Origin of the sequence: Pseudomonas sp. IT-P171, from assembly GCF_949767765.1 — a bacterium.
GTDB lineage: Bacteria > Pseudomonadota > Gammaproteobacteria > Pseudomonadales > Pseudomonadaceae > Aquipseudomonas > Aquipseudomonas fluorescens_B.
This window is the reverse complement of the sequence record NZ_CATKQN010000057.1, coordinates 171,011-227,957: the sequence shown is the minus strand read 5'-3', so window position 1 is coordinate 227,957 and position 56,947 is coordinate 171,011. Positions and strand designations below refer to the sequence as shown.

The 56,947-nt window shown below is 60.5% G+C and carries 52 protein-coding genes (2 of these 52 cut by a window edge); 27 read left to right on the top strand and 25 right to left on the bottom strand.

Translation table 11 applies throughout. The annotated features are described in order from the left end of the window. From pcaH to pcaR, 6 genes are all read right to left on the bottom strand, one after another. On the bottom strand, positions 1-440 hold the 5' portion of the coding sequence (pcaH, locus tag ACM6I5_RS25345) for a protocatechuate 3,4-dioxygenase subunit beta (protein ID WP_414879559.1). The gene continues 265 nt to the left of window position 1, outside the view; the window shows 440 of its 705 coding nt (coding positions 1-440); the start codon lies at positions 438-440; its stop codon lies off the left edge, out of view. Between the two features lie 36 nt (positions 441-476). Next, positions 477-1,682, bottom strand: coding sequence for a 3-oxoadipyl-CoA thiolase (gene pcaF / locus ACM6I5_RS25340; RefSeq protein ID WP_193393005.1), 1,206 nt, complete (start codon positions 1,680-1,682; stop codon positions 477-479). After that, entirely contained in the window at positions 1,679-2,458 is a 780-nt protein-coding gene (locus ACM6I5_RS25335) for a CoA-transferase subunit beta (RefSeq protein WP_017336838.1), read from the bottom strand. The genes pcaF and ACM6I5_RS25335 overlap by 4 nt, the downstream gene beginning before the upstream one ends. Beyond that, positions 2,458-3,315, bottom strand: coding sequence for a CoA transferase subunit A (locus ACM6I5_RS25330; protein ID WP_414879558.1), 858 nt, complete (start codon positions 3,313-3,315; stop codon positions 2,458-2,460). Before ACM6I5_RS25330 ends, ACM6I5_RS25335 begins: the two co-directional genes overlap by 1 nt. A 193-nt stretch (positions 3,316-3,508) precedes the next feature. Next, positions 3,509-4,855: an MFS transporter gene (locus tag ACM6I5_RS25325; RefSeq protein ID WP_017336836.1), complete on the bottom strand. Its 1,347-nt coding sequence runs from the start codon at positions 4,853-4,855 to the stop codon at positions 3,509-3,511. A gap of 127 nt (positions 4,856-4,982) precedes the next feature. Then, on the bottom strand, positions 4,983-5,825 hold the full coding sequence (gene pcaR / locus ACM6I5_RS25320; RefSeq protein WP_008025635.1) for a pca regulon transcriptional regulator PcaR: 843 nt from the start codon (positions 5,823-5,825) through the stop codon (positions 4,983-4,985). A 671-nt stretch (positions 5,826-6,496) separates the two neighbouring features. Here pcaR and ACM6I5_RS25315 point away from each other — a divergent pair. Together ACM6I5_RS25315 and ACM6I5_RS25310 are read left to right on the top strand one after the other, a co-directional pair. Then, complete coding sequence (locus tag ACM6I5_RS25315) at positions 6,497-6,697, top strand: hypothetical protein (protein ID WP_007935837.1); 201 nt, start codon at positions 6,497-6,499, stop codon at positions 6,695-6,697. A gap of 377 nt (positions 6,698-7,074) precedes the next feature. Continuing rightward, positions 7,075-8,550 carry an inorganic phosphate transporter gene (locus ACM6I5_RS25310; RefSeq protein ID WP_414884911.1) on the top strand — a complete coding sequence of 492 codons (1,476 nt, stop codon included), beginning with the start codon at positions 7,075-7,077 and terminating at the stop codon, positions 8,548-8,550. Positions 8,551-8,726: 176 nt separating this feature from the next. On the opposite strand, the gene ccoM is transcribed toward ACM6I5_RS25310, so the two are convergent. Beyond that, complete coding sequence (gene ccoM, locus ACM6I5_RS25305; RefSeq protein ID WP_007906619.1) at positions 8,727-8,843, bottom strand: cytochrome c oxidase subunit CcoM; 117 nt, start codon at positions 8,841-8,843, stop codon at positions 8,727-8,729. 142 nt (positions 8,844-8,985) lie between these two features. Beyond that, positions 8,986-9,147 carry a hypothetical protein gene (locus tag ACM6I5_RS25300; protein WP_007998358.1) on the bottom strand — a complete coding sequence of 54 codons (162 nt, stop codon included), beginning with the start codon at positions 9,145-9,147 and terminating at the stop codon, positions 8,986-8,988. Positions 9,148-9,333: 186 nt separating this feature from the next. On the opposite strand from ACM6I5_RS25300, the gene ACM6I5_RS25295 reads away from it, so the two are divergent. The 3 genes from ACM6I5_RS25295 (at position 9,334) to ACM6I5_RS25285 (ending at position 11,943) form a co-directional block, all read left to right on the top strand. After that, positions 9,334-10,206, top strand: a complete 873-nt coding sequence (locus ACM6I5_RS25295; protein ID WP_017336834.1) for a LysR substrate-binding domain-containing protein — start codon at positions 9,334-9,336, stop codon at positions 10,204-10,206. 88 nt (positions 10,207-10,294) lie between these two features. Next, positions 10,295-10,765: a RidA family protein gene (locus ACM6I5_RS25290; protein WP_414884910.1), complete on the top strand. Its 471-nt coding sequence runs from the start codon at positions 10,295-10,297 to the stop codon at positions 10,763-10,765. Further along, entirely contained in the window at positions 10,762-11,943 is a 1,182-nt protein-coding gene (locus ACM6I5_RS25285; RefSeq protein WP_414884909.1) for an aminotransferase class V-fold PLP-dependent enzyme, read from the top strand. Before ACM6I5_RS25290 ends, ACM6I5_RS25285 begins: the two co-directional genes overlap by 4 nt. Here the strand turns inward: ACM6I5_RS25285 and ACM6I5_RS25280 are convergent. Next, a complete protein-coding gene (locus ACM6I5_RS25280; protein ID WP_017336831.1) occupies positions 11,940-12,281 on the bottom strand; it encodes a hypothetical protein in 342 nt (113 codons plus the stop codon). The genes ACM6I5_RS25285 and ACM6I5_RS25280 overlap by 4 nt on opposite strands. A gap of 252 nt (positions 12,282-12,533) precedes the next feature. On the opposite strand from ACM6I5_RS25280, the gene rapA reads away from it, so the two are divergent. After that, complete coding sequence (rapA, locus tag ACM6I5_RS25275) at positions 12,534-15,380, top strand: RNA polymerase-associated protein RapA (protein WP_017336830.1); 2,847 nt, start codon at positions 12,534-12,536, stop codon at positions 15,378-15,380. A 190-nt stretch (positions 15,381-15,570) separates the two neighbouring features. Here rapA and ACM6I5_RS25270 read toward each other — a convergent pair whose 3' ends face one another. Beyond that, a complete protein-coding gene (locus ACM6I5_RS25270) occupies positions 15,571-16,920 on the bottom strand; it encodes a spinster family MFS transporter (protein WP_017336829.1) in 1,350 nt (449 codons plus the stop codon). A gap of 287 nt (positions 16,921-17,207) precedes the next feature. Between ACM6I5_RS25270 and ACM6I5_RS25265 the strand changes: the two genes are divergently transcribed. Continuing rightward, the gene (locus ACM6I5_RS25265; RefSeq protein ID WP_414884908.1) at positions 17,208-19,490 is read left to right on the top strand and encodes a putative bifunctional diguanylate cyclase/phosphodiesterase; all 2,283 of its coding nucleotides are present in this window, start codon (positions 17,208-17,210) and stop codon (positions 19,488-19,490) included. Here the strand turns inward: ACM6I5_RS25265 and ACM6I5_RS25260 are convergent. Beyond that, positions 19,381-20,277 (bottom strand): NAD(P)-dependent oxidoreductase, encoded by an 897-nt coding sequence (locus tag ACM6I5_RS25260; protein ID WP_414884907.1) that lies wholly within the window; start codon positions 20,275-20,277, stop codon positions 19,381-19,383. The genes ACM6I5_RS25265 and ACM6I5_RS25260 overlap by 110 nt on opposite strands. 197 nt (positions 20,278-20,474) lie before the next feature. On the opposite strand from ACM6I5_RS25260, the gene ACM6I5_RS25255 reads away from it, so the two are divergent. Next, positions 20,475-22,670, top strand: a complete 2,196-nt coding sequence (locus ACM6I5_RS25255; RefSeq protein ID WP_017336826.1) for a hypothetical protein — start codon at positions 20,475-20,477, stop codon at positions 22,668-22,670. Positions 22,671-22,969: 299 nt separating this feature from the next. On the opposite strand, the gene ACM6I5_RS25250 is transcribed toward ACM6I5_RS25255, so the two are convergent. Further along, the gene (locus tag ACM6I5_RS25250) at positions 22,970-23,275 is read right to left on the bottom strand and encodes a DUF2288 domain-containing protein (RefSeq protein ID WP_017336825.1); all 306 of its coding nucleotides are present in this window, start codon (positions 23,273-23,275) and stop codon (positions 22,970-22,972) included. A gap of 339 nt (positions 23,276-23,614) precedes the next feature. Between ACM6I5_RS25250 and ACM6I5_RS25245 the strand changes: the two genes are divergently transcribed. The 5 genes from ACM6I5_RS25245 (at position 23,615) to ACM6I5_RS25225 (ending at position 28,617) form a co-directional block, all read left to right on the top strand. Continuing rightward, positions 23,615-24,742 (top strand): branched-chain amino acid ABC transporter substrate-binding protein, encoded by a 1,128-nt coding sequence (locus ACM6I5_RS25245; RefSeq protein WP_414884906.1) that lies wholly within the window; start codon positions 23,615-23,617, stop codon positions 24,740-24,742. 232 nt (positions 24,743-24,974) lie between these two features. Next, positions 24,975-25,898: a high-affinity branched-chain amino acid ABC transporter permease LivH gene (livH, locus tag ACM6I5_RS25240; protein ID WP_017336822.1), complete on the top strand. Its 924-nt coding sequence runs from the start codon at positions 24,975-24,977 to the stop codon at positions 25,896-25,898. After that, positions 25,895-27,151 carry a high-affinity branched-chain amino acid ABC transporter permease LivM gene (locus ACM6I5_RS25235; RefSeq protein WP_017336821.1) on the top strand — a complete coding sequence of 419 codons (1,257 nt, stop codon included), beginning with the start codon at positions 25,895-25,897 and terminating at the stop codon, positions 27,149-27,151. The genes livH and ACM6I5_RS25235 overlap by 4 nt, the downstream gene beginning before the upstream one ends. Further along, positions 27,148-27,915, top strand: coding sequence for a high-affinity branched-chain amino acid ABC transporter ATP-binding protein LivG (gene livG / locus ACM6I5_RS25230; RefSeq protein WP_017336820.1), 768 nt, complete (start codon positions 27,148-27,150; stop codon positions 27,913-27,915). Before ACM6I5_RS25235 ends, livG begins: the two co-directional genes overlap by 4 nt. Then, positions 27,916-28,617: an ABC transporter ATP-binding protein gene (locus tag ACM6I5_RS25225; RefSeq protein ID WP_017336819.1), complete on the top strand. Its 702-nt coding sequence runs from the start codon at positions 27,916-27,918 to the stop codon at positions 28,615-28,617. 98 nt (positions 28,618-28,715) lie between these two features. Here the strand turns inward: ACM6I5_RS25225 and ACM6I5_RS25220 are convergent, their stop codons facing one another. Continuing rightward, on the bottom strand, positions 28,716-29,624 hold the full coding sequence (locus ACM6I5_RS25220; protein WP_414879550.1) for a LysR family transcriptional regulator: 909 nt from the start codon (positions 29,622-29,624) through the stop codon (positions 28,716-28,718). Positions 29,625-29,729: 105 nt separating this feature from the next. Here ACM6I5_RS25220 and ACM6I5_RS25215 point away from each other — a divergent pair, with 105 nt between their 5' ends. The 3 genes from ACM6I5_RS25215 to ACM6I5_RS25205 all read left to right on the top strand — a co-directional run bounded on the left by ACM6I5_RS25215 (position 29,730) and on the right by ACM6I5_RS25205 (position 32,751). After that, entirely contained in the window at positions 29,730-30,329 is a 600-nt protein-coding gene (locus ACM6I5_RS25215) for a short chain dehydrogenase (RefSeq protein ID WP_414884905.1), read from the top strand. Between the two features lie 59 nt (positions 30,330-30,388). After that, the gene (locus ACM6I5_RS25210) at positions 30,389-31,042 is read left to right on the top strand and encodes a COG3650 family protein (RefSeq protein WP_017336816.1); all 654 of its coding nucleotides are present in this window, start codon (positions 30,389-30,391) and stop codon (positions 31,040-31,042) included. A gap of 95 nt (positions 31,043-31,137) precedes the next feature. Beyond that, complete coding sequence (locus ACM6I5_RS25205; protein ID WP_414879549.1) at positions 31,138-32,751, top strand: NAD(P)/FAD-dependent oxidoreductase; 1,614 nt, start codon at positions 31,138-31,140, stop codon at positions 32,749-32,751. Positions 32,752-32,839: 88 nt separating this feature from the next. On the opposite strand, the gene ACM6I5_RS25200 is transcribed toward ACM6I5_RS25205, so the two are convergent. After that, positions 32,840-33,934, bottom strand: a complete 1,095-nt coding sequence (locus tag ACM6I5_RS25200) for a PLP-dependent cysteine synthase family protein (RefSeq protein WP_414884904.1) — start codon at positions 33,932-33,934, stop codon at positions 32,840-32,842. A 238-nt stretch (positions 33,935-34,172) separates the two neighbouring features. Between ACM6I5_RS25200 and nhaA the strand changes: the two genes are divergently transcribed. Then, complete coding sequence (gene nhaA, locus ACM6I5_RS25195) at positions 34,173-35,360, top strand: Na+/H+ antiporter NhaA (protein WP_414879547.1); 1,188 nt, start codon at positions 34,173-34,175, stop codon at positions 35,358-35,360. A 317-nt stretch (positions 35,361-35,677) separates the two neighbouring features. On the opposite strand, the gene ACM6I5_RS25190 is transcribed toward nhaA, so the two are convergent. Next, a complete protein-coding gene (locus ACM6I5_RS25190; RefSeq protein ID WP_017336812.1) occupies positions 35,678-36,142 on the bottom strand; it encodes a glycine zipper 2TM domain-containing protein in 465 nt (154 codons plus the stop codon). Between the two features lie 168 nt (positions 36,143-36,310). Between ACM6I5_RS25190 and ACM6I5_RS25185 the strand changes: the two genes are divergently transcribed. Continuing rightward, positions 36,311-36,547 carry a hypothetical protein gene (locus ACM6I5_RS25185; protein ID WP_017336811.1) on the top strand — a complete coding sequence of 79 codons (237 nt, stop codon included), beginning with the start codon at positions 36,311-36,313 and terminating at the stop codon, positions 36,545-36,547. A 5-nt stretch (positions 36,548-36,552) separates the two neighbouring features. Here ACM6I5_RS25185 and pdxH read toward each other — a convergent pair whose 3' ends face one another. The 5 genes from pdxH to dinG all read right to left on the bottom strand — a co-directional run bounded on the left by pdxH (position 36,553) and on the right by dinG (position 44,540). Continuing rightward, entirely contained in the window at positions 36,553-37,200 is a 648-nt protein-coding gene (gene pdxH / locus ACM6I5_RS25180) for a pyridoxamine 5'-phosphate oxidase (protein ID WP_017336810.1), read from the bottom strand. Positions 37,201-37,224: 24 nt separating this feature from the next. After that, a complete protein-coding gene (locus ACM6I5_RS25175; protein WP_017336809.1) occupies positions 37,225-38,316 on the bottom strand; it encodes an OmpA family protein in 1,092 nt (363 codons plus the stop codon). Between the two features lie 114 nt (positions 38,317-38,430). Continuing rightward, positions 38,431-39,576, bottom strand: a complete 1,146-nt coding sequence (locus tag ACM6I5_RS25170) for an EstA family serine hydrolase (RefSeq protein ID WP_017336808.1) — start codon at positions 39,574-39,576, stop codon at positions 38,431-38,433. Positions 39,577-39,789: 213 nt separating this feature from the next. Further along, positions 39,790-42,300, bottom strand: coding sequence for a beta-galactosidase (locus ACM6I5_RS25165; RefSeq protein ID WP_414884903.1), 2,511 nt, complete (start codon positions 42,298-42,300; stop codon positions 39,790-39,792). A 95-nt stretch (positions 42,301-42,395) separates the two neighbouring features. Continuing rightward, positions 42,396-44,540 (bottom strand): ATP-dependent DNA helicase DinG, encoded by a 2,145-nt coding sequence (dinG, locus tag ACM6I5_RS25160; RefSeq protein WP_017336806.1) that lies wholly within the window; start codon positions 44,538-44,540, stop codon positions 42,396-42,398. A gap of 99 nt (positions 44,541-44,639) precedes the next feature. Between dinG and ACM6I5_RS25155 the strand changes: the two genes are divergently transcribed. Next, positions 44,640-45,104: a CopD family protein gene (locus tag ACM6I5_RS25155; protein ID WP_414884902.1), complete on the top strand. Its 465-nt coding sequence runs from the start codon at positions 44,640-44,642 to the stop codon at positions 45,102-45,104. Between the two features lie 175 nt (positions 45,105-45,279). On the opposite strand, the gene ACM6I5_RS25150 is transcribed toward ACM6I5_RS25155, so the two are convergent. From ACM6I5_RS25150 to ACM6I5_RS25135, 4 genes are all read right to left on the bottom strand, one after another. Further along, positions 45,280-46,038 (bottom strand): collagen-like protein, encoded by a 759-nt coding sequence (locus ACM6I5_RS25150; RefSeq protein ID WP_017336804.1) that lies wholly within the window; start codon positions 46,036-46,038, stop codon positions 45,280-45,282. Then, positions 46,031-46,309: a DUF1145 domain-containing protein gene (locus ACM6I5_RS25145; protein WP_017336803.1), complete on the bottom strand. Its 279-nt coding sequence runs from the start codon at positions 46,307-46,309 to the stop codon at positions 46,031-46,033. Before ACM6I5_RS25145 ends, ACM6I5_RS25150 begins: the two co-directional genes overlap by 8 nt. Positions 46,310-46,457: 148 nt before the next feature. Further along, positions 46,458-47,168, bottom strand: coding sequence for an OmpA family protein (locus ACM6I5_RS25140; RefSeq protein WP_414884901.1), 711 nt, complete (start codon positions 47,166-47,168; stop codon positions 46,458-46,460). 91 nt (positions 47,169-47,259) lie between these two features. Beyond that, the gene (locus ACM6I5_RS25135) at positions 47,260-47,955 is read right to left on the bottom strand and encodes an OmpA family protein (protein WP_414879542.1); all 696 of its coding nucleotides are present in this window, start codon (positions 47,953-47,955) and stop codon (positions 47,260-47,262) included. 189 nt (positions 47,956-48,144) lie between these two features. Between ACM6I5_RS25135 and ACM6I5_RS25130 the strand changes: the two genes are divergently transcribed. Genes ACM6I5_RS25130 through ACM6I5_RS25115 form a run of 4 tightly spaced genes read left to right on the top strand, consistent with a single transcriptional unit; the run spans position 48,145 to position 49,870 of the window. After that, on the top strand, positions 48,145-48,642 hold the full coding sequence (locus tag ACM6I5_RS25130) for a DUF6231 family protein (RefSeq protein WP_017336800.1): 498 nt from the start codon (positions 48,145-48,147) through the stop codon (positions 48,640-48,642). A 4-nt stretch (positions 48,643-48,646) separates the two neighbouring features. After that, positions 48,647-49,123: a YchJ family protein gene (locus ACM6I5_RS25125; protein WP_017336799.1), complete on the top strand. Its 477-nt coding sequence runs from the start codon at positions 48,647-48,649 to the stop codon at positions 49,121-49,123. A 46-nt stretch (positions 49,124-49,169) separates the two neighbouring features. Further along, positions 49,170-49,664: an LEA type 2 family protein gene (locus tag ACM6I5_RS25120; RefSeq protein ID WP_017336798.1), complete on the top strand. Its 495-nt coding sequence runs from the start codon at positions 49,170-49,172 to the stop codon at positions 49,662-49,664. Continuing rightward, entirely contained in the window at positions 49,661-49,870 is a 210-nt protein-coding gene (locus ACM6I5_RS25115) for an SEC-C metal-binding domain-containing protein (protein WP_007906737.1), read from the top strand. The genes ACM6I5_RS25120 and ACM6I5_RS25115 overlap by 4 nt, the downstream gene beginning before the upstream one ends. A gap of 106 nt (positions 49,871-49,976) precedes the next feature. Here the strand turns inward: ACM6I5_RS25115 and ACM6I5_RS25110 are convergent, their stop codons facing one another. Further along, positions 49,977-50,534 carry a cysteine hydrolase family protein gene (locus tag ACM6I5_RS25110; protein ID WP_414884900.1) on the bottom strand — a complete coding sequence of 186 codons (558 nt, stop codon included), beginning with the start codon at positions 50,532-50,534 and terminating at the stop codon, positions 49,977-49,979. Between the two features lie 146 nt (positions 50,535-50,680). On the opposite strand from ACM6I5_RS25110, the gene ACM6I5_RS25105 reads away from it, so the two are divergent. The 4 genes from ACM6I5_RS25105 to ACM6I5_RS25090 form a co-directional block, all read left to right on the top strand. Next, complete coding sequence (locus tag ACM6I5_RS25105; protein WP_414884899.1) at positions 50,681-51,325, top strand: glutathione binding-like protein; 645 nt, start codon at positions 50,681-50,683, stop codon at positions 51,323-51,325. Positions 51,326-51,607: 282 nt separating this feature from the next. Then, on the top strand, positions 51,608-54,058 hold the full coding sequence (locus ACM6I5_RS25100) for a penicillin acylase family protein (RefSeq protein WP_414884898.1): 2,451 nt from the start codon (positions 51,608-51,610) through the stop codon (positions 54,056-54,058). A gap of 177 nt (positions 54,059-54,235) precedes the next feature. Beyond that, a complete protein-coding gene (locus ACM6I5_RS25095) occupies positions 54,236-55,270 on the top strand; it encodes a ligase-associated DNA damage response exonuclease (RefSeq protein WP_017336793.1) in 1,035 nt (344 codons plus the stop codon). Further along, a protein-coding gene (locus ACM6I5_RS25090; protein ID WP_414884897.1) for an ATP-dependent DNA ligase crosses the window boundary here: on the top strand, positions 55,267-56,947 show its 5' portion. Its footprint extends 8 nt past the window's final position; the window shows 1,681 of its 1,689 coding nt (coding positions 1-1,681); its start codon is at positions 55,267-55,269; its stop codon lies off the right edge, out of view. Before ACM6I5_RS25095 ends, ACM6I5_RS25090 begins: the two co-directional genes overlap by 4 nt.

Here is a 56,947-nt window from a genome sequence, read left to right as displayed (position 1 = left end):
CCCCACGGGTAAGCGCCGGGCTTGATGGTCTGGAATTGATACCAGCCATCGGCGTCGGTCACCGTGCGGCCGGTGCCGGTGAAGTTCGGGTCCAGCGGTGCATCATGCAGGTCGCGGGCATGGTTGTAGCGCCCAGCGGCGTTGGCCTGCCAGATCTCCACCAGAATCCCCGGCACCGGCAGACCGTTTTCATCCAGCACGCGGCCGTGAATGATGATGCGTTCGCCCAATGGCTCGCCCGTGTGCTGCGCGGTCAGGTCGTTGTCCTTCTCGCTGACGCGCTCGGCACCGACCGTCGGGCCGGTAATTTCCGACAACGAATGGGGCAGAAACACCAACGGCTTGGACGGCGAGCGCAGGTTGGTCGATTGATAAGTCGGGTGCAGGTAGTCCGGCTGGGTGCCTTCCTGCGGGCGACGGTAACCAGGCTTGTCAGTCATTTCGCTTTCCTCAGTTCTTATTATCACAGCTGCGCGTCAGACGCGTTCGATCGCCAAGGCCAGCCCTTGGCCGACGCCGACACACATGGTCGCCAGACCTTTCTTGCCACCGGTTTTTTCCAGCTGATGCAGCGCCGTCAGCACCAGACGCGCACCGCTCATGCCCAACGGATGGCCCAAGGCAATGGCACCACCGTTCGGGTTGACCTGAGCCGCGTCGTCCGCCAGCCCCAGTTCTCGCAACACCGCCAAGCCTTGGCTGGCGAAGGCTTCGTTGAGTTCGATCACGTCGAAATCGCCGACGGCAAGGCCCAGGCGCTCAGTCAGTTTGCGCACCGCCGGGACCGGGCCGATGCCCATGACCCGCGGTGCAACGCCGGCACTCGCCATGCCCAGCACTTTGGCGCGAGCGGTCAGACCGTGTTTTTTCACCGCCTCGGCCGAGGCCAGGATCAGCGCTGCGGCACCGTCGTTCACACCCGACGCGTTGCCGGCGGTGACGGTTTTTTCGGGACCATTGACCGGTTTCAGTCTGGCCAGGGTTTCCAGCGTCGTGTCGGCGCGAGGATGCTCGTCCTGGCTGACGACGGTTTCACCCTTCTTGTGGGCAACGCGCACTTCGACGATTTCTTCAGCGAAAAATCCTGCCGCTTGCGCGGCGGCTGTCCGCTGCTGACTGCGCAGTGCGAAAGCGTCCTGATCCTCGCGGGACACTTCGTAATCGTCCGCCACGTTGTCGGCGGTCTGCGGCATCGCATCGACACCGTATTGGGCTTTCATCAACGGGTTGATGAAGCGCCAGCCGATGGTGGTGTCTTCCAGCTTCATGTTGCGCGAGAACGCCGCATCGGCCTTGCCCATCACGAACGGCGCGCGGGACATCGACTCGACGCCGCCGGCAATCGCCAGTTCCATTTCGCCGCTGGCGATGGCGCGGAACGCGGTGCCGATGGCATCCATGCCCGACGCACAGAGGCGATTGAGGGTCACGCCCGGAATCGTTTCCGGCAGGCCCGCCAGCAGCAGCGCCATGCGCGCCACGTTGCGGTTGTCTTCGCCGGCCTGGTTGGCGCAGCCGAGGAACACCTCGTCCACTGCATTCCAGTCCACCGAAGGGTTGCGTTCCATCAACGCCTTGATCGGCACGGCGGCCAGATCGTCGGCGCGAACCGTCGACAGGCCACCGCCGAAACGGCCGATGGGGGTGCGAATCGCGTCGCAGATATAAACGTCACGCATCACGCTTCTCCAGGTGCTTGGCCGTGGGCGGCAGCGGTGCGGGCTTCCAGATCCCTCAGCGCTTTCAGTTCGACCTCGGTGGGCTCGGCGGTGTTTTCAACCGTCTCGGCGAAACGAATGGCCCAACCTGTCGCGGCGGTCACTTGCTCACGGGTCACGCCAGGGTGCAACGCAGTGACCACGAATTCATGGGTACCCGCTTCCGGTTCCATGATGCACAGGTCGGTGATGATGCCAACCGGACCGGCGCCTGGCAGACCGAGACGCTTGCGCGAATCACCGCCCTCGCCATGGCCGACCGAGGTGATGAAGTCGAGCTTGTCGACGAAGGAACGCGCCGACTGTTTAAGAATGATCAAGACGCTTTTGGCCGAACCGGCAATCTCCGGCGCACCACCGGCACCCGGCAGACGGACTTTTGGTGCGTGGTAGTCACCCACCACCGTGGTGTTGATGTTGCCGAAACGGTCGACTTGCGCGGCGCCGAGGAAACCGACGTCGATGCGCCCGCCCTGCAGCCAGTAGCGAAAAATCTCACCGGTCGGCACGACGGTGTCAGCGGTTTCCGCCAGTTCACCGTCACCGATCGACAGCGGCAGTACGCTCGGCTTGGCACCAATCGGACCCGATTCGTAGATAAGGACTACATCCGGCGAGGACGTCAGCCGCGCCAGGTTGGCCGCTTTCGACGGCAGCCCGATACCGACGAAGCACACCGAACCGTTCTTCAATCGGCGAGCAGCGGCGACGGTCATCATTTCATTGGTGGTGTAAGTCATTACTTCGCCTCCGATGCAGCGGCCAGCTTGGCCTGGAACTCGCTGAAGTCAGCGCAGCCATGGATGTATTCGTTGATCCACGCGGTGAAGGTGTCACGGTCGCGGGCAATCGGGTCCCAGGCCTGATAGAAACGGTTATCGCGCTCGTTGTAACCGTGAGCGTAGGACGGATGCGCGCCGCCAGGAACGTGGCAAACCGCGCTCAAGGCCCACGTCGGCAGTACACACGAGTTCATCGGTGCGTTGAGGTCGTCGACGATTTCTTCGACGGTGACGATGCAACGCTTGGCGGCCAGTGCGGCTTCTTTCTGCACGCCGAGAATGCCCCACAGCAACACGTTGCCTTTACGGTCGGCTTTTTGCGCGTGGATCACGGTGATGTCCGGACGCACCGAAGGCACCGCCGCCAATACTTCACCGGTGAACGGGCAAGTGACGCTCTTGATCAGCGGGTTGACCTTCGGCAGGTCGGAGCCGGCGTAGGCACGCAACACCGCGAACGGCAGGCCGGAGGCGCCAGCGACGTAGGCATTTGCCAGGTCGGCGTGGCTGTGTTCTTCGATTTCCAGCGCGTGCGGCCACTGCTTCTCGACTGCGTCACGCAGACGGTGCAGCGAACCGACGCCCGGGTTGCCGCCCCAGGAGAAAATCAGCTTGCGAGCACAACCGGCGCCAATCAACTGGTCGTAGATCAGGTCAGGCGTCATCCGTACCAGCGTCAGATCTTTCTTGCCCTGACGAATGATTTCGTGACCCGCCGCCGTAGGGATCAGGTGAGTGAAGCCTTCGAGCGCGACGGTATCGCCGTCGTTGACGAATTGCTTCACCGCGTCGTGCAGCGAAAGGATTTCAGCCATGGGGCAGGCTCCCGTTTTGTTGTGAACCGACAGTGGTAGGAAACGACGCGATGCGCGCGCCGGAATGACTGAAGGTTAAGCCTGTGCAAAACGCCAAACAATCCGATAATCGACTAAGTGTTCGTTTATCGAACATATTGTTGTCTCGCTATCGTTCTCCATCGCCTGTCAAAAGATCAATTTCAATCCAGAATCAGGTCGCATCCGCATGACTGACCATGCCCTTGATCACCACCGCCGTCGTCGCCAAGGCCGCCGGAATCACCAATGCCGTCAGCACTTGTTCAAAGTTCCAGCCCAACCCCAGCAAGGTCGCGCCCATCCACGCCCCCAGAATTGCGCCGAACCGGCCAATCCCGAGCATCCACGACACACCGGTCGCCCGACCTTGAGTCGGGTAAAAACGCGCCGCCAAAGAAGGCATCGCCGATTGCGCGCCGTTGACGCACATCCCGGCCACCAGCACCAGGGTTGCCAATAGCGTGATGTTGCCCAGGCTCTGCCCTACCGCGTAGGCAAACACCCCGGCCAGCAAGTAGAAAGTACCGATGACCTTGTGCGGATTGAACCGGTCCATCGCCCAGCCCACGCCCACCGCGCTCAATACGCCGCCGAACTGGAACAGCGCGCCGATGAATGCCGCCTGTTCCATGCTCGCGCCACTGTCACGCATCAGCGTCGGCAGCCAACTGGTCAACAGGTAAACGATCACCAGGCCCATGAAGTAGGTCAGCCATAACAACAAGGTGCCGGTGCTGTAGGTGCCGGAGAAGATCACCGCAAACACGTTACGGGCCTTCACGGTTTTCTGTTCGGGCACGCTGAAGCTGGATGCTTGAGCGACGACCGTCGGATCGATTGGCGCCAGCGCCTGGCGCACTTTGTCGGTGCCGCGATTGCGCACGACCAGGTAACGCGCCGACTCCGGCAGCCAGAACAACAAGACGACGGCAAGGATCAGCGGCAGAATTCCGCCGATCAACAGCAGGCTGTGCCAGCCGAACGCCGGAATCAGCTTGGCCGAAATGAATCCGCCACCGGCCATGCCGAGGTTGAAGCCGCAGAACATGCTGGTCACCAGCAGGGATTTTTTGCGCTCCGGGGTGTATTCCGACAGCAATGTCGTAGCGTTCGGCATCCCGGCGCCAAGGCCCAGGCCGGTCAGAAAGCGCAACACCAGCAACTGATCGACGTTGCTGCTGTAGGCCGAGGCCAGGCTGAAGGCGCCGAATAACAGCACCGCGCCCACCAGTACGACTTTTCGTCCGAAGCGGTCAGCCAACGGCCCGGAGCCCAGTGCGCCGAAGACCATGCCGATCAACGCCGCACTCATCACCGGGCCAAGGCTGGCGCGATCGATGCCCCAGTCCTGGGAGAGTGCCGGCGCGATGAAGCCCATGGCCGCGGTGTCGAGGCCATCGAGGAAAACAATCAGGAAACACAGGATCACCACTCGCCATTGGTAGCGCGAGATGGGTTGAGCATTGATGAAGGACTGCACGTCGAGGCAGTTACCTACAGCAGACTGAGGCTGGTTCATTATTTTTATTCCACGCAAGAACGCAGTCGGACAGGTGCCAGCCTGAGCTGGCGCTGCCGCGACATTAGTGAGCCTGGGGAAAGTGCGTCAATTCGTTAAACGCGAGTCTGGGCGATTATCGAACAGCTTAGGCAAACAGCTGGGCGCTGAGGTTACGGCTGGCCGCCAGCAGACCCGGCAGGAACCGTTGCTCCAGCTCGTTGCGGCTGACCCGACCGGCGTGCGTGCTGACGTTGAGCGCCGCCACGACTTGCCCGGAAGCGTCGTACACCGGAACGGCAATCGAGCGCAGGCCTTGTTCCAGTTCCTGATCGACGATGCACCAGCCTTGCTGCCGCACTTCCTGCAGGCATTCGAGCAACGCTTCGGGAGTGTGCAAGGTGCGGCTGGTCTTGGCTTGCAGGTCTGCGTGGTCGAGGTACTCGCGCAGCGACGTGTCATCCAGTGCCGCGAGAAGAATCCTGCCCATTGAGGTGCAATAGGCCGGCAGGCGTCCGCCTACCGACAGGTCGACAGAAATCAGCCGCTGAGTCGTCGCCGAGCGAGCGATGTACAAAATGTCATCGCCTTCCAGCGTGGCCATGTTGCAGGCCTCGTGGAGTTGTTCGCTCATGCGGTCGAGGTAAGGTTGGGCAGAGACCGCCAGCGGGGTCGAGGACAGGTAGGCATGACCGAGGGTCAGTACTTTGGGCAGCAGCGAATAGGTGCGACCGTCGGTGGTGGCGTAGCCGAGTTTGATCAGGGTGTGCAGGCAACGTCGCACGGCGGCGCGGGGAATTTCCGTGCGGTGACTGATCTGGGCGATGGTCAGGTGCCGTTTGCGCTCCTGGAACGCTTGCACCACGGCCAGGCCTCGGGCCAGTGAAGTCATGAAATCCGGGTCGCCGGTCAGGGCCTGGATTCGCTTGGCGGGCGACGCGACGATAGGCGGCGCCACTGAAGCGAAGGAATTGCGCATTTGCTCGTTCATATCAGGTCCTTTTCCCACACGGATCAGCGACGGCTATTACAGGCGGCTCCGATTCGACACACAAGCCAAAGGCAGCCGAGACTGGGCGATTATCGAACCCTCGACCGATAATCGCAATCGGTTGCCGTTATAGAGCCTTGGTCGGACACGTGTGCGCCCTTCTCTATTACATGGTTTTACCCCGGGCTTGAACCCTGAGTTAAAGTCCCCCATGTAATGTCCTAACTTGTTCGACTTAATGACGCCAGAAAGACAGCGCGGCCAAGTGAAGGTAAAAACTTGCAAGTAATAAAACGATCACACATGAACATCCATTTTTAACTCTTTGGCGATAGTGTTCTTCAAATCGACCGCTATAATGCAATTCAGTGACGAACCGGTTTCTCTATTCGCCGGTTCCGTCATCCGGCAGCACGATGTTCCATCGTTGCTGCCCGCAGCAAGCGCCTGACGCTCATTTCAAATGCTCTGACAGCGCGCTCGCTGAAACAGGAAACTGATGCTACGTCAGCTGTTTTTCTCTGGTGCCGTGGCCGCCTGCAACATGGAAGTATTGATCGCCGTGCCGTAAAACGATGCCTTTGCGGGCATTGTCCTTTCGACGAGCGTGGTCAGTGCATTTGATGCAGCGCGATTTACCAGAATTAATCTCAACCTATACAGGTAGCACTGTGACGAAAGACGAACTGCGCGCGGAACTTGAGCGCCAGGAACAACGTTACAAGGAAGTTTACGGCGGGGAAGTCACCACCTACGCCGCTCAGCCCGAACCGGAACGCAAACCCTGGCGTAAACGCGCCACCGTTCAGGACCAGGCTTTCACGCAAGAACTGCAGAAGATGGAAAAGGAACTCAAAGCCGAAGAGCCATGATCGCCTCGGCCTGACTCCCTTCAAGGGCCTGCGTCTGCCCCCGTTAAAAGCGGGATGCATTGATGTTGCCATTCGCGCCCGCTACGAGCGGGCAGCGGTTACCTCATCTATCTGATGAGGCAATTGGCTCATGTCTGGCCCTCTTCTCAGAAATTTCATACAAGTCTTTGCTTCTCTTGCCGTTTCGAGAGAAACCCTTGTGCCTGCGGGCTTTTCAAGGCAATTCAACGACTTGCAAAACCCGCTAAACACCCGGAACTTGGGGCGTCGTCTCTTACTAATTCGTTGAAGAATGTTACCGATGAGCAGCTAGTGCATCGATTTACAGTCTTTTCTGGCATAATCGCGCCCCCTTACGACCGGGTCAGAAAACCTTCATGATCGATTTATTCAGCGGACTGGATGCTTGGGTGCTTGTGAGCCTCTTGCTCGCCCTCGCCTTTGTCCTCGCCTTCGAGTTCATCAACGGCTTTCATGACACTGCAAACGCGGTGGCCACTGTTATCTACACCAAAGCCATGCCGCCGCATCTGGCCGTGTTCTTTTCCGGTGTGTTCAACTTCCTCGGCGTGCTGCTGGGCGGTGTTGGCGTGGCGTATGCCATCGTCCACCTGCTGCCGGTAGAACTGCTGATCAATGTGAACACCGGTCACGGACTGGCCATGGTGTTCTCGTTGCTTGCCGCCGCCATCACCTGGAACCTGGGCACCTGGTACTTCGGTATCCCGGCCTCCAGCTCCCATACGCTGATCGGTTCGATCCTCGGGGTTGGCCTGGCCAACGCCCTGCTCAACGACATTCCATTGGCCGATGGCGTCAACTGGCAGAAGGCGATCGATATCGCGGCTTCGCTGGTGTTTTCGCCGATGGCCGGGTTCCTGATCGCTGCGCTGATCCTGATCGGCCTTAAATGGTGGCGTCCACTGTCGAAGATGCACAAGACGCCGGAACAGCGCCGCAAGATCGACGACAAGAAGCATCCGCCGTTCTGGAACCGCCTGGTGCTGGTGATTTCGGCCATGGCCGTGAGTTTCGTGCACGGCTCCAACGATGGTCAGAAAGGTATCGGCCTGATCATGCTGGTGCTGATCGGTATCGTTCCGGCACAGTTCGTACTCGACCTGGGCAGCACCACCTACCAGATCGAACGCACTCGCGATGCGACTTTGCACCTGAGCCAGTTCTACAAGCGCAATGCCGATACGCTGGGTGAATACCTGGCCCTGGGCAAAAGCGTGGATGGTGATCTGCCGGAGAAATTCCGTTGCAACCCGCAACAGACCGAACCGACCATCACCGCCCTGCTCGACACCCTTAAAGGCGTCGCGGACTACCATTCGCTGTCGGCGGAAAGCCGTATCGAAGTGCGCCGCTACCTGCTCTGCCTGGATGACACGGCGAAGAAAGTCGGCAAACTGCCCGGTCTCGCTGCCCGTGAAAAGGCTGACCTGGACAAACTGCGCAAAGACCTGACCACCACTACCGAATACGCCCCGTTCTGGGTGATTCTGGCGGTCGCACTGGCCCTGGGCCTGGGCACCATGGTGGGCTGGAAACGCGTGGTACTGACCATCGGCGAGAAGATCGGCAAGCAAGGCATGACTTACTCCCAAGGCATGTCGGCGCAGATCACGACCGCCAGCCTGATCGGCATGGCCAACATCTTCAGCCTGCCGGTTTCCACCACCCACGTCCTGTCTTCAGGTGTGGCCGGTACCATGGTCGCCAACAAAAGCGGCCTGCAGGGCGGCACCGTCAGAACCATCCTGCTGGCCTGGGTCCTGACCCTGCCAGCGACCGTGGCCCTGTCGGCCGGCCTGTTCTGGCTGGCGTCGAAGGCACTGGGCAGCTGATAGATCGCTGCTACGAAAAAGGCGCGTTCCGTGAGGTTCGCGCCTTTTTCATGCCTGCAATTCTCTAAACACCAAAAATCCCTGTGGGAGCGCACAACGGTCGTTTCCCGCACGCAAAAAAAAGGGCAACCGAAGTTGCCCAAAATGCCTTGCGTGCTCATTGCATCAAGAAAGACCTACGGTTTTTTCCGCTTGTGCGAGTCCTTCCAGATAAAAAATCCAAACCCTGCAAAAAACAGAACCATGAGGCCGACTGTCAGCACTCCGGCGATCACCACGTTGTCGAAAAACATGACTGGCCTCCTGGACTTGCCCTGTTGCGATGGGGCTAAGTTAACCAATCAGGCAGGAGAGAAAATTGATCGAGGTCAATATCGCCCGAGACAGGGCGCAAAGGAGGGGGAAAACTGATCTACATCAACAGATGCAGGGGGATTAACGCTTTTTCGGTTTGTTTTTCGGCTTTTTCTTCGCTTTACCCAAAGGCATCGCTTGCTCGAATGCCTGGCGCACTTCATTCAGGCGTTTGTCGTTGAGGTCGTGAATTCGCTTGGCGCGTTCGGCGTTAAGGTCGATCAGCTTGTCGTCTTGGCTCATGGTGTTCAGTGCATCGCGTGAAGGAAAATTACACTGCCGCATCGCTCGACAGGATTGCGCCAATAATGCGGTCTGGCGCCGGCGCTGACCAGTCACTCGCGTAACGACGACTTAACAAAATATGTACCGAAGCGGTTTTTTCACCGCACAATCGCGTTTTTGCGATGGACCCAAAGGACCCGCGCCGTGGAATTGCACCAGGATCTGCCGCCCTTGATGGCCCTGCGCGCCTTCGAGGCCGTGGCTCGCCATTTGAGCTTTATCAAGGCCGCCGATGAGTTGTCGGTGACCCAAAGTGCAATCAGCCATCAAGTGCAGAAACTGGAGCAGTATCTGAATCAGCGGCTGTTTATCCGCCGCACCCGGGCCATCGATCTGACGCCAGCCGGCGAAGCGTACTACCGGCAGATTCAGCCAGCCCTGGAATCCATTGCCCTGGCCACCCGCGGACTGCGCGGCAACGATCATCATGAAACCACCCTGCGCATCGGCCTCCTCGCGTCATTTGCCACGTTGTGGCTGGTGCCGCGTCTGGCCGACTTTAACGCGCGCTATCCACACATCCATGTCGAGCTGCTGCCTTCGGTAGAACTGTCCGACGTTGGCGGTGGCGAAGTTGACCTGGCGATTCGTTATGGCAAGGGCGGCTGGCCGAAAGTCCGGGCTCGCCGCTTCATGGCAGAAACACTGGCACCGGTTTGCAGTCCCGCATTCAAAACCCAGGGCACCGGCATCGGCCCGTTACTGATGGCCAAATCCCTTCAACCGTTCGAGTGGACTGACTGGAGCGCGCGCAATGGCATCGACCTCAGCCACTACCCCAGCGTGATGCTCCACGACTACAACATCGTCGTCGAAGCCGCCGTGGCCGGTCAGGGCATTGCCATGGGTCGTGGTCATTTGATCGAACGCCGACTGAAGGAAGGTGCGCTGGTAGATGCTTTCGACACCCCGCCCTTCATCAGCGAAATCGGTTATTGGCTGGTCACTCCCGATCGGCCTGCCAGCGACGCAGCGGAATGTTTCGGTGAATGGCTGTATGAAATGGCCCATGCATGAGTTATTTGAATACGTCGAATTAGATCTATCCGTTTGTCGCGCTCCCCGGACGCAAACATGCTGAAGCCTTCATTCAGGAGGACTCACCATGACCGATTCACTCGCCCACCGCGTCCAGCAACTGGGCCTGTGCCTGCCAACGCCGAGCCAGCCCATTGCCAACTACGTCAATCATGTGGTCAGCCAGAACCAGCTGTTCATTTCCGGCCAGATTCCTTTGCAGGACGGCAAACCGGCGTTCATCGGGCGACTTGGCGAATCGATCTCCGATGAAGAGGGGGCTAACGCCGCCGAACTCGCTGCCTTGGGGCTGCTGGCACAACTCAGCAATGCGCTGAACGATGACCTCTCGAAACTGGTGCGCATCATCCGCCTGGGCGTGTTTATCGCCAGCGCTCCTGACTTCCAGAAACACGGCGCGGTTGCCAATGGCGCGTCCAATCTGTTGGTCAATGCTCTCGGCGAGAAAGGCCGGCATGTACGCACGGCCGTGGGTGTATCGAGCTTGCCCGGCGGCGTGGCGGTGGAAATCGACGCAATATTCGAGTTGCGGCCGTGAATCGTGCCGAGGTGGAGCATTTGCGCGCGGCTACACCGGGTTGCTACAGCGTGATTCACTTCAACCATGCCGGCGCTTCCTTGCCCAGCCAGGGCACCCTCGACGCGATGATCGAGCAGTTGCAGCGCGAAGCCACCGGCGGCCCGATGGAGGCCGCCGACCAGAGCATCCAGGCCCGCGCCCGCCACGCGGCCGCGAAATTGCTCAACGCCAACACTGAAAGCATCGCCTTCGCCAGCAGCGGCTCGGCGGCGTGGGGCATGGCGTTCAATGCGTTGGGGCCATGGCGGGTCGGCGACCGGATTCTTGTCGGGCGCCATGAATGGGGCGGCAACCTGGCCTGCATGGCCCGGGCTGTCAGCGCGGGCGCGCGGCTTGAGGTGATTCCCTGCGATGAGGCAGGCGCGGTATCCGTCCCAGCCCTCAAGCAGATGATCGACTCGAAGGTAAAGCTGATCGCGCTGACCTGGCTCCCGGCCAATGGCGGCCTGATCAACCCGGCCGAGGCCATTGGCGCCGTGGCGCGACAGCACGGGATTGCCTACTTCGTCGACGCAGGCCAGGCACTCGGTCAACTGCCCTGCGATGTGCAGGCGCTGAACTGCGATGTGCTCAAGGGCGCCGGGCGCAAATTTCTTCGTGGCCCGCGAGGTACGGCGCTGATGTATGTCAGGCCGGGGTTCCTCGAACGACTCGTGCCCGGCCATCTGGACGTGCTGTCCGCCCCCTGGGACGGCGAAAGCTTTTCCGTGCGCGACGATGCGCGGCGCTTTGAAACCAGCGAAGTGTCGGTGGCCTTGCTGGCGGGATTGGCCAATGCGCTGGAGGAATTCAACCGGCTGGGAGCGACCCGCATTCGTCAGCGGATCGATGGGCTGTGTCGGCACCTGCGCGAACGCCTCGGCACTATCAGCGGGCTGACGCTGCACAACCTGGGGGACACCGATCAGCAATCAGGCCTGATCGCCTTCACGCTCAAGGGTTGGGACAGTGTCGATTTGAAGCAGCAACTGGCGCTGAGGGGGATCAACATCGGCGCCAATGGGGTGGCCTATACGCCACTGGACATGCAGGCAAGAGGACTGGAAAGCATCGCACGGATTGCCGTCAGTTACCTCAACACCGAAGAAGAAATGGAGGTATTGCTGAACGCCCTCAACCAACTCTCCAAGGCTTAGATCTGAATGTCGACCCACAAGCCCTGGCGCGGCTCGTCTTCAATCAGCGGCGCGACCGGCACGGTGTTGTCGGCGTTGAGTTCGGTGCCAGGAATGGCCAGATGCACATCAGGATCTTCATCGGCTTCACGACGACGCCGTTGCTGTTCCTGCTTGCGGCGCTGTTCCTCGCGCAGCTGAAATGCCGCCTCTTCCGGGTCGCGCTGTTGCAGATCGATCGTGCTTTCGTTGGAGCTTTCCTGCACCGGCACAACGGGCGGAATATCCGGGCGCTGGCGGATCGGGTCGTGCTGGGAAGTGATCGGCACGGCACTCAATGGGAGCATCGGTGGCAGCATAATTAGTTGTCTCCTGTGAGCAGGCTGTCGGCTGCGGGGATGGCGACTTGAGCCATCGGTCGCAAACTGTGACCTGATTGGCACTTGCAGGAGCTGCCGCAGGCTACGATCTTTATCGGACAACATAGAACTCAAGCGTTCCCCAAGATCAAAAAATCGAAGCCTTCGACAGCTCCTACGCCGTAAACCTTTTGGTCTGGAGGGCCGATTCCGTTAAGATAGCCCGCTTTTTCAAGGTGGGAGTCAGGCAGCATGGCGCAGCAGTATCAACCGGGGCAACGCTGGATCAGTGACAGCGAAGCCGAGCTGGGTTTGGGCACCGTTCTGGCACAGGACGGCCGCTTGTTGACCGTGCTCTATCCGGCCACTGGCGACACTCGCCAGTACGCGCTACGGAATGCGCCCCTCACCCGCGTGCGGTTTTCGCCGGGCGACTCGATCACTCACTTCGAAGGCTGGAAACTGACTGTCCAGGAAGTCGACGACGTCGACGGCCTGCTGGTCTACCACGGCCTCAACGCACAGAACGAAGTGGTCACCCTGCCGGAAACCCAGCTGTCGAACTTCATTCAGTTCCGTCTGGCCAGCGACCGTCTGTTCGCCGGGCAGATCGACCCGCTGGCCTGGTTCTCCCTGCGCTACCACACGCTGGAACACACCAGCCGTCAATTGCAATCCTCGCTCTGGGGCCTGGGTGGCGTGCGTGCGCAACCGATCGCGCACCAGTTGCACATCGCCCGTGAAGTGGCCGACCGCATTGCGCCGCGGGTCCTGCTGGCGGACGAAGTGGGTCTGGGCAAGACCATCGAAGCCGGTCTGGTGATCCATCGCCAACTGCTGTCGGGCCGCGCTAACCGCGTACTGATCCTGGTGCCAGAGAACCTGCAGCACCAGTGGCTGGTGGAGATGCGCCGCCGCTTCAACCTGCAAGTCGCGCTGTTCGACGAAGAACGCTTCATCGAAAGCGATGCCGCCAACCCGTTCGAAGACACCCAGCTCGCACTCGTTGCGCTGGAATGGCTGGTGGAAGACGAGAAGGCTCAGGACGCGCTGTTTGCCGCCGGTTGGGACTTGATGGTCGTCGACGAAGCCCACCACCTGGTGTGGCACGAAGACAAGGCCAGCCCGGAATACTCGCTGGTCGAACAACTCGCCGAAGTCATTCCTGGCGTATTGCTGCTGACAGCAACCCCGGAACAACTGGGCCAGGACAGTCACTTCGCCCGTCTGCGCCTGCTTGACCCGAACCGTTTCCATGACCTGCACGCTTTCCGCGCCGAGAGCGAAAATTATCGCCCGGTCGCCGAAGCCGTTCAGGAGCTGCTGGAAAAAGGACGCCTGTCGCCTGAAGCGCACAAGACCATTCACGGCTTCCTCGGCAACGAAGGCGAAGCGCTGCTGACCGCCGTCAACGATGGCGACACCGAAGCCAGCGCCCGTCTGGTCCGCGAACTGCTCGACCGCCACGGCACCGGCCGCGTGCTGTTCCGTAATACCCGCGCCGCGGTGCAAGGGTTCCCGGAACGCAAACTGCACCCGTACCCGCTGCCCTGCCCCGACGAATACCTCGAACTGCCGCTGGGCGATCACGCCGAGCTGTACCCGGAAGTCAGCTTCCAGGCCCAGCCGGACGCCAACGAAGAAGAGCGCTGGTGGAAATTCGACCCCCGCGTCGAGTGGCTCATCGATACGCTGAAGATGCTCAAGCGCACCAAAGTGCTGGTGATCTGCGCCCACGCCGAAACCGCCATGGACCTGGAAGACGCCCTGCGCGTGCGCTCCGGCATCCCGGCCACGGTATTCCACGAGGGTATGAACATCCTCGAGCGTGACCGCGCCGCCGCTTACTTCGCCGACGAAGAGTTCGGCGCGCAAGTGCTGATCTGCTCGGAAATCGGCAGTGAAGGTCGCAACTTCCAGTTCTCGCACCATCTGGTGCTGTTCGATCTGCCGTCGCACCCGGACCTGCTGGAACAGCGGATCGGTCGTCTCGACCGGATCGGCCAGAAGCACATCATCGAACTGCACGTGCCGTACCTGGAAACCAGCCCGCAAGAGCGGTTGTTCCAGTGGTATCACGAAGCACTGAACGCGTTCCTCAACACCTGCCCGACCGGCAACGCCCTGCAGCACCAGTTCGGCCCGCGCCTGCTGCCGCTGCTGGAAAACGCCGACGATGGCGAGTGGCAAGCGCTGATCGACGAAGCCCGCGCCGAGCGTGAGCGTCTGGAAGCCGAGCTGCACACCGGCCGTGACCGTTTGCTGGAGCTCAACTCCGGCGGCGCTGGCGAAGGGGATGCGCTGGTCGAGGACATTCTTGAGCAAGACGATCAATTCGCCCTGCCGATCTACATGGAAACCCTGTTCGACGCCTTCGGCATCGACAGCGAAGACCATTCGGAAAACGCGCTGATCCTCAAGCCGAGTGAAAAAATGCTCGACGCCAGCTTCCCGCTGGGCGACGACGAAGGCGTGACCATCACCTACGACCGCAACCAGGCGCTGTCTCGCGAAGACATGCAGTTCATCACCTGGGAACACCCGATGGTGCAGGGCGGTATGGACCTGGTGCTGTCCGGTTCGATGGGCAACACCGCCGTGGCACTGATCAAGAACAAGGCGCTGAAACCTGGCACCGTGTTGCTGGAGTTGCTCTACGTCAGCGAAGTGGTTGCGCCGCGCTCGCTGCAACTGGGCCGTTACCTGCCGCCGGCCGCGCTGCGCTGCCTGCTCGATGCCAATGGCAACGACCTGTCGGCCCGGGTCTCGTTCGAAACCCTGAACGATCAATTGGAAAGCGTGCCGCGCGCCAGCGCCAACAAGTTCATCCAGGCCCAGCGCGATCAGCTGACGCCACGGATCAACGCCGGTGAAGAGAAGATCTTCCCGCGTCACGCCGAGCGTGTGGCTGAGGCGCAGCGTCGCCTGGCGGCCGACACCGACGAAGAACTGGCACGCCTGACGGCGTTGCAAGCGGTCAACCCGACCGTACGCGACAGCGAACTGGTTGCCTTGCGCAAACAGCGCGAGCAAGGCCTGGCCATGCTCGACAAGGCTGCGTTGCGACTGGAAGCGATTCGGGTGTTGGTGGCGGGTTAAGTCCCCTGCTCCACCGATAAACAAAAAGGCCCGCAGCGATGCGGGCCTTTTTATGCTTCGAGACAAACCATTGTGGCGAGGGAGCTTGCTCCCGCTCGGCTGCGAAGCAGTCGTCGCGTTGAGATTTCAGGGCCGCTTCGCGCCCCAACGGGAGCAAGCTCCCTCGCCACAGGTTTTCTGTTCGCTCCTGTTATGCGGTGACAGCAGAAACCCCAGGCTCAACCACCGCTACCAACCCTTCCTTCATCCGCTTCGCATCCCGTACAAAACACCGCGATGCCAGAAACAGAAACACCATCGTCAGGAACAGCGCTACCGGGATCAGGTACATCGCGTCATGCAGCCCGACGGCCTTGAACGCTTCGGTCATCTGCCCGGCACCAGCCGCCAGCATGGCCGTGTGCGCAAAGTGATCGGACAGAGCGCCCACCACCACCGGCCCCAATCCACCGCCGAGCAAATACAACCCGGCAAAGAACAACGCCATGGCCGTCGCCCGCAGGCGAGGTTCGACCACGTCCTGAATCGCCGTGTAGACGCAGGTATAGAAGTTGTAGGCAAATAACCAGCCGACGCTGAACACCGCCACGAATACCCCGATTTCGATCCGTCCCGCATGCAACGCCCAAGCCGTACACACCGTCGAGATGATCAGGCTGAACGCTGCAAACAGCAGTCGTCCATTGGCCACGCGCTGGTGAATCTTGTCCGCGACCCAACCACCCAACGTCAGGCCGAACAGCCCCGTCACACCGACGATGACGCCCGTTGCCACGGCGGCCTCATGCAAGGGCATCAGGAAATAACGCTGCAACATCGGCACCAGGAAGGAGTTGCAGGCATAGGTGGCGAAGTTGAAACACAACCCCGCCATCACCAGCCAGAGGAATGTCGGCACCGCCAGCACCCGGCGGATCGGCCGGTCCACACGCTCCTGCGAAACCTGCACACTTTCGGCCGCGCCGCGTTTCGGCTCCTTGATGAAAAACATGAAGATCGCCAGGACAAGCCCCGGCACTGCCGCGATGAAAAATGGTGCACGCCAGCTATCGAATGCCTTGACCATCCAGCCGATGGTGAAGAACGCCAGCAGCAGGCCCAGTGGCAAGCCCAGCATGAAAATGCCCATCGCACGCGCGCGGCGATGGGCCGGGAACAGGTCGCCGATCAATGAATTGGCGGCGGGTGCATAACTGGCTTCACCAATCCCGATGCCCATGCGCACGATCAGGAAACTCCAGAAACTGCCCACCAGCCCGTTGACGGCGGTCAGCGCGCTCCACGCTGCCAGGCCCCAGCCCATCAGTTTGGCCCGCGAGCCGGTATCGGCCATCCGCCCCAGAGGCAGGCCGGCAATTGCGTAGACGATGGTGAATGCAGTCCCGATGATCCCCAGTTGAAAATCGCTGAGGCTCCATTCCATTCGGATCGGCTCGATGATGATGGCGGGAATGGTGCGGTCGAAGAAGTTGAACAGATTGGCCAGGAACAGCAGGAACAGAATGCGCCAGGCATTCGCCGCTTGGGTCGAGTTCTGCATGGGTCCGTCTCTTTTATTGTTATTGGGGCTTCACTGCCGATGCATCCGAGCCCGGAACCTGCAATCTAGTCAGGCCCGCCAGAGCTGTCTGTAATTATTCGTAAAGCTGATACCGCCCCATGGAACCCGGCGCGGTGCATGCAACAATTTATGTCTAAACAATCCAAAACTCATTCCAAAAAGATCGAAATCAATATGCCACTACGGCTTGCGGCCTTTCTATGAGTTCTATACTCCCAAGCATTCGCCAGCGTGCATGACGCGGCCAGGACAAGACGAGGAATGCTATGGAGTGGCTTGGTTTGCGTTTTATTACCGAGCTGACCGCAAACGGGCAGGTTTTCCTCAATTGCACACATGACCCCTTTCTGGTGCTACTGGCCTATCTGGTCGCCTGTGTGGGCGGTTTCGCCACACTGGACATGGCCGAGCGAGTCGGTCATTCGGAAAATCCCGCCTCTCAACGACTCTGGCGCTGGGTGGGTGCTGCCTGCCTGGCAGGCGGGATCTGGGCCATGCATTTCATCGGCATGCTGGCGTTTCAGGCGCCCGTCGAGATTAACTACGAACTGCCCATCACCATTGCCTCTCTGCTGATTGCACTGTCCGCCTCGTGGCTGGCGATGCTCGTCCTCAGTCACCCTCACCTGAACATCTGGCAATACGCCCAGGCTTCGATCTGCATCGGGCTGGGCATCGCCACCATGCATTACGTGGGCATGGCGGCCATGCGTTCGAATGCGATGACCTATTACCAGCCGGGGTTGTTCACCCTCTCCATCGTGATCGCCATTGCCGCCAGCTTCGCGGCACTGTTGCTGTCGAGTCGCCTGCGCAATGGCTCTGGCACGACCCATCAATTGGTCAAGTTCAGCGCCAGCCTGGTACTCGGGGCAGGCATTATCAGCATGCATTTCACCGGTATGGCCGCCTTCAACCTGGTGCTGCCAACCGGCAGCCCGCTGACACTGCCCGGTGACAACAATCACCTGCAACTGGGGCTGACGGTGGCGGTGATGACGCTGCTGATCATCGGCAGCAGCATCAGCGCGGCATTGGCGGACAAGAAACTGCAACACAAGGAACGCGACCTGCAACGGGTCAACAGACTGCTCGGCCAACTGGACCAGGCACGCCTGTCGCTACAACACGTGGCGAACTATGACGCGTTGACCAACCTGATCAACCGGCGAGGCTTCAACCAGATCTTCGCCGAAAGGCTGCTCCAGAAAACCAATGAAGGCGGCATGCTGGCGGTGATGTTTCTCGACATCGACCACTTCAAGCGAATCAATGACAGCCTCGGCCATGATGCCGGCGATGAACTGCTTAAAGTCCTGGCCCAGCACATCAAGGGTTCGGTACGCGGCCACGAAAATGTGGTGGCGCGCTTCGGTGGAGACGAGTTCTGCCTGCTCATCAGTCTGCGCGATCGCGAAGAAGCACGGCACATGGCCCAGCGCATCATGCTGAAAATGAAGGAGCCGATCGAGCTGTCAGGGCGGCGCATGGTGATGACCACCAGCATCGGTATCAGCCTGTTTCCCGACGATGGCACCACCTGCGAAGAACTGCTCAAACACGCCGACCTGGCGCTGTACCAATCCAAGGGCAACGGTCGCAATGGTCTGAATTTCTTCAGCTCAAACCTGAAAACCCGTGCCACGCTGGAATTGCAGCTGGAAGAAGAGCTGCGCCAGGCGCTCAGCGAAAACAGCGGGCTGGTGCTCCACTACCAACCCGTCCAGGACCTGAAAACCGGCCAGGTCAGCAAGCTTGAAGCACTGGTCCGCTGGCAACATCCGGTTCACGGACTGCTGGCGCCGGACCGCTTCATTGCCATTGCCGAGGCCAACGGCCTGATCGCCGAGCTGGACAACTGGGTCCTGCGCAAAGCCTGTGAGGACTTGGCCACATTGTCGCGCGAAGGCTGTGAAACCCTGCATATCGCGGTGAACTGCTCGCCCCTGAACCTGGCGCGTGAAGAGCTGGCCACTGAAATCGAACAGGCACTGTGGGCAACCGGGATTGCGCCGCAGCGCCTGGAACTGGAAGTGACCGAGAACGCACTGATGAATAACATCGCCGAGACGCTGGTGTTGCTGCGCCAGATTCGCGCCCTCGGCGTTTCGCTGTCGATCGACGATTTCGGCACCGGCTACTCATCGCTGGCTTACCTCAAGCGCCTGCCGCTCAACACGCTGAAGATCGACCGCTCGTTCCTTCAGGACATCCCCAATGCGACCCAGGACATGGAAATTGTCCAGGCGATCATCGTCATGGCCCACACGCTGCATTTGCAGGTCGTCACCGAAGGCGTCGAAACCCCCGAGCAATACGCGTTTCTGGAGCGCAACGGCTGCGATTTCGTGCAGGGCTTCCTGCTCAGTCGCCCGGTGCCGCTGACGGAGTTGCGTCCTGTGCTGGACGAGATCAACCAACGCAAACATACGCGCGGGTTCACTCCTTTGAATCTGGCTCGCGGTACAGCTGCACTAACGTTGACGGGTCCTTTTGCAAAAAGCCCTGAGCCCCATGCAGGCGCATCAGTTGCGCAGCCAATCCGCTGACTGGCGTGGCCGAGCCCTGTTCACGGGAAAATTTCACCGCGGTGTCGAGGTCCTTGAGCAGCGTGCGCACGTGCCATTTCACGGGTTCGAAGCGGCTTTCGGCCATTTGCGGGGCGAGGATCTGCAAGGGTCGGGAATCGGCAAAACCACCTGCCAGGGCTTCGGCGATCAGGCTGGCCTGCACACCGGAACGCTCGGCCAGCGCCACCACTTCGGCGATGACCAGGGCGTTGCAAGCGACAATCATCTGATTACAGACTTTGGTCACCTGCCCCGCCCCGACCGCGCCCATATGGGTGACGCGCTGGCCGAGGTTCAGCAGTACAGGCATGACACGCTCAAGGTCCGCCGCTTCGCCGCCCACCATGATGGCCAGGCTACCAGCCTCGGCACCGACCACACCACCGGACACCGGAGCGTCCAGCCAGCTCATGCCGGTCTGGCTGGCCAGCCGCGCTGACATTTCCCGCGTCGCGGTGGGTTCCAGGCTGGAAAAATCCACCAACAGCTGGCCGCTTCTCCCACCCTCGGCAATCCCGCCCGGACCAAACACCACCTCGCGCACCACTGGCGTGTCCGCCAGACACAGCATCACCACCTCCGCGTGCCGACAGAGTTCGGCGGGCGTCTTCACCTGCCGCGCTCCTGCTTCTACCAAAGGCGCGCACTTGTCCGGATTACGGTTCCACACCGCCAGCGGATAACCCGCCGCCAGCAAGCGCCGACACATCGGCAAACCCATCAGGCCGATCCCGGCAAAACCCAACGAAGGTAGCGTTGACATCATTTGGCCTTCTTTTCGATTAAAGATCGCCAAATATTGGCCGATTCATCATGACTAAGGAAAGGATTCCCCCGAGTGATGCTCAGGCCACCCCCTGACGCTTGGGCCAATGACGCGCTGAAAACAAGACGCGAGAACCCATCCGTGACGGTTCGACGACAGTAGTCGCCCGACCGACCAGCCCAGGTACATGGCGCACAATGACTTCCAAAAACAATCCGGCCACTGCGATATCCGATCTGACGCTGAGCCCCGCGGCGAACAGCCCCGCACCGTCGAAGCCATTGACGCCGTCGCGCCCGCTGGCGACTCAGCAATACCTGTACTTCACCGAAACCAACACCGACCGCATCCTCGATAACCTCGACGGCCTGCGCGACCTCGTATTCCCGCGCCCGCCGCACCTGGAAGGCGATAACGAGCAGCACAGCGACCAGGAATTCCCGTCGGTGTGCCTGATCGGCCTCGGTCGCTGCGGCTCGAACATTGCGCTGGACGTCGCGGAGCTGGTGTACAACGCGCGCAAGTTCTACCTCAACGAATTCAACAACGAAGACCGCCTGTCGCCGGACAAACGCTACGCCGAAAAGGGCTACAGCCCGGCCCAGTGGATCCGCAACAACCTGCGCCTGGGGACGAACAAGGCCACCAAACCGGTGTTCCTGGTCGAGCCGCTGGTGATGCTCGGCGACCTGGACAAAGACATCGCCGGTCGCATCCGTTTCTCGCGCAAGGGCGAAAAAAGCGGCTTCCTGCGCGACTACAGCAAAATGAAAATCATGGACTTGTCGGAAGTCCACGCCGGTGGTGCCGGTAACGCGCCGATCCTCGGCCAGTACCTGGCCAAGATCATCCTGAACAAGGACACCCAGCGTTTTTCCAGCCCTGACTGGAAGATGATTCACTCGTACCTGATCGACAGCTGCGGTATCAAGGCCAACCAGTCGCGCCTGTATTTCTCGATCTTCAGTGCCGGCGGCGGTACCGGTTCGGGCATGGCGTCGGAATTCGGCCTGGCCCAGCAACACTCGTACATGAACAAGACGTTCGACACCAAACCGATGGACGAGCATGACGGCAAGAGCGGTCATTCCTTCGTCTTCGAACCGATCTTCACCAGCGGCATTTGCGTACTGCCGAACATTTCCGATCACCGCAGTGAAATGTCCGAGGCGCTGCACATCAACGCCGGTCGTCTGCTGTGCAAATACCTGTCGGAAGAGTGGGACTTCTCCTACAACTTCGCCAACGAAGACAGCAGCGAAGCGAGCGTCATGGGTCGTATCCGCCCATGGAACGCCATGATGCTGATCTCCAACGACATCATGCGGTATGCCGAAGAAAGCGATGACGGCAACATCCAGAACATCGACGTCAACGCGATGGAAAAGCACGCCAACCAGTACATCTCGCAGCAGATCTTCAACATCCTGACGGCGCAGGCGGTCACGACCGACTACGACCAGAACTATTTCCGTCGCGCCGGCATCGACATCGGCGAGACCATTCGCCTCGACGCCAACGACCTGTTCATGAGTCTGGCTGGCCCGGTGGCGATTGCCTACGCCGAATCCGTGGTACCGGAAACGCCTCCACCGAGCAGCGACAAGTTCAAGGTGTTCGAAAAAGAACCGCAGCGCCTCAACATCGATGACCTGTTCTTCCGCTCCATCGACCTGCCGCACTTCAATAAAGTCACCCAGGCCATCGAAGGCATCAGCCTGTTGCCGATCGAATCCAAGCGCTATCGGGCGTCGCTGGAGCAGTACAAGAATTCCGGTTATGACGCGGCCGCGTTGCACGACCTGCACTTCTTCAAGAACTGCTCGTCGGTGGTCTCGATCGTGTCCCTGCCCAAAGACTACAAACTGTCCTACATGGACCTGAACCGGTTGAAGACTCACCTCAACAGCCTGTTCCCGAACACCACGCTCAAGCGCTACGCGCTGGTGATCGGCGCGTCGGCCAACTTGTCGCTGACCACATTGATCGCCAAGAGCCCGTGCCTGTCGGACGATTTCCTGACGCTGATCGTCGCGTTCATCAAGCGCTGCTTCGCGAAGAACCCGTACCGCTTCGACGATACGCTGGATAACTCGATCCTGGACTTCATCATCAATGAAGAGTTCGACGAAGACCTGATCGACGACTTGCTCAACGAGTTCGAAAACCCGGCGAAGATCCTCGATACCAACTGGTATGCGATCAAACCGATGTACGAGAAGAAGTACCGCGAGCTGATCAGCGACAAGGACAAGTTTGTCTCGATCAACGACATTCGGCTGTCGCGTGATTGCGTGAAGAAGGCGATCAAGTATCTGCGCGAGATCTACCGTCACCGGATTGGCAAGACCAAGGTTATTTCGCTCAATAACCATACTGGTAAAACCTTCTAAAACCGCGTCGCGCCCAATCGCGAGCAGGCTCGCTCCCACAGGGATCGCATTTCTTCTGAAGAAACGCGGTTAACTGTGGGAGCGAGCCTGCTCGCGATGGCGGCGGCACATTCACCACGAAATCCAACATCCAGAAACAATTAAGCAGCCCATCGGCTGCTCAATAAACTGTTCCCGTTACGTTTACGTCACCGTGATGCTGGCCACGCCTGTGGCCTTTCTCTACGGCAACATGCCATCACGCTACTCGGCTACACACTTTTGTTCGGCGAACTCGCGCACTCATTCGGTGCAGAGATTCACTTCGTCGCCCTTTCCTGGATCATAATCCACGGCGAAACCACCACTGCCCACAGCTCCGGGTCACGTTCAAAAAGATCCAGCGCCCGCGTTTCAGACAGCTTGGCGACCTCGTCGGCGGCCAGCCAGGCAGCCACTTTCTCACCGTCATCGGTCGCTACAGCCTCCGCCGCCGCAATCAAATCCAGCTCAGGACTGACCCACAATAGGGCACCCTTGGCGAAGAACGGCTCCAGCTCTTTCCAGGTAATAGATGCGGTTTCACCAAGCAGCTTGGCATAGAGGGTGCTAGGTTCTTGAGTCATGGGTCCTGTCCGGAAAAGAAATCGACGTGGATGATAACGTTGGTGGTCTGGCAGAAAAACCCGGAAGCAATTGAGTCGCCGATTGAAAACTGCAGGAAAGCCAAGGATTGCTGATATTTCAGCTGAAGCCCCCGCCGCAATTCTGTCTTTTTCTTTCAAAAAAGCGACACCCCCTGATTTTGCCCCCTGGCGCCAGCTTCCCAGGCTAACAATCGGCGCTCTACACTGTACCGGTACAGTTGCCGGGGGCATTTTCCGGAGGATGTCGAAGATATCTGACCCGGTTCTGCTGCTACGGCGCCAGGACTATAAAAACTACAACAGTAAGAGTGGAGCACTATGACTAAGGCTACTAAGCAGATTTCCAAACTGTTTGCCGCTATGGTTCTGGCCGGGGTTGCCAGCCATTCGTTCGCAGCTGACACCATCAAGATCGGCATCGCCGGCCCTAAGACCGGTCCTGTAGCCCAATACGGCGACATGCAGTTCAGTGGCGCCAAAATGGCCATCGAACAAATCAACGCCAAGGGCGGCGTAGACGGCAAGAAACTCGAAGCCGTTGAGTACGATGACGCCTGTGATCCAAAACAAGCTGTGGCTGTCGCGAACAAGGTCGTCAACGACGGCGTCAAGTTCGTGGTCGGTCACCTGTGCTCCAGCTCCACTCAACCGGCTTCGGACATCTACGAAGACGAAGGCGTGATCATGATCACCCCGGCTGCCACCAGCCCGGACATCACCAACCGTGGTTACAAAATGGTGTTCCGCACCATCGGTCTGGACAGCGCCCAGGGCCCTGCCGCCGGTAACTACATAGCCGATCACGTAAAACCGAAAATCGTTGCTGTCCTGCACGACAAACAGCAATACGGTGAAGGCATCGCCACCGCCGTTAAACAGACCCTCGAGAAGAAAGGCACCAAGGTCGCCGTGTTCGAAGGCATTAACGCCGGCGACAAGGACTTCTCCTCGATCATCGCCAAGCTCAAGCAAGCCAACGTCGACTTCGTCTACTACGGCGGCTACCACCCTGAGCTGGGCCTGATCCTGCGTCAATCCCAGGAAAAAGGCCTGAAAGCCAAGTTCATGGGTCCGGAAGGCGTGGGTAACGACTCCATTTCGCAGATCGCCAAGGATGCTTCCGAAGGTCTGTTGGTCACCCTGCCGAAATCCTTCGACCAGGATCCGGCCAACGTTGCCCTGGCTGACGCCTTCAAAGCGAAGAAAGAAGACCCGAGCGGTCCGTTCGTATTCCCGGCCTACTCGGCTGTGGAAGTGATCGCTGAAGGCATCAAGGCTGCCAAGTCCGAAGACACCGCCAAAGTGGCTGCTGCCATCCACACAGGCACCTTCAAGACGCCTACCGGCGACCTGAGCTTCGACGACAAGGGCGACCTGAAAGACTTCAAATTTGTGGTTTACGAGTGGCACTTCGGCAAACCAAAAACTGAAGCCAAGCCTCAGTAAGGCGTTGCCTGACTGACTGCCAATAAAGCCCACGGCGTGCCGTGGGCTTTGTTTTACGAACGTATTGGGCCGCGCTGGCGTGATCCGCCAGTCTCCCCACCTGAAAATCTCAAAACCGTCATCAGCGGTTCGCTGGCAAACCTCGCGTTCGAAGTGGATGCAGATCCACGGGGCTCGAGCGGGAAAATGACTCCACCAGTGAAATGCGTATCAGGTTTTTAGGAGCGCTGTAATGCCTGACATCTATCACTTCTTCCAACAGCTGGTTAATGGTCTGACCATTGGCAGCACGTATGCCCTGATCGCCATCGGCTATACGATGGTTTACGGCATCATTGGAATGATCAACTTCGCCCACGGCGAGGTGTACATGATCGGCTCCTACGTGGCGTTCATCGCCATCGCCGGGCTGGCCATGATGGGACTCGACAGTGTTCCGCTGTTGATGACCGCCGCTTTCCTCGCGACCATTGTCGTGACCAGTGCCTACGGTTACAGCATCGAACGGATCGCCTACCGCCCCTTGCGCGGCAGCAACCGTCTGATCCCGCTGATTTCCGCCATCGGCATGTCGATTTTCCTGCAGAACACGGTTCTGCTGGCGCAAGACTCCAAGGACAAATCCATCCCCAACCTGATCCCCGGCAACTTCACCATCGGGCCAGGTGGCGCACATGAAGTGCTGATTTCCTACATGCAAATCGTGGTGTTCGTGGTGACGCTGGTCGCCATGGTCGGCCTGACGCTGTTCATCTCCCGCTCTCGCCTGGGTCGCGCCTGCCGCGCCTGCGCCGAAGACATCAAGATGGCCAACCTGCTGGGTATCAACACCAACAACATCATCGCCCTGACCTTTGTCATCGGTGCCGCACTGGCCGCCATCGCCGCCGTGCTGCTGAGCATGCAATACGGCGTGATCAACCCGAACGCCGGTTTCCTCGTCGGCCTCAAGGCCTTCACCGCAGCGGTACTGGGCGGTATCGGCAGCATCCCGGGCGCCATGCTCGGCGGGCTGGTGCTTGGGGTCGCGGAAGCCTTCGGTGCCGATATCTTCGGCGACCAGTACAAGGACGTCGTGGCGTTCGGTCTATTGGTTCTGGTGTTGTTGTTCCGGCCAACCGGCCTGCTGGGCCGTCCGGAGGTTGAGAAAGTATGACTAGGAATCTTAAACAGGCGTTGTTCAGCGCCTTGCTGGTGTGGGCGGTTGCCTACCCGGTACTCGGTCTGAAACTGACCATCGTCGGTATCAACCTGGAAGTCCACGGCACCAGCACTGCAACGCTGATCACCATCGCCGTGTGCTCGGTGCTGATGTTCCTGCGGGTGTTGTTCGATCAGCAGATCAGCTCGGCCTGGCGCTCTTCGCCAAACATGCCGTTGATGCCGGCCAAGGCCAGTAACTTCCTGACCCTGCCGACCACCCAGCGCTGGATCATCATTGCGCTGATCGCCGGTGCCCTGGTCTGGCCGTTCTTCGGCTCTCGCGGCGCGGTGGACATCGCCACCCTGGTGCTGATCTACGTGATGCTCGGCCTCGGCCTGAACATCGTGGTCGGTCTGGCCGGCCTGCTCGACCTCGGTTACGTCGGTTTCTACGCCGTCGGTGCCTACAGTTATGCACTGCTGTCGCATTACTACGGCTTGAGCTTCTGGATCTGCCTGCCGATCGCCGGCCTGATGGCGGCCACCTTCGGCTTCCTGCTCGGCTTCCCGGTCCTGCGTCTGCGCGGTGACTACCTGGCGATCGTGACCCTGGGATTCGGTGAAATCATCCGTCTGTTCCTGCGTAACCTCACCGGCCTCACCGGTGGCCCGAACGGCATCAGCAACATCGAGAAACCAACGTTCTTCGGTCTGACCTTCGAACGTAAAGCAGCCGAAGGCATGCAGACGTTCCACGAGTACTTCGGCCTGGAATACAACTCGATCAACAAGGTGATTTTCCTCTACCTGGTTGCGCTGTTGCTGGCCCTCGGCGCCCTGTTCGTCATCAATCGTTTGCTGCGCATGCCGATCGGTCGCGCATGGGAAGCGTTGCGTGAAGACGAAATCGCCTGCCGTGCACTGGGTCTCAATCCTACGGTCATCAAGTTGTCGGCCTTTACCCTGGGCGCCAGCTTCGCCGGTTTCGCCGGCAGCTTCTTCGCCGCCCGTCAGGGTCTGGTGACGCCGGAGTCCTTCACCTTCATCGAATCGGCGATCATCCTCGCCATCGTCGTGTTGGGTGGCATGGGCTCGCAACTGGGCGTGATCCTCGCGGCCGTGGTGATGATCCTGCTGCCTGAAATGATGCGTGAGTTCAGTGAGTACCGCATGTTGATGTTCGGCGCCTTGATGGTGCTGATGATGATCTGGCGACCTCAAGGCCTGCTGCCCATGCAACGTCCTCACATGGAGCTGCGCAAATGAGCCGCGAGATCCTTAAAGTCGAAAATCTGAGCATGCGCTTCGGCGGTTTGCTGGCGGTCAACGGCGTAGCCCTGACCGTGAAGGAAAAACAGGTGGTTGCGCTGATCGGCCCCAACGGCGCCGGCAAGACCACCGTGTTCAACTGCCTGACCGGTTTCTACAAACCGAGCGGCGGCAGCATCCTGCTGGACGGCGAGCCGATCGAAGGCCTGCCGGGCCACAAGATCGCCCTCAAAGGCGTGGTGCGCACCTTCCAGAACGTGCGGTTGTTCAAGGACATGACCGCGGTCGAGAACCTCTTGATCGCGCAGCACCGTCACCTGAACACCAACTTCCTGTCCGGTCTGTTCAAGACGCCGGGGTTCCGCAAGAGCGAACGCGAGGCGATGGAATTCGCCGAGTTCTGGCTGGACAAGGTCAACCTCACGGCGTTCGCCAACCGCCCGGCCGGCACCCTGGCCTACGGTCAGCAACGCCGCCTGGAAATCGCCCGTTGCATGATGACCCGTCCGCGGATCCTCATGCTCGACGAACCGGCCGCCGGCCTGAACCCGAAGGAAACCGAGGACCTCAAGGCGCTGATCAGCATGTTGCGTGAAGAGCACAACGTCACCGTGCTGCTGATCGAACACGACATGAAACTGGTCATGAGCATTTCCGACCACATCGTCGTGATCAACCAGGGCACGCCTCTGGCCGACGGCACGCCGGAACAGATCCGCGACAATCCTGAAGTGATCAAAGCCTACCTGGGGGAAGCGTAAATGCTGCAATTCGAAAACGTTTCCACCTTCTACGGCAAGATCCAGGCCCTGCACAGCGTCAACGTCGAAGTCCGTCAGGGCGAGATCGTGACGCTGATCGGTGCCAACGGCGCCGGCAAGTCGACCCTGCTGATGACCCTCTGCGGTTCGCCGCAAGCCCACAGCGGCAGCATCCGCTACATGGGCGAAGAGCTCGTCGGCCAGGACTCGTCGCAGATCATGCGTAAAAGCATTGCGGTCGTACCGGAAGGTCGTCGGGTGTTTGCCCGTCTGACCGTGGAAGAGAATCTGTCCATGGGCGGATTCTTCACCAACAAGGGCGATTATCAGGAACAGATGGAAAAGGTTCTCGGACTTTTCCCACGTCTGAAAGAACGCTTTGCCCAGCGCGGCGGCACCATGTCCGGCGGCGAACAGCAAATGCTCGCCATCGGCCGTGCGCTGATGAGCAAGCCCAAGCTGTTGCTGCTCGACGAGCCATCGCTGGGCCTGGCACCGATCATCATCCAGCAGATCTTCGACATCATCGAGCAACTGCGCAAGGATGGCGTGACGGTGTTCCTGGTGGAGCAGAACGCTAACCAGGCGCTGAAAATCGCTGACCGCGCGTACGTTCTGGAGAATGGCCGGGTGGTGATGCAAGGCACCGGCGAAGCGCTGCTGACCGACCCGAAAGTGCGCGAAGCGTACCTTGGTGGTTAAGCGTTTGCGGTAAACAAAAAACGGCCTGCGGGCCGTTTTTTTATGCCTGGCACAATCTCACCAACAATGAAGCCCCTTGTGGGAGGCAGACATTATCGTTAAAGCCTGTCCAGTGCCTCCCCACTGCGCTTGAACCACCCAATCAAATAATCCGCCAGCACTTGCGTGCGCTTGGGCAACCCACCCTGATACGGATGCACCAGGTACATTGGCATGCGACGTGTCTGATAGTCACGCAGGAGCCAGCGCAAACGCCCGTCAGCCAATTCCTTTTGCAGCAGGTAGGACGGCAGACGCGCAATACCCGCGCCACCCAATGCGGCTTTCTTCAACAGGCTGTAGTAGTTGCTGGCGAACGGTCCCGACACCCGCACGCGCAATAACTCGTGCTGCTGGTGATACAACCATTCTTCACGGCCGCTGTAGTGACTGTTGAGTAAACACTGATGTTCGGCGAGTGCCTGCGGCGTCAGCGGTTCGCCGTGCTGCTCAAGGTAGGCCGGGCTGGCGCAGGTCAGTTCGTGCCAGGCCAACAGCGGCCGCGCCACCAGACGCTCGTCATTGCCCACATCGGAACGCACCGCCAGATCAAAACCGTCCCGGGACAAATCACGGTAGTTGTTGTCGAGGTCGAGTTCGATCTGCACTTCGGGGTACTGGTGGGAAAACTCCAGCAACAAGCCATCGAAGAAGGTTTCCCCCAACGAGACCGGTACCGTCATCCGCACCGGCCCGGCCATGTCGTCCTTCAACCGTGCCAATGCCTGACGCGCCCTTTCCACTTGCACCACCAAGGCCTGAGCCTGCGGCAACAGCGCCGCCCCTGCCGCCGTCAGACTCAAGCGGCGGGTGGTGCGTTGCAACAGCACCACCGAAAACCGCGTCTCCAGCAGGCTGATGCGCTTGGACAACTGGCCTTTGCTGCAACCCAGTTGCTGCGCCGCCAGGGTGAAACTGCCCGCTTCGATCAACACCGCAAACGCCGCCAGATCATCCATCTCGCTCATGGATTGTTTCCATTTGAAAACCAAAGGTTGCCTATTAGCGCGCTTATCCGCAGAAAAAACCACTCTAGACTGAAGCCACTTTCAACACACATGAGGATAAACAGCATGAAGATTCTTTTGATTGGCGCAGGCGGCACCATCGGTTCGGCGATCGACAAGGAATTGTCCGAGCGTCACGAAATCATCCGCATCGGTCGCAATAGCGGCGATCTGCAGGTGGATATCAGCGACAGCGCCTCGATTCGCAAACTGTTCGAACAGACCGGCAAGTTCGACGCGCTGGTTTGCGCTGCGGGAAACGTGACCTTTGCACCGCTGGGTGAAATGACCGAAGACAGTTTCTCCCTGGGTCTGAAAGACAAGCTGATGGGCCAGGTCAACCTGCTGTTGATCGGCCGCGAATTTGCCAACGATGGTGCATCGTTCACCTTCACCACCGGCGTGCTCAGCCACGATCCGATTCGCAGCGGCGTCTCGGCTGCACTGGTCAACGGCGCCCTCGACAGCTTCGTGCGTGCCGCCGCGATTGAACTGCCGCGCGGTTTGCGGGTGAACTCCGTGAGTCCTAACGTTTTGCTCGAAGCAATGGGCAAATACGCGCCGTACTTCCGCGGCTACAAACCGGTTCCTGCAGCCGATGTGGCACTGGCCTACGCCAAAAGCGTGGAAGGCCTGCAAACGGGCCAGACCTTTCATGTGGGCTGAGCCCTTGTGATGAACGGTCAGGCTGAGTAACGTGGCGGCACTTGTCTGGAGAGCCAAAGATGCGTGTTGCCCGTTCCTTAGTCCTTGTTGCCCTGCTTCCGCTGTTCGCCGCCTGCCAGTTATTGGATGGCCCGCGTGAAAGTGCTTCCCACGTGGGCCAGACCCGAATGCAGGGTCAACTGACGGCAGCCGACGGCAAGCTGTTGTTCCAGCCATGCAATGAGCAGCGCAGTTTCGTGGTCAACGACACCGGCGGCACCAGCGTCCTGCAGGAGGCCGCGAGCCTGGCCGATGACCGGGGCAAACTGTTCGCCGACGTGCGTGGCCGGGTCGAGGGCAGCCGCCTGGATCTTGCGCAGTTGTACCGCGTCGAACGCTCGGGCACAGCGTGCGACGATCCGAATTTCAAATTGCTGATCCTGCGTGCCGCCGGCCATGGTCCGGAGTGGAACGTAAAAGTCAGCGGCAAAGGCATGGTCATCGACCGTGCGGGCCAACCGCCATTGGCCGTCCCTTATGTTGAAGAACAACTGGGTGATGGACGCTTCAACCTCAGCACTGAAGCCAACAACCAGCACATCGAACTGTGGGTCGCGCCGCAACGGTGCGTCGACAGCAGCACCGGCAGTGTTCAGCACATGAGCGCCGAATTGCGCATCGATGGCCAGGTACAACGTGGCTGCGGGTATTTCGGCGGATCGCGCGACGACTGATCGTTTAGGCCTCACGGGATTCATTCTTTGAGGCTTATAATCGCGGGCTTCAAACGCCTTGGCGCAGTTGTGCGCCCCGCGAACCGGATCCTGTCATGTTACGAATCACCGAACTCAAGCTGCCGATCGACCATCCCGATGAAGACCTGCGCCCTGCCATCGTGCAGCGCCTGGGCATCGCCAGTGATGACCTGCTCGATTACACCTTGTTCAAGCGCAGCTACGATGCGCGCAAAAAGTCCTCCGAACTGTGCTTCATCTACACCATCGACCTCACTGCGAAAGATGAGGCGGCGTTGCTGCACAAGTTCGCCGATGACCGAAACGTCAACGTGGCGCCGGATGTCAGCTACAAAGTGGTCGGCCAGGCGCCGGCCGATCTCGAGCAACGTCCGGTCGTGGTCGGTTTCGGTCCGTGCGGGATTTTCGCCGGGCTGCTGCTGGCGCAGATGGGCTTCAAGCCGATCATCCTCGAACGCGGTACCGAAGTTCGCCAGCGCACCAAGGACACTTGGGGCCTGTGGCGTAAAAGCGTGCTAAACCCCGAGTCCAACGTACAGTTTGGTGAAGGCGGCGCGGGGACATTCTCCGACGGTAAACTTTACAGCCAGATCAAGGACCCGAAATTCATCGGTCGCAAAGTCCTGCATGAATTCGTCAAAGCCGGTGCGCCGGAAGAAATCCTCTACGTCAGCAAACCGCACATCGGTACGTTCCGTCTGACCGGCGTTGTGGAAAACATGCGTGAGCAGATTCGCGCCCTGGGCGGCGAAGTGCGCTTCCAGCAGCGCGTCACCGACGTGTTGATCGAAGACGGCCAACTGGTCGGCGTCGAGCTCAACGGCGGCGAGCAGATCCATTCGAAACACGTGATTCTGGCCCTCGGCCACAGCGCCCGCGATACCTTCCGCATGCTTCACGGTCGTGGCGTGTTCATGGAAGCCAAGCCGTTCTCGGTGGGTTTCCGTATCGAACACCCGCAGTCGCTGATCGACCGCGCGCGCCTGGGCAAATACGCCGGCCACCCGAAGCTGGGGGCCGCCGACTACAAACTGGTGCACCACGCCAAGAACGGTCGTTCGGTCTACAGCTTCTGCATGTGCCCGGGCGGCACCGTGGTCGCGGCGACGTCCGAGCCGAATCGCGTCGTGACCAACGGCATGAGCCAGTACTCGCGTAACGAACGCAACGCCAACTCCGGGATCGTCGTCGGCATCACCCCGGAAGTCGATTATCCGGGCGGCCCGCTGGCCGGTATCGAGTTGCAGGAACGCCTGGAATCCCACGCCTTTGTGCTGGGTGGCAGCAACTATGAAGCGCCGGCACAACTGGTGGGCGATTTCATTGCGGGCAAACCGTCCACCGAGCTGGGCAGTGTTGAACCGTCCTACAAGCCAGGTGTTGCACTGGGTGATCTGGCGCTGGCCTTGCCGGCTTTCGCCATCGAAGCCATTCGCGAAGCCCTGCCGGCGTTCGAGAAGCAGATTCGTGGCTACTCGCTGCATGACGCGGTGTTGACCGGAATCGAAACGCGCACATCGTCGCCGCTACGCATTACCCGTAACGAGTCGATGCAGAGTCTGAACGTGAAGGGCCTGTTCCCGGCGGGTGAAGGTGCAGGTTATGCGGGCGGGATTCTGTCGGCAGGTGTGGACGGGATCCGCATCGCCGAAGCAGTGGCTCGCGACATCCTTGGCCTGGAGGCTTAAGCCTTAACATCAAAAGATCGCAGCCTTCCGCAACTCCTGCATGAGCATGCATTTCTATGTAGGAGCTGCCGAAGGTTTCGATCTTTTTTTAGATATTGGCGCGCAACACGGTGTCCGGCAACGGCTCGCCCCGCTCGACACTCGCCGCCACGATATCCATCAACCCACTCAGCTCATACCCTTGGGCCTTGAGCCAATCCTGATCGTAGTAACTGGTCTCATATCGCTCGCCGCCGTCGCACAGAATCGCCACGATCGACCCCGACTCCCCCGCCGCTACCATCTGTTGGGCCGCCATCAACGCGCCGATCAGGTTGGTCCCGCTCGAACCGCCGACACGCCGCCCCAGGCGCTGCGCCAGGTAATGCATGGCGGCCAGTGACAGATCGTCCGGTACCTTGACCATCGCATCGATCACCTTCGGCAGGAACGATGCCTCGACCCGTGGCCGACCGATGCCTTCGATCCGCGAACCGTGATCCAGGCGCAGGCTGGCATCGCCGGTCAGGTAGTAATCGAAAAACACTGAACGCTCGGCATCGGCGCATAGCACGCGGGTGCAATGCTGGCGATAGCGCACGTAACGGCCGAGGGTCGCGGTGGTGCCGCCGGTGCCGGGGCTGGAAATCAGCCAGCTCGGCTCGGGGTACTGCTCGAAGCGCATCTGATGGAAGATCGATTCGGCAATGTTGTTGTTTGCCCGCCAGTCGGTGGCGCGTTCGGCGTAGGTGAACTGATCGATGAAGTGCCCGTCGTGCTCGCGCGCCAGGCGCTCGGACTCAGCGTAGATCTGCGTCGGGTCGTCCACCAGATGACTCTTGCCGCCGTAGAAAGCGATCTGCGCGATCTTCTCTTTTGAGGTGGTCGCCGGCATGACCGCAATAAACGGCAGGCCCAGCAACCGGGCGAAGTACGCCTCGGAAATCGCCGTCGAACCGCTGGACGCTTCGATCACCGGCGCACCGGGTTTGAGCCAGCCGTTACACAGCGCATAGAGGAATAACGAACGCGCCAGCCGATGCTTCAGGCTGCCGGTGGGATGGCTCGACTCATCCTTGAAATACAACTCGATGCCCGGCAAACCCGGCAGGGGTAACGGGATGAGGTGGGTGTCGGCGCTGCGCTGGAAGTCGGCTTCGATGATGCGGATGGCTTCGCGGGCCCACTGTCGATTGTCGCTCATGGTGGTTTTCTCGTTGAGTCGGCCTTGTCACAAGGCTCAGCCCTGAAGCTTAGGAAAAATCCGACATCCCGCACAGATACAGCTGAGCTTCAATACGTCCGACAACTGCTAGGCTCAGGTCCGTGTCGATCTTTCGGCTGTAACGGCATATAACAAAAAAGAATATAACTTTTGTTTTAACAACCAACGGTACGGGTTAGGGTGTGCCACCTTTTTGATAATTCGATGGAGAGCGACCTTGCCTCTGCGTAGCACTTTCACGCGTTTCTTTCAGTTGGAAGCTGCCAGCGGTCTGTTGTTGATCGCCGCTGCTGCCTTGGCACTGATCATTAACAACTCATCGTTGTCGTGGCTCTACAACGGTCTGCTGGACACCCCCGTGGTCGCCCAGATCGGCGCGCTTAAAATCGCCAAGCCATTGTTGCTATGGATCAACGACGGGCTGATGGCACTGTTCTTCCTGCTGATCGGTCTGGAAGTGAAACGCGAAGTCCTTGATGGTCAGCTGTCGAAACCTTCGCAGATCGTGCTGCCAGGCGCGGCCGCGATCGGCGGCATGGTCGTGCCGGCGCTGCTCTACTGGTTCCTGAACCGCGACAATCCCGCAGCGCTGGGTGGCTGGGCCATCCCGATGGCCACCGACATCGCCTTCGCCCTCGGTGTCCTCGCCCTGCTGGGCAAACGGGTGCCGGTGTCACTGAAGCTGTTCCTGATGACCCTGGCAATCATCGACGACCTCGGCGCCATCATTGTCATCGCGATCTTCTATTCCGGCACCCTGTCGACCCTGTCACTCGCGCTCGCGGCGGCCTGCATCGTGGCGCTGATCGCGATGAACCGGCTTGGCGTGGTCAAGCTCGGGCCGTACATGATCATCGGTCTGATCCTGTGGGTGTGCGTGCTCAAGAGTGGTGTGCATGCAACGCTGGCCGGCGTCACCCTGGCCTTCTGCATCCCGCTGCGCACGAAAAACGCCGAACCTTCGCCGCTGCTGACCCTGGAACACGCCCTGCACCCATGGGTGGCCTACGGCATCCTCCCGCTGTTCGCCTTCGCCAACGCCGGCCTGTCCCTGAGCGGCGTGACCGTCGAAAGCTTCACCCACCACGTGCCGATGGGCATTGCGGTCGGCCTGCTGCTGGGCAAGACCCTCGGCGTGTTCGGCCTGACCTGGCTGGCAGTGAAAATCGGCATCGCCGCCCTGCCCCAAGGCGCCAACTGGGGTCAGGTGCTGGGGGTGGCGATCCTCTGCGGGATCGGCTTCACCATGAGTCTTTTTGTCGGCTCTCTGGCGTTTGAACCGGGCGTCAGTGACTACGCCGGCATGGACCGAATGGGGATCTTGACCGGTTCGATACTGGCGGCACTGATCGGTTACGCGGTGACGGCGGCGTCGAGTCGCAAGAACGCCGCGCTGCCAGCCTGATCGACAGAGACGACTCCTGGCGTCATTCGAGACGCGTCCTACCGCCACGATCAGCCAGGCCGGTAGGCCGCCTCGGTGGGCTGTGGCGGTAGTCGCCCCCCTCACGCCCTGAGCCTGTCCGTCAACTTGTGAGTGCCTCCATCGGCGCGTCTCCAAGTGACCCGCTGTAAAAGCGGAACCGCCAGCAACCGCAACCGCAGAAACGGATATGCCCCCAATCAAAATCGGCGTTTCTGTATTGCTCCGGGATGCCATGAAAAACCAAATAAAAACCCCGACCAGTCACCTGATCGGGGTTTTCTTTGTAACCACTCCGCTTAGTGCGAAACGCGGCTAGTCCCATCAACAGTAGCAATCCGTACCCGCTCACCCACACGGAACACTTCATTCTCCTGAACCTGCTGAACATAGGCGCGCATGCTGCCGTCGTCTTCGCGAACGGTGATTTCCACGCCCTGGGCGCGGGTCAAGCCTTCTTCAGTGGCCGAGCCGATCAAGCCGCCGGCAACGGCGCCGATGACCGCTGCAACGATACTGCCGCGACCGCCGCCAATGGCGCTGCCGCCGACACCACCAACCGCCGCACCGGCCAGGCCGCCGATCGGGGTCTTGGTGCCTTCGATTTTCACCGGACGCAAGGATTCGATGGTGCCCATGCGAACGGTCTGCACACGACGCGCTTCGTCACGGGAATAGGAGTCACCGGTCAGGCTCGATTGGCAACCAGTGAGCAACATCGCCATGGTGGAAAAGGAAGCAACCAGCAGAACAGACTTACGCATAGCATCAACTCCAAAGGACAGGTAGCCATTAAACTCCGCTGCTTGACGCCTGTCACGACGTCGCCCGGATAAAATTGGTTTGATTCAGGCCAGGTACAGGCGCCTCCACGAACTCAGCACACAGTAGCGGCAAATGATGGTATCTGCGCCGCTGAACCAGGAATTGTCATGGATTACTTCATCATTGTCGTCACCACTGTCGCCGGTCTGTACTTCCATGGGTGGTTGTACGTACGGATCAAACGCTGGATGGACCGCGACCTCGCGTTAGCCTTGGCTGGTGACGACGAGCATAAGAAAGTCTTCATGCTCCAGCAACTGGCGAACGCTCAAGCGCAGAAAATCAAGCGTCGGGACCTGCCGCAGTGGCTGGAGGCCGCGGCAGCAGGCTATCCCGGTCGGTAGACTGCTCAGGGTGCCAGACGTTCAAGAATCCAGTCGGCGCCCTGTAGGCGGTAGTTGAGGCGATCATGCAGGCGGCTCGAACGGCCCTGCCAGAATTCGATGCGCTCAGGCAGCAGGCGATAACCGCCCCAGTGCTCGGGGCAATGGGGCTGTGTATCGCTGAAACGTTGCTCGGTGTTCTTGAGCAGCGCTTCCAGTTCGGCGCGATCGGCGATCACGCGGCTTTGCGGTGAAGCCCAGGCGCCAAGCCGGCTGCCCAACGGCCGGACCTGAAAATAGGCGTCGGACTCTTCAGGCGTGACTTTCACCACCCGACCTTCGATGCGCACCTGACGCTCCAGGGCCGGCCAGAAAAAGGTCATGGCTGCGAACGGATTCGCGGCCAGGTGCTGACCCTTGGCGCTGTCGTAGTTGGTGAAGAACGTGAAGCCGTGTTCATCCAGGCCCTTGAGCAGCAGAATGCGGCAATGCGGCCGACCGTCCGGGTCGACGGTGGCCAGGGTCATGGCGTTGGCTTCCACCGGCGCCTGCTCGGTTTTCACCGCGTCGGCGAACCAGTGGTGGAACAGCGCGAACGGCTCGCTCGGGGCTTGTGCCTCGGTCAGGCCATCTCGGGTGTAGTCGCGACGCATATCAGCCAGGCCCTGGGTCATGGCGCATTCCTTTTGGTTAACGAATCACTTTTTCACAGCATCGGCGGCAGCGACTTTCTTGTCAGTTGCTGCGGCTTTGGCCGGCGCGGTCTTTTTAGCCGGCGTCGCTGTTTTGGCTGGTGCCTTCTTGGCGGCGGCTTTCTTGGCCGGCGCTTTTTTCGCGGCAGGCACAGCGGCTTTCTTCGCGGCAGGTGCGGGAGTGACCGGCTTGACCACTGGCTTCACGTCCTGGGCTGCGACCAGTTTGACCGGCGCCGGGGCTGGCATGTTGTATTTGCTCAGCAGCGCGACCATGGTGTTTTGCGGGGTCACCAACAGTTCAACGCGACGGTTCAAGGCACGGCCTTCAGTGCTGTCGTTCGCTGCACGCGGGGCTTCGCCGCCCATGCCGCGCAACATCAGACGATCACGCTGCAAGCCGCTGAGACGGAAGATTGCCGCCACCGCTTGTGCCCGCTCCTGACTCAGTTTTACGTTGGCCGGTGCGGCGCCCGAGGTATCGCTGTGACCGAGTACCAGCACGGCAGTCTTCGGATCGACTTCGAGGATTTTCGCCACGCGAGTGAACGGCCCCAAGGTGACCGGCAGCAACATGGCCGGGCGGTCGGGGTTGAACGAGCCTTCTACCGGCGCGGTCACCACCAGCACGTTTTCACGGCGCTCGAGTTGCAGGTTGCTGTCCTTGATCGCCTCGCGCAGGCGCGGTTCGTAGTCGTCGAGCCAGGCCTGGGTGACTTTCGGATCCGGCATCGGTACAGCTTTAGCGGTGCTCTGATCCTTGCCGCCGAACGGCCACCACCATTTGCCACCTGCTTGCGCCTCAGCCTTGGCCACTTCGACCGGTTTGGCTTCAGGTTTCACCTCTGGCTTCTTGTCCAGAACTTCCTCAGAGCCAAACGGCCAGTACCAGGGACTGGAGCTTTCAGCCTTGGCCACCGGAGCCGCAGCGACTGGTTTCACAGGTGCTGGCGCCGGCGCCGGCTCTTTTGCCGCAACTTTGTCGGAGGAACCGAACGGCCACCAGCTGCTGCCATCCGAATCATTTTGTGGAGTCTGCGCACAACCGGTAACAGCGACACACAGGGCCAAAGCGAGGGTGGTTTTATTGAATGACATTGGATATCCACAAAAATGAAGTCATAAAAAATCAGGCCGGCTTGACCCGGATAAACAGACGCTTGGAAAACATAAAGGCCTTCAGGTTCCGGCCCTGGAACCCGTGAGCGCGTTTTACAGACAAGTGGCCAGTACCCGCGCAAGGTTTTGCGCGCGCGGATCCATCAAGACGTAAGGCCCCAGTGTATTTGTCACAAAACCGAAGGCAACATCGTGCTCCGGGTCAGCAAAACCGATGGAACCGCCCGCCCCCGGATGGCCGAACGCACGTGGGCCGAGGCCGTAAGTGGCGTTGGGGACGTCCGGTTGATCGAGCATGCAACCCAGGCCGAAACGGGTCCGGGTCAGTAAAGTCTTGTCTTCGCCGAGGCTGTGTTCGCGGGTCAGCTCGTCGAGCATTTCGCTTTCCAGCAGGCTGCCATCGAGCAGGCCGGCGTAGAACCCGGCCAGGCTGCGGGCATTGCCGTGGCCATTGGCCGCCGGTTGCTGCATGCGCCGCCACTCGGGTTTGTTGGTGCTGGTCAGGACCGACGGTGGGTTGGTGAAGGCCCGCGTGGTCATGGCCGTCGGTTCGCGCATCGTCACTTGCAACAAGCGCTGGGCCGCGGCATCACCGACGTTGCCCTTGCCGCGGGCGATGTGCGCCACGCGCTGGAATTCTTCATCCGCCAGACCGACATGGAAATCCAGCCCCAGCGGTTTGGCGACGCGGGCCACGATTGACTCGCCAGGCCCACGACCGTCAGCCCGCCGCAGCAACTCGCCGACCAGCCAGCCATAGGTGATCGCGGCATAACCGTGCGCGGTGCCCGGCGTCCACCACGGCGATTCGGCCGCCAGGGCATCGACCATGGCCTGCCAGTCGTAAAGCGCCTCGGGGGCCAGCAATTCACGCAGCGCCGGCAGACCGGCCTGATGGCAGAGCAATTGACGCAGGGTGACGGATTCCTTGCCGGCGGCGGCGAATTCGGGCCAGTAGCGGGCAACCGGGGCGTCCAGTTGCAGCTTGCCTTCGGCCACCAGTTGCAGGGCTGTGACGGCGGTGAAGGTCTTGGTGCAGGAGAACAGGTTGGCGATGGTGTCGCTGTGCCAGGCCTCATGGCCATCCTTGTCGGCGGTGCCGGACCAGAGATCGACAACGGTATCGCCACCGACCTGGATGCACAGCGCTGCGCCACGTTCCTGGGGATCGTCGAACAACGCGGCGAACGCTTCACGCACCGCTTCGAACCTGAGTTCGTAATGACCCTGAATCTGCACCCGCTACTCCCTCGGACAAAGCTCTACAAAGTGGCCCGCATTGTTCCAGCCATTGGCGGTTTTGGGAACAGGGGCGGGCTGGGCGGTCGGTTTGCCCATGGAAATGATTTGTGGCGAGGGAGCTTGCTCCCGCTAGGCTGCGCAGCGGCCCCAAAAAAGGCCTGCTGCGCAGTCCAGCGGGAGCAAGCTCCCTCGCCACAGGGATTTCAGCGATTAATGGCCTTTGCCTGAATGCCCGCCCGCCTGCCCGGCACCCTGCCCCGGGCCCTTGCCGGCTTCGGCTTTTCGCCCACCCACGGCATCGTGACTGGCTTTATCCGCCTCAGCCCTGGCCTTCTCGGCCTCTTTGCCCAGCTGATCAACGGCCGCCAGGTTGCTCTTGCGCACACTGTCGACAAAGCCCTGGAACGGCAGATCGGTAACGCCCACCAAACCGAAGTGGCCGTTTTCACCGTCCAGCAGACGGCCGGTCACCGGTTGATCGAGGTACTGGAACCAGTGCACGCCAACAATCGACGGTTCACCGAGCGCCTGTTTCAGGAAATTGGCATAAGCCGGGCCGCGGTCTTCTTCCTTGGCCAGTTGCGTCACGCCACCCCAGAACGGGCCACGATCGGCGGAGCCGAAGTTGAACTCGGTAATCAGCACCGGCTTATCCAGGCTGCGCAATGTCGCGAAGTCGTAACCGTCCTGCGGTTGCAGGGTGTACATGTTGAAGCTCAGCACGTCGCAATACTGCGCGCAGGATTCCACGGCTTCCGGCGTGCTAATGGCAAAGCGACCGCCCAGCAACAGCTGGTTCGGCGCGTGCCACTTGAGCGAGTCGGAAATGGTTTTGAAGTACGTGTCGGCAAAGACCTTCTGGAAGTATTTGAAGTCGGCTTCGATTTCCGGATGCTCGGCGCTTGGCAGCGGCGGTACGAAGCCGGGATCTTCCATCAATTCCCACGCCGGCAAGTCGATGCCCCAGGCTTTGGAAAGGCCTGCCTGATTGCGGTATTTGTCGCGCAATTGCTTGAGGAACGCGCGCTTGGCCGGCACGTCGGTGGTCATTTTCAAAGTGCCGTAGGCCAGCGCATAGCGGGCTTTCGGGTCGTCGCCGGGACCGGCCCAGGCCAGTTCGTTGTCGGCAAAGTAACCGATCAGCCACGGATCATCGCGATGATCGCGGGCGGCGATGGCCACGGCACGCTCGGTGGCCATGGCGAAACGCGGGTCGAACGGATCGGGCATGCCGCCCCACCAGTCGGTGCCCGTGCTGATACTGGCGTAATCGCCGACGATTGACAGCGGCAAGGTGTAGGGCAGGCGATCAGCGTTGGCCAGTGCCGGGGCACTCCAGTTGCCGATGGTGTTGAACCCCCAGGCTTGCAGGCGATCCAGGGTGTGGCTGGCCCAGCGTTGTTCATCAATCACCGCGGTGCAGGGCTCGGCGGGTTTCTGCTCGACCGCTTTCGCGACCTTTGCTTCCTCTGCGCCAGTCTTGGCGGCTTCGGCAACACCGGATTCGGCGGTGGCAGGCACGACGGGTTGCTCAGCGGCTTTTTCGACCGTCGCCTCAACTGCGTCGGCCTTGGCCGCTTCGGCGACACCGGCCTTGGTGTCGCTGCCCAGTGCGCAAGGGGCGCCATACAAACGCTGCAGGTTGGCGCCATAGAAGTCGTACCAGCGACCGGCGTTATAGGCACGGCCCTGATCGACGCCATTGCCGCCACGGTTGTCGCCTTCGCCAAAGTGACTGGCCAGCGGCTCGTCGGGTTTTGGCAACGCCTCGAACATCCACTCGCGGCCGGCGATGTAGGTCTGGTTGACGTCCGGGGTAACGGTGTTGACCCCGAGCGAGTAGAACGGATGGCCTTCCGGCGTCACGAGGTACCAGCGACCGTCACGTTTCTCGGTGCGGAAAAAGCCGCTGGCCTTGAACGACGGGCCTTTTATCCAGCCACCGAATTTGTCCAGCGACGCCTTCTCACGCTCGGCCAACCAGGTTTTGGTTTGTTGCTGTTCCTTGGCGGCGGCGCTTTTGAGTTGCTCGTCGCTGCCGACCTTTTCCGGCCATTTGGCCCGGGTAGATTGCCCGAAAGCGTCCACCAGACCGCCGTAAACGGCCTGAGTCACAGCCTCGCCGTCCTGCACGCCAAAGCGTTCCAGCAGGATGCTTTGGGCGACTTTCGGCTGATCCATCGACAAGGTCACCGACACCACCTGGCTGCGCTCCAGTTCGCCAGCGCTGCTGGCCAGCAGGATACGTTGACCGTCGACGGTCATCGGCATCGGCGGCCCGGCCTTCATGCCCAGGCTCAGCGGTGAAGTGGCGACCAATGGCACCAGCAGCGTCTGCGCAGGACCGGCCGGCAGGTCGACGCGACTGATCAGCGTCTTGCCATCGTTGCTCTGGATTTTCACATAGAGGGTCACGGCCCAATTCATCGCGCTCTGGATCCGCAGGCTCATCATGGCCGACTGCGACCAGTCCCAGGCACCGGTTTGCGGAGTCAAACGCAGGGTTGGCTGTACCACAGGGTTGAACGTCACCCGACGCAGCACTTCGCCTTCGGCTGTTTGCTCGGCATTGGATTGCGGCAGGCTGGCGTCCTGAGTCGCCACCTGGACCACATCGGCGGGGCGCACAAAGTTGAACAGCGTCTGCTGGCCTGCCGGAGCGGCCAACAAGGGCGTTGCGAACAACAGGGCAAATACGGCGGGCAAGGAACGGCGAATCATGAGAACGAAATTCTCCCTAACGACCTCAATGGGCCAATGGAAAAGCGGTGGCAGAGAGATAGACAACGCGGCGGGCAGATTTGCCCACCGCTGTATCAGGAAATTTCTCGACGGAATGGCGGCAACGCATTGAGGATCGCTTTGCCGTAACGCTGGGTGACCAGGCGTCGGTCGAGCAACGTGATGGTGCCGCGGTCTTCTTCGGTCCGCAGCAAGCGACCGCAGGCCTGGACCAGTTTCAGCGAGGCGTCCGGCACGGAGATCTCCATGAACGGATTGCCGCCCCGTGCTTCGATCCATTCGGCCAGTGCCGCTTCGACCGGATCATCCGGCACCGAGAACGGAATCTTCGCGATCACCACGTGTTCGCAGTAAGCACCAGGCAAGTCGACCCCTTCAGCGAAACTCGCCAGGCCGAACAGCACGCTGGAATCGCCACCATCGACCCGCGCCTTGTGCTTGTTCAGGGTTTCCTGTTTCGACAGGTTGCCCTGGATAAACACTTGCTTGCGCCAGTCGCGGTCGAGGCCGTCGAACACGTCCTGCATCTGCTTGCGCGAGGAGAACAGCACCAGCGTGCCGCGCGAACCTTCGACCAGTTGCGGCAGGTCTCGGATGATGGCGGCGGTGTGCGCCGGCGCATCACGCGGGTCGGCTTTCAGGTCGGGCACCCGCAACACACCCGCGTCGGCGTGATGGAACGGGCTCGGGACCACGGCGGTCACGGCCTTTTTCGGCAGGCCGGCACGCATGCGGAAACGGTCGAAAGTGCCCAGCGCGGTCAGCGTTGCCGAGGTCACCAGCGCCCCATAAGCGACGTTCCACAGGTTGCGCCGGAGCATTTCCGCCGCGAGGATCGGGCTGGCGTTGACCTCAATGTCGAACAGCGAACCGCTTTCGGCCAGGGTCAGCCAGCGCGCCATGGGCGGGTTGTCTTCCGGGTCTTCTGCGGTGAACGCGACCCACAATTCCCAGTTGCCCGAAGAACGCGACAACAGGCTGCCGAACAGCGGATACCATTCTTCGGCCTGGTTGCTGGCGATGCCGATGTTGACCTCGCCGTCCATGCCTTCCTTGAGCAATTCGGTGAGCCGGGTAAACAGGTCGGTGAGACGGGCGAAGCCTTTCTTCAGCTCAACGCCCATTTCGCGCATGTGCTCGGGAATCACCCCGCCGACGAAGCGGTGACGCGGCCGTTCACGACCTTCGACGTCTTCGCCGGGTTTGAAATCGGCGACCTGTTCGCAGGCAGAAAACATGAACTGTTGCTGGGTCTTGATCTCACGGGCCAGTTCCGGCACCTGCTCGATCAGCTTGCCCAGATCGCCCGGCAGCGGGTGCTGGGCAAGCAATTTGGTGAGGTTCTTGGCGGTGGTTTCCAGCCAGTCGGCGGTGGAACGCAGACGCGTGTAGTGAGCGAAGTGGCCGATGGCCTTGTCCGGCAGGTGGTGACCTTCGTCGAACACGTAGATGGTGTCGCGCGGGTCCGGCAGAACCGCACCGCCGCCCAATGCCAGATCGGCCAGGACCATGTCGTGGTTGGTGACGATGACGTCGACCTTGCCCATGCCTTCGCGGGCCTTGTAGAAGGCGCACTGGCCGAAGTTCGGGCAATGACGGTTGGTGCACTGGCTGTGGTCGGTGGTCAGGCGCGCCCAGTCGGCGTCTTCCAGAGCGGTGGACCAACTGTCGCGGTCGCCGTCCCATTTATTGCCGGCGAGTTTCTCGATCATGCTGGTGAACAGCTTCTGACTGGCCTCATCGACCTCGATCTTGAAGCCTTCTTCCTCGAACAGCTGCGCCGTGGCGGTTTGTGCGTGACCTTCCTGGAGCAACATGTCGAGCTTGGACAGGCACATGTAGCGCCCACGGCCCTTGGCCAGGGCGAAGCTGAAATTCAGCCCGCTGTTGCGCATCAGGTCGGGCAGATCCTTGTAGACGATCTGTTCTTGCAGGGCCACGGTGGCCGTGGCGATCACCAGGCGTTTGCCGGCGGCCTTCGCGGTCGGGATCGCTGCCAGGCTGTAGGCCACGGTCTTGCCGGTACCGGTGCCGGCTTCCACCGCGACAATCGCGGGGTCGCCACTGCGCCGGCCTTCGTCGTCGGTGTCGATGTCACCGAGGACTTTGGCAATTTCGGCGATCATCAGGCGTTGGCCGTAGCGCGGCTTGAGGCTCTTGGCTTCGAGAAAACGCGAGTAGGCGCCCTGGATCGTGGTTTTGAGTTCGGTGCTGATCATGGATTGTCGGGCGCAAAAAACGCTGGATAAATTTTCAGTGGTTCGGTTCGGCGGCTATCATACCCCGCTAATTAATCCCGCGCAGAACGGAGTACCTCAATGACACCTTTTGGCATCGTTTACACCCTGCATCTCCTGTCCGCCCTGGTGTGGGTCGGCGGCATGTTTTTCGCGTGGATGGTCTTGCGTCCTGCGGCGATGAAGGCGCTGGAAGGCCCTGCTCGCTTGAAACTGTGGGTGGAAGTGTTTCAAGGTTTTTTCCGCTGGGTCTGGGTGGCGGTGGTGCTGTTGCCGATCAGCGGGGTGGGCATGATCCATCTGCAATACGCCGGTTTTGAGGCCGCGCCGCGTTATGTGCAGGTGATGATGGGCTTGTACGTGGTGATGACGGCGCTGTTTATCCGGATTCAGGCGTTGCTGTTGCCCGAGTTGCGCACGGCGGTGGCGGCGCAGGACTGGCCGACGGGAGCTGCGGTGCTGGGACAGATTCGCAAGCTGGTGGGGATCAATCTGATCGTTGGGTTGGTGTTGGTAGCCATTGCCGCGGCGCGGCCGATGTTCTAAGGCTTCGCCAACTTTGTGGTAAGGGACTCCGTGGCGAGGGGATTTATCCCCGTTCGGCTGCGAAGCAGTCGTAAAACCAGGCAACGCGGAGTCCGGATTGGGGCCGCTTCGCAGCCCAACGGGGATAAATCCCCTCGCCACAAAGCTCCCTCGCCACAAGGGTTCTCGGTGGTTCTTACAACCGCTGAACAGTCACCGAGCCCGCCGCACCCGCAGGCCCCGGCTGGCCGTCCACGCCAGGTTTGCCGCTCTTGCCGCCATCAGCCTTGTACACCAGGCATCCCTTGGCCTTGCCGCCCGCGCCCGGCTTGCCGCCAGGACCGGCCAGACCACCCGCGCCGCCCGCCACTTGAACCTTGATCTGCTCCGCCGGATAGTCCCGCGGCACTTCCAGCCTGACCAGCGCGCCCGGCGCACCTGGCTGACCATCGCTGCCATTACTGCCATCCGCTCCGCGGCCAGCCTGGCCCCAAGTGCACCCCGGCGCCTGACCGTTGGCGCCATCGAGACCGACAAAACCCGGCGCCCCTGCGCCGCCGCGTGCATCGAGCGACAACTGCGGTGCGTTCAGTGCCTTGATCTGCACGTTCAGATTGCGCCCCGAGCGGGCTGCCTTGAGGTAAGTGCCCGGCGCGCCGCGAGCGGTGATCTGGCTGCCTTCGGAGAGTTCGGCACGGTTGATCTTCAACTCCAGGGCATTTTCGCTCGGCACGATGGCGATCCGCGCTTCACGCCCCAGGTGCAATTCGCCCACGGTGACTTCGGTCACGTTCGAGGGAATCAGCAGCGTGCCGTAATCGGCCACTTCCAGGCGTTCCAGCTGCATGGTGCTGACAGTGTTGGGCAGGCGCATCAGCGAGTTGGTTTCGACGCTGATCACTTGGGCGCAGGCGAGCGGGCTGATGAAAGCGGCGAGCAGACAGAGTTTACGCATGGGATGCCTTAGAGACGGCGGGAGCCGGAAGGGTTTGCAGGTGGAAAACACCGAAAAAGACAATCTTCAAGCGATCGCGCCAAGGGTGGGCACGACCTCTGAGGCTGCGGAAACAGAACACCGCCTCGAGAAGATGCAGGAACGCCAACAGACCGCCGGCCAGATTGACCAACAGGTGCAGCGGATTGACAAACGGCGTCATCAGATTGACCAGGACCACCAGCCAGAACAGCAGGGTCAACAGCTTCCCCAGCCCCCAAAACACCTTCATACGCGCCCCCGTTGAGAATTATTCTTTGCGCGCACAGTAACGGCTTCCACGCGGGATAAGCCAGAGGGCAACGGAAAATTCTTCATGAAGGCCGCCGAATGGCCATCGGAACAACCGAAATGGCTGTCCGACGGCTCTATCACGTGGCTCAGCGATTGATGTGCAATTCCACGCGACGGTTTTTCGCGCGGCCTTCGTCTGTTTCGTTATCAGCCACGGGCTGACTTTCGCCCCGGCCTTCGCTGGTGAGTTTGTTCGGCGCCAGGCCCATGCCCAACAAGTAAGCCGCCACGCTGCTGGCGCGTCGTTCTGAAAGCGCCTGGTTATAAGTGTCCGAACCTACGCTGTCGGTATGGCCGATCACTTTAATGCTCACCACATCGGCGCTTTGCAGTGTGGGCATCAGCGCATCCAGCTGACTTTGCATCGAGGGCGTCAGGTCGGAATTATTGAAGGCAAACAGCACGTCGCCCGCATCGCTCAGAGTGATGACTTCGGTTTGCACAGCTTTCACGCTGGCCGGGTATTGCGGCAACGGACAACCATGATGTTCAACCGGGGTATTGACCGGGGTATCAGGGCAGCGATCGCGTCGATCGAATACACCATCGTCGTCTTCATCGCCGTCCTGGGCATAACAGATCAAACCCCCGGTCAAGATCCCCAGTGCCGCTCCGCCCGCCGCCCATCCGCTACTCTCCAGAGCGCCCAGGCCTCCACCGACCAGACCGCCGATAACGCTGCAGACAGGCCAGGTACGTTGATTGAGGGGGGCAGTGCCATCGCTGTGAGTCGCGCAACCGGTCAATACGCCGCCAAGCAGCAGCACCGGCAAGAGGGTTCTGGGGAGAAGGCTCATGGTTGAAAGCTCCTGTGTTACCGGCAGATGCCGGTCACACAGGAGTAAAGACCCGCATCCGCGACTGCACAAGCCGCGGAGCGGAAGGGACTCAACGCTCGATCTTGATTTCGGTACGACGGTTCAACGCACGGCCGTCAGCGGTTTTGTTATCGGCAACAGGCTGGCTTTCACCGGCACCGGTCACAGACACGAAGCTACTGCGCGGCACGCCATCCTTGACGAGGTAATCAACCACCGAGTGCGCGCGACGATCAGACAGTTTCTGGTTGTAGGCATCGCTGCCCACGCTGTCGGTATGGCCAGTGACGGTCAGGCGTGCGGTGGTAGATTCCTGTTTCAGGCGAGTGGCGACTTTGTCGAGTACCAGCTTGTCGGAAGGAGTGAGTGTGGCTTTGTCGAACTGGAAGTGAACATCGCGGATGACGATGGTTTCTTCCTTGACCACAACCACCTCTTCAACCACTGGCGCAGGGACTGGTGGTGGGCAGCCATCGGCATCGACCTGCACGCCTTTAGGCGTACCCGGGCACTTGTCGCGGCTGTCCGGCACGCCATCGCCGTCTTCGTCGCCATCACCGTGAACCCAGCAATAGGCTGCGGCCGTACCGCCAACCAACAGCGCGCCGTACCCTGCCCATGCCGTGCTCTCGGTCGCGCCGAGACCCGCACCTACCACACCACCGACTGCCGCACAGGTCGGCCAGTCGGTTTTCTGCAAACCTGCGCAACCAGTCAACACACTGGTTAGCAGAACCAAGGGTAATGCTGTCCGAACTATGCTCATCTAGTTTTCTCCTGAGGGATCGGCTTAGAACCGATTCAGGGAGTAAAGACCCGAGTTTTAATCTCCGCCAGCAATAGGCCATGCCTGTTTTGTCCCGTGTTCACGGGTGATCGGCACTTTTGGCGCTAAGCCGCTCTATATCTGGGCGTTTGGGCAGGCTAGTCTTGGCGCTCTGATTGAGGATCTTTGATGATTTCAGGTATTTCTTCGCGCACGCCGCAGCAGGCGCTGGCCGCTTTGCTCGATCGCTACGCCCCGCCGCGCCTGTTGCTGATCGGCGCCAGTGAGTTTCCCGCGCTTGAAGCGTTCAAGCTCGCGCACCCGGACACCTGCGTCGCCCATGCCGCGCCCGGGCCGTTGCCGGTCGAGCTGGCGGCGCGCCGCTTCGATCTGGCGCTGGTGGTCGACTGCCTCGAACACTTGCCCAAACGCGAGGGTCTGAATTTGCTCGGCGGAATCCGCAACCTCAACGCCAGTCGCATTGCGGTGCTCGCGGACTTGCCGGCCAGCGGCTGGCAGGAGACGGACTTTTTCTCCCTGGCCCTGCAAGCCAGTGAACGTTTCCAGCGCGACGATCAGGTGCTGACCCTGTTCACCTACGATCTGCTTGACTACAAACAAGTGCCCGACTGGCTCAACTCACGGTTCTGGGCCAATCCGGAAAACTTCGGGAAATATTGGTGGTAACGCAATGAGTACATCCATTTGCCCTTGCGGCAGCGGCACCCTGCTTGACGCCTGCTGCGGTCATTACCATGCCGGTCACCCGGCGCCCTGCGCCGAAGCCTTGATGCGGTCGCGCTACAGCGCTTATGTGCTGGGGCTGATTGACTATCTGGTGGCGACCACCCTGCCGGCGCAACAGACCGGCCTCGATCGTCAGTCCATCAGTGACTGGAGCGCCAAGAGCACCTGGCTGGGCCTGGAGGTGGAAAGCTCCGAGGTGTTCGGCGGTCAGCCGGAACACGCGTTCGTGACATTCACCGCACGCTGGCACGACGGCAGCGGCGAACACAGCCACCGCGAGCGTTCGTCGTTCGTGCAGAACGCCGGCCACTGGTACTTCATCGACCCCACCGTGCCCCTCAAGGCCGGACGCAACGATGCCTGCCCTTGCGCCAGCGGGCAGAAGTTCAAGAAGTGTTGTGCGGGGTATTTCGCGAGCTGAAGTGATCCGTGAAGGGCTAGACTGGGGTCAAGGGAGAAACACAACCATGATCACCAGGCGATTCGCACTTTTTCTGCTCACCCTGCTCCTGTTTCTCGGGCTTGGCGGCTGTGCGTCCTGGTTCAGCGACGATGAGCCGGAACCTCAAGTGCATCTGGTCAAGGTCGAAGTAGTCCGGGCGAAGCTGATGGAGCAACGCTTCCTGTTGTTCTTTCGCGTCGACAACCCTCGAGACAGCGACCTGACGGTACGCGGCCTCGAATACCGGATTCACCTGGGCGACATGCTGCTGACCGAAGGCGAGCATGAGCACTGGTTTACGGTCAGCCCCAGGCGCAGCGCGTATTTCAAAGTGCCGATCCGCACCAACCTGTGGCCGAAGGTGCGGGATCTGGTGAAACTGTTGAAAAAACCCGAGCAACCCATCCCCTATCGTCTTGAAGGTGAGCTGGAAACCGGTGTGTTCATCGCGCACTACGTGCACCTGGCGCGCAAAGGCGTGATAATCCCCGCCGATTTAATTCCGGAGCACACCCGATGACCCAGCAACCCCACGTCCATGGCCCTGACTGCAACCACGATCATGACCATCACGACCACCATGATCACGACCATGGCCATGTTCACGGCCCGAACTGCGGCCACGCGCACCAGGAACCGGTACGCAACGCCTTGAAGGACGTCGGCCGTAACGATCCTTGCCCGTGCGGCAATGGCAAGAAATTCAAGAAGTGCCACGGCGCTTGATGTTTCAGGCGAAAAAATTCTTCGCCTCTTGAATCGCTATCGCGGGCTTGCCCGCGATGGCAGCCATACTGTTCACCCTCAATTTGTCAGTTAACGCACAGGCTTTTCAGTTTGCGTTCAATACCTGCGCCGTGCTGACAACCGTCGCATATTCCCCCTGCAGATTCCCCAGCGACATGGCATGCACGTCCTCGGCAGAACGGGCATTACCAAAGTAATCCGCCTTGTCGAACGTGAAGCACGCATCCTCCGCCACCCATGTCTCGAACCCCAGATTCCCGGCCGTTCGCGCCGTGGACTCCACCGAATTGTGGGTCGCTACGCCAACGATGACCAACTGATCGATCCCCTCTTCGCGCAATCCCGCCTCCAACCCCGTTGCACAAAACGCATCCGGTACCTGTTTCTGAATCAACTGCTCGCCGGCCAATGGCTGGAACCGCTCCTGAAATTCCACGCCCGACTGCTGCGGCCAGAACACCGAGTCCGGCGAACGCGACAGATGCTGGACGTGAATCACCGGGCGCCCGGTTTCACGCCAATAACCCAGGAGTTCGAGAATCCGCGCCTCAGCCTGAGGATTGTTTCGCCGGCCGAGCCGGGGCTCCAGGATGCCTTTTTGTTGATCGATGATGATCAGTGCCGCGTTGGTCTTGAGCTCCATGCCGACTATTCTCACGCAAGGTCATTGAATTTCACGCACTTCAGCATCACCTCCTCCTGCAGACAAGCCTTCGATCGCAAACAGGACGACCTGATGCCCGCGGTTGCTGTCCATTCCTGACAATGTCTCTTGATGTGGAGTACTTCATGATCGACCTGTATTACTGGACCACCCCCAACGGCCACAAAATCTCGATTTTCCTGGAAGAAGCCGGCCTGCCTTACAACGTGCACCCGATCAACATCAGCCAGAACGAACAGTTCCAGCCGCATTTCCTGAAAATCTCTCCGAACAACAGAATTCCAGCGATCGTCGATCATGAGCCAGCCGATGGCGGGGAACCTCTGTCGCTGTTCGAGTCCGGGGCGATTCTGCTGTACCTGGCGGAAAAGACCGGCAAGTTCCTGCCCAAGGACCTGCGCGGTCGCCAGCAGGCGCTGCAATGGTTGTTCTGGCAGATGGGCGGGCTGGGGCCGATGGCCGGGCAGAATCATCACTTCAGCCAGTTCGCGCCGGATAAAATCCCTTACGCGATCAAGCGCTACATCGATGAGACGGCGCGCCTTTACGGCGTACTCGACAAGCAACTGGCGAACAACGAGTTTGTCGCCGGCAACGAATACAGCATTGCCGACATGGCGATCTACCCCTGGATCGTTTCCCACAAATGGCAGAGCCAGAATCTGGAGGATTTCCCGAATGTTCTGCGTTGGTTCAACCACATCCAGGATCGGCCGGCGACGATGAAGGCGTATGCCCTTGCAGCGAAAATCAACCCACCCAAGCCCTGAGGAACACCACAGCCCCTCAGCGTGTTCACAACCCCCTGTGGCGAGGGAGCTTGCTCCCGCCCGGCTGCGCAGCAGACGCAATCCGGGCACCTCTGTTTCCGATGAACCCGGTTGGGGGGCGCTGCGCACTCCAGCGAGAGCAAGCTCCCTCGCCACAGGGACATCGCTGACCTCGGTTTATCAGACAAATCCTGAAATAACCCCATACCCCGCTTGCGCGGCCACCTCCTGCTCTCTAACGTAGCGCCTTTATTGCGCCTCTACCCCCGCAGGAGCTTTGCCATGGCCTCGCCAGCCCTCACACATTTTCTTCCCCGGTTCGGCGTTGCCGCAGCAGTGGCCGGTGTTTTGAGCCTGACCGGTTGTCAGACCTGGAACACTCAGGACACCCTCCCGCCGACGACTGGCGTACAGCCGCTCAAGGGTCTGGCGCAGAACGTTTCAGTGCGCCGCAATGCCATGGGCATGCCGTTGATCGAAAGCAGCACGTTCCACGACGCACTGTTCACCCTCGGTTACGTGCACGCGAGCGACCGCATCACGCAAATGGTCACCCTGCGCCTGCTGGCCCAGGGCCGTTTGTCGGAGATGTCCGGCTCGGACCTGCTGGATGCCGACCGTTACATGCGCGCCGTCAACCTGAAGAAAAGCGCCGGTGAGTTGTACAAGGCCTCGTCGCCGCGCCTTAAACGCTTCTTCGAAGTCTATGCCCGCGGGGTCAACGCCTACCTGTTCCGCTACCGCGACAAGCTCCCGGCAGACCTCGCGGCCACCGGCTACAAGCCCGAGTACTGGAAACCGGAAGACTCGGCGCTGATTTTCTGCCTGCTGAACTTCAGTCAATCGGCGAACCTGCCCGAGGAAATTTCCTCGCTGGTGCTGGCCCAAACGGTCACCACCGACAAACTCGCCTGGCTGACACCGTCCGCTCCCGACGAAAAACTGCCCGTGGCCGAAGCCGAAAAACTTCAGGGCCTCAAGCTGAACGGTGCAATTGCGGGGCTCGCCGACATCAGCAAGGCCACAGCTCAACTGTCCGACCTGAATCTGCTGGGCGCTACGTCATCGAACAACTGGGCGATCGCCCCGCAACGCAGCCGCAGCGGCAAAAGCCTGCTGGCCAGCGACAGCCATGGGCCGCTGGGCGTGCCGTCGTTGCTCAGTTACGTGCAGATTCGTACGCCGAAATATCAGGCGTCCGGCGTGACCATCGCCGGTTTGCCGATGGTGCTGGGCGGCTTCAACGGCAAAGTGGCGTGGAGCATGGCGTCGGTCATGGGCGACAACCAGGACCTGTTCCTGGAAAAAATCAAACGCCAGGGCAACGGACTTTCCTACGAAGTCGGCGGCAAATGGCAGCCGGCCATCGTTCGCAACGAAACCTACTTCGTCAAAGGCCAGCGGCCGATTCGCGAAGCGGTTTACGAAACGCGCCACGGACCGCTGCTCAACAGCGCCAAAGGCACAGCGTTGGATAACGGCCTGGGTCTGGCATTGCAGACGCCGAACTTCACCGATGACAAATCCCTGGACGCGTTTTTCGACCTGTCCCGGGCGCAGAACGTCGAGAAAGCCTCGGACGCCAGCCGTGAAATCCGCGCGATCACGCTGAACCTGGTCTTCGCCGACGCCAGCAACATCGGCTGGCAAGTCACCGGCCGTTACCCGAACCGCCGCGAAGGCGAAGGCCTGCTACCGTCGCCGGGCTGGGAAGGTCGTTACGACTGGGACGGTTACGCTGACCCGATGCTGCACCCGTACGATCAGGACCCGGCGCAAGGCTGGCTCGGCACCGCCAACCAACGGGTCATTCCCCATGGCTACGGCATGCAGCTGTCCAACTCGTGGTCGGCGCCGGAGCGCGGCGAACGCATGGCCGAACTGGCCGGCGCGGGCAAACACGACACGCGCAGTGTGATCGCCATGCAATACGATCAGACCACCACCTTCGCCGCCAAACTGAAGAAGATGTTTGCAGCGCCGGGTATGGCCCAACCGCTGAAACAGGCTATCGAGGCGCTGCCGGTCGCTGATCGCGGCAAGGCTCATGAAGCGCTGACCCGCCTGATGGCATTCGACGGCAAACTCGCGCCGACCTCCGCCGATGCGGCGATTTACGAGTTGTTCCTGCAGCAAAGCGCGCAGCAAATTTTCCTCGACGAATTGGGCCCGGAAAGTAGCCCCGCATGGAAAGCCTTTATCGCCAACGGCAAGTTGTCCTACGCGGCCCAGGCCGATCACCTGCTGGGCCGTGAAGACAGCCCGTTCTGGGATGACGCGCGCACGCCGCAGAAGGAAGACAAACCGGCGATCCTCGCCCGCAGCCTTGCAGCCGCCATCACCGCCGGCGACAGCCAGTTGGGTGGCGACCACAAAGCCTGGCAGTGGGGCAAATTGCACCGTTATGAGTGGAAAAACGCCAGTGGCCAGACCGTGCGCGGCCCGCTCGCGGCCGGCGGCGATCACACTACGCTGAACACCGCGGCGTTCGCCTGGGGCCAGGATTTCAACACCACGCTGGCGCCGGCCATGCGCTTCATCGTCGACTTCGGCCAGGCCGAACCGCTGATGGGCCAGAACGGCACGGGTCAGTCCGGTAATCCGGCCAGCCCCCATTACCTCGACAGCGTGCAGCCGTGGCTCAAGGGGCAATACGTGAGTCTGCCGATGCAACCGCAGAACTACGACAAGGTGTACGGGACCAAGCGATTGACGCTGACACCCGGAAAATAAGAGCAAGAAAAGATCAAAAGATCGCAGCCTTCGGCAGCTCCTACAGTGGATTCGCGTTCATCTGCAGGAGCTGTCGAAGGCTGCGATCTTTTGCTTTTGATCGTTGCAAAAAATCCATAGAACTTCTGACCTCGGCCAAACCTCATAGCTAACAAGTCCCTCCATTTTGGTAACAACATGGATCTTGTTATTGCGCGTCCCGAAGGCTTGTATTGCCCCGCCGGCGATTTCTATATCGACCCGTGGCGGCCGGTCGAGCGTTCGGTTATCACCCACGCCCACGGCGATCATGCCCGAGGCGGCAACCAGCACTATCTGGCGGCCGCCCCCGGCGAAGGGATATTGCGCGCGCGACTGGGCCAGGACATCAACCTGCAAACCCTGGCCTATGGCGAACGGCTGCTGCACCACGGCGTCACCCTGAGTTTTCATCCCGCCGGCCATGTGCTCGGCTCGGCACAGGTGCGCCTGGAATACGGCGGCGAGATCTGGGTCGCTTCAGGAGATTACAAAGTCGAGCCCGACGGCACTTGCGCGCCTTTCGAACCGGTGCGCTGCCACACCTTCATCACCGAATCGACATTTGGCCTGCCGATCTACCGCTGGCAACCCCAGGCGCAGGTGTTTGCAGAGATCAATCAGTGGTGGCAAGCCAACGCCGTCGAAGACAAGGCCAGCGTGCTGTTTTGCTATTCCTTCGGCAAGGCACAGCGGATTCTCCACGGCATCGACGCCAGCCTCGGCCCCATTCTGGTGCACGGTGCCGTCGAGCCGCTCAACCGGGTGTATCGCGAGAGCGGCGTTTATTTACCGCCGACGATCTACGCCGGCGATGTCAAAAAGAGCGACCCGATGATGCGCAACGCGCTCATTCTGGCCCCGCCTTCCGCTGGCGGTAGCACCTGGATGCGCCGCTTCGGTGACTACAGCGATGGCTTTGCCAGCGGCTGGATGCGTTTACGCGGCACACGGCGCCGGCGCGGTGTCGACCGTGGCTTCGTGTTGTCCGACCACGCCGACTGGCCAGGCCTGCTCTGGGCCATCGAGCAGACCGGCGCCGAGCGCGTCATGGTCACCCATGGTTCGGTGGCGGTCCTGGTGCGCCATCTGCGCGAACAAGGTCTCGACGCCCAAGGGTTCACCACCGAGTACGGCGACGATGAAGAAGACATTACAACCACCGACCCCGAGAGCACCGAGGTGCTGCCATGAAGGCCTTCGCCGAGTTGTATGCGGAACTTGATGCCACGACCTCGAGCAACGCCAAATTGGCGGCCATGCAACATTACTTCGTCCAGGCCGCGCCGGAAGACGCGGCATGGGCGGTGTATTTTCTGTCCGGCGGACGCCCTCGCCAACTGGTGCCGGTGCGCATCCTGCGTGAACTCGCCGTAGCGTACTCCGGCCTGTCGCCGTGGTTGTTCGAAGAGAGTTATCAGGCGGTCGGCGATCTGGCGGAAACCATCTCGCTGGTACTGCCTGAAACGCCCCACAGCTCCACCGACGGATTGGCGGTGTGGATCGAAGAAAAACTGCTGCCGTTGCGCGGCGAATCTCCCGAAGTGCTCGCCGAACAGTTGCCAAAACTCTGGTCGCAACTGGACCGCCCCAGCCTGATGCTCTGCATCAAACTGATCACCGGCAGTTTCCGCGTCGGCGTCTCAAAGTTGTTGGTGACCCGCGCCCTGGCGGCGATGGCACAGCTCGACAGCAAACGCGTGGCCCAGCGTTTGGTGGGTTACACCGACCTGTCCAATCGCCCGAGCGCGGCCAGTTACCTGAAGCTGATTGCGGCCGAATCGTCGGATGAACATGCTCAGCGTGGCGGTCAGCCCTATCCGTTTTTTCTGGCGCATGCGCTATCCCAACCGGTCGAACAGTTCGACGGGTTGCTCGGCCCGGCCAGCCACTGGCAAGTGGAATGGAAGTGGGATGGTATCCGTGCCCAAGTGGTCAAGCGCGACGGCCGACTGTGGATCTGGTCCCGCGGTGAAGAGTTGGTCACCGAACGCTTTCCCGAACTCGACAGCCTGGTCCACGGCCTGCCCGACGGCACGGTGATCGACGGTGAAATCGTTGCCTGGAAAACCGCGCCACCGGACACCGAGGATGCCTTCGATCCACTGGCGCCAACGCCGCCCGCGGTCCAACCGTTCGCCCTGCTGCAACAGCGGATCGGCCGTAAAACCCTGGGCAAGAAAATCCTCGAAGAAGTCCCGGTGGTTGTGCTCGCCTACGACTTGCTGGAATGGGCGGGCGAAGACTGGCGCAACCAGCCTCAAGCCAGGCGTCGCACCCAACTGGAGCACGTCATCGCTGACTGCAGCAACCCGGTGTTACTGCCCTCCCCCGTGCTCACCGGGGAAGACTGGTTCGACCTCGCCCGCCAACGCGAAGCCTCCCGCCGCCTCGGCGTCGAAGGCATGATGCTCAAGGCCCGCGATGCGTTGTATGGCGTCGGCCGCACCAAGGACATGGGCGTCTGGTGGAAATGGAAAGTCGACCCGTTCAGCGTCGACGCGGTGCTGATCTACGCGCAACGCGGGCATGGCCGTCGGGCCAGTCTCTACAGCGACTACACCTTCGCCGTGTGGGACGGCCCGCCGGACGCCAGCGAACGCACTCTGGTGCCGTTCGCCAAGGCCTATTCGGGGCTCACCGACGCAGAGATGCGCCAGGTCGACAGCATTGTGCGCAAGACTACCGTCGAAAAATTCGGACCGGTCAGCAGCGTGAAACCGAGCCTCGTGTTTGAGCTGGGGTTTGAAGGAATTGCCCTGTCCAAGCGGCACAAGAGCGGGATAGCGGTGCGGTTTCCGCGGATGTTGCGGTGGCGGCAGGATAAATCCGTTGAAGAGGCTGACAACCTGGCCACATTGCAGGATTTGT

Bases quoted from the DNA above. Each gene is read 5' to 3' on its own strand.
- ACM6I5_RS25335 (WP_017336838.1), bottom strand. From the start codon at position 2,458: ATGACTTACACCACCAATGAAATGATGACCGTCGCCGCTGCTCGCCGA.
- ACM6I5_RS25330 (WP_414879558.1), bottom strand. From the start codon at position 3,315: ATGGCTGAAATCCTTTCGCTGCACGACGCGGTGAAGCAATTCGTCAAC.
- ACM6I5_RS25325 (WP_017336836.1), bottom strand. From the start codon at position 4,855: ATGAACCAGCCTCAGTCTGCTGTAGGTAACTGCCTCGACGTGCAGTCC.
- pcaR (WP_008025635.1), bottom strand. From the start codon at position 5,825: ATGAACGAGCAAATGCGCAATTCCTTCGCTTCAGTGGCGCCGCCTATC.
- ACM6I5_RS25310 (WP_414884911.1), top strand. From the start codon at position 7,075: ATGATCGATTTATTCAGCGGACTGGATGCTTGGGTGCTTGTGAGCCTC.
- ccoM (WP_007906619.1), bottom strand. From the start codon at position 8,843: ATGTTTTTCGACAACGTGGTGATCGCCGGAGTGCTGACAGTCGGCCTC.
- ACM6I5_RS25300 (WP_007998358.1), bottom strand. From the start codon at position 9,147: ATGAGCCAAGACGACAAGCTGATCGACCTTAACGCCGAACGCGCCAAG.
- ACM6I5_RS25290 (WP_414884910.1), top strand. From the start codon at position 10,295: ATGACCGATTCACTCGCCCACCGCGTCCAGCAACTGGGCCTGTGCCTG.
- ACM6I5_RS25280 (WP_017336831.1), bottom strand. From the start codon at position 12,281: ATGCTGCCACCGATGCTCCCATTGAGTGCCGTGCCGATCACTTCCCAG.
- rapA (WP_017336830.1), top strand. From the start codon at position 12,534: ATGGCGCAGCAGTATCAACCGGGGCAACGCTGGATCAGTGACAGCGAA.
- ACM6I5_RS25270 (WP_017336829.1), bottom strand. From the start codon at position 16,920: ATGCAGAACTCGACCCAAGCGGCGAATGCCTGGCGCATTCTGTTCCTG.
- ACM6I5_RS25265 (WP_414884908.1), top strand. From the start codon at position 17,208: ATGGAGTGGCTTGGTTTGCGTTTTATTACCGAGCTGACCGCAAACGGG.
- ACM6I5_RS25260 (WP_414884907.1), bottom strand. From the start codon at position 20,277: ATGATGTCAACGCTACCTTCGTTGGGTTTTGCCGGGATCGGCCTGATG.
- ACM6I5_RS25255 (WP_017336826.1), top strand. From the start codon at position 20,475: ATGACTTCCAAAAACAATCCGGCCACTGCGATATCCGATCTGACGCTG.
- ACM6I5_RS25250 (WP_017336825.1), bottom strand. From the start codon at position 23,275: ATGACTCAAGAACCTAGCACCCTCTATGCCAAGCTGCTTGGTGAAACC.
- ACM6I5_RS25245 (WP_414884906.1), top strand. From the start codon at position 23,615: ATGACTAAGGCTACTAAGCAGATTTCCAAACTGTTTGCCGCTATGGTT.
- livH (WP_017336822.1), top strand. From the start codon at position 24,975: ATGCCTGACATCTATCACTTCTTCCAACAGCTGGTTAATGGTCTGACC.
- ACM6I5_RS25235 (WP_017336821.1), top strand. From the start codon at position 25,895: ATGACTAGGAATCTTAAACAGGCGTTGTTCAGCGCCTTGCTGGTGTGG.
- livG (WP_017336820.1), top strand. From the start codon at position 27,148: ATGAGCCGCGAGATCCTTAAAGTCGAAAATCTGAGCATGCGCTTCGGC.
- ACM6I5_RS25225 (WP_017336819.1), top strand. From the start codon at position 27,916: ATGCTGCAATTCGAAAACGTTTCCACCTTCTACGGCAAGATCCAGGCC.
- ACM6I5_RS25220 (WP_414879550.1), bottom strand. From the start codon at position 29,624: ATGAGCGAGATGGATGATCTGGCGGCGTTTGCGGTGTTGATCGAAGCG.
- ACM6I5_RS25215 (WP_414884905.1), top strand. From the start codon at position 29,730: ATGAAGATTCTTTTGATTGGCGCAGGCGGCACCATCGGTTCGGCGATC.
- ACM6I5_RS25210 (WP_017336816.1), top strand. From the start codon at position 30,389: ATGCGTGTTGCCCGTTCCTTAGTCCTTGTTGCCCTGCTTCCGCTGTTC.
- ACM6I5_RS25205 (WP_414879549.1), top strand. From the start codon at position 31,138: ATGTTACGAATCACCGAACTCAAGCTGCCGATCGACCATCCCGATGAA.
- ACM6I5_RS25200 (WP_414884904.1), bottom strand. From the start codon at position 33,934: ATGAGCGACAATCGACAGTGGGCCCGCGAAGCCATCCGCATCATCGAA.
- ACM6I5_RS25190 (WP_017336812.1), bottom strand. From the start codon at position 36,142: ATGCGTAAGTCTGTTCTGCTGGTTGCTTCCTTTTCCACCATGGCGATG.
- ACM6I5_RS25185 (WP_017336811.1), top strand. From the start codon at position 36,311: ATGGATTACTTCATCATTGTCGTCACCACTGTCGCCGGTCTGTACTTC.
- pdxH (WP_017336810.1), bottom strand. From the start codon at position 37,200: ATGACCCAGGGCCTGGCTGATATGCGTCGCGACTACACCCGAGATGGC.
- ACM6I5_RS25175 (WP_017336809.1), bottom strand. From the start codon at position 38,316: ATGTCATTCAATAAAACCACCCTCGCTTTGGCCCTGTGTGTCGCTGTT.
- ACM6I5_RS25165 (WP_414884903.1), bottom strand. From the start codon at position 42,300: ATGATTCGCCGTTCCTTGCCCGCCGTATTTGCCCTGTTGTTCGCAACG.
- dinG (WP_017336806.1), bottom strand. From the start codon at position 44,540: ATGATCAGCACCGAACTCAAAACCACGATCCAGGGCGCCTACTCGCGT.
- ACM6I5_RS25155 (WP_414884902.1), top strand. From the start codon at position 44,640: ATGACACCTTTTGGCATCGTTTACACCCTGCATCTCCTGTCCGCCCTG.
- ACM6I5_RS25150 (WP_017336804.1), bottom strand. From the start codon at position 46,038: ATGCGTAAACTCTGTCTGCTCGCCGCTTTCATCAGCCCGCTCGCCTGC.
- ACM6I5_RS25145 (WP_017336803.1), bottom strand. From the start codon at position 46,309: ATGAAGGTGTTTTGGGGGCTGGGGAAGCTGTTGACCCTGCTGTTCTGG.
- ACM6I5_RS25140 (WP_414884901.1), bottom strand. From the start codon at position 47,168: ATGAGCCTTCTCCCCAGAACCCTCTTGCCGGTGCTGCTGCTTGGCGGC.
- ACM6I5_RS25135 (WP_414879542.1), bottom strand. From the start codon at position 47,955: ATGAGCATAGTTCGGACAGCATTACCCTTGGTTCTGCTAACCAGTGTG.
- ACM6I5_RS25130 (WP_017336800.1), top strand. From the start codon at position 48,145: ATGATTTCAGGTATTTCTTCGCGCACGCCGCAGCAGGCGCTGGCCGCT.
- ACM6I5_RS25125 (WP_017336799.1), top strand. From the start codon at position 48,647: ATGAGTACATCCATTTGCCCTTGCGGCAGCGGCACCCTGCTTGACGCC.
- ACM6I5_RS25120 (WP_017336798.1), top strand. From the start codon at position 49,170: ATGATCACCAGGCGATTCGCACTTTTTCTGCTCACCCTGCTCCTGTTT.
- ACM6I5_RS25115 (WP_007906737.1), top strand. From the start codon at position 49,661: ATGACCCAGCAACCCCACGTCCATGGCCCTGACTGCAACCACGATCAT.
- ACM6I5_RS25110 (WP_414884900.1), bottom strand. From the start codon at position 50,534: ATGGAGCTCAAGACCAACGCGGCACTGATCATCATCGATCAACAAAAA.
- ACM6I5_RS25105 (WP_414884899.1), top strand. From the start codon at position 50,681: ATGATCGACCTGTATTACTGGACCACCCCCAACGGCCACAAAATCTCG.
- ACM6I5_RS25100 (WP_414884898.1), top strand. From the start codon at position 51,608: ATGGCCTCGCCAGCCCTCACACATTTTCTTCCCCGGTTCGGCGTTGCC.
- ACM6I5_RS25095 (WP_017336793.1), top strand. From the start codon at position 54,236: ATGGATCTTGTTATTGCGCGTCCCGAAGGCTTGTATTGCCCCGCCGGC.